This is a genomic window from Sphingobacterium sp. ML3W, assembly GCF_029542085.1.
In the GTDB taxonomy this organism is placed as follows: Bacteria; Bacteroidota; Bacteroidia; order Sphingobacteriales; family Sphingobacteriaceae; genus Sphingobacterium.
Window position 1 is genome coordinate 1 of sequence record NZ_CP107036.1, and the last position, 56,938, is coordinate 56,938.

Here is a 56,938-nt window from a genome sequence, read left to right on the forward strand (position 1 = left end):
CCTTCAACAAATCGAGTTTCGTTGATATCATCTAACATTACTACTCGTTTAGGATTAACAGCATAATGGCCAGAAGTACTCTCTTTAGAGGCTACATTTACTTTTTGATTTTGTACCATGTTTTTAATTTTAATTGTTATTGAAATATGTTAATGAAGTGTTATTCTTTCTAATGCCTGAAAGCATTCTTTTTAGTCCTGAATATTCAATATTTAGTTTAACTGAGGCGTCTTTTATTGAACAGTAAACTTTTTTAGTGGAAGTGTCTATTACTTTAATTCTTTTATTAAGGTGAGCAATATCACTAGCTTTTTTTATCGAAGCCTTTTGAGTATCCCACAAACCAGTCTTATATGCATGGTTTACATTTTCAGAATGAGTAATCCATTCTAAATTTTCAACCCTATTGTCATGTTTTATCCCATTCTTATGGTTAACACATTTTTTATTATCAGGATTAGGGATAAAACATAAAGCAACTAGTCTATGTATATATTCATATTTTACTAAACCATTGGCATAAATACCGATACTTTTATAACCTCTACCATTATCTTTAGGGGATATTTTTTGTCCTGATTTTCCCAATATAGAGCCATCGCTACAAATGGTATATCCTTTATACACTTTACTTTTCATATTAATATTCGTATTTGATTTTATTGAAGTACTCTTCGCCGGATATGCCGACCAAATCTTGGATATCACTCTTTGGAAGATTTTTTAAGATTAATAGTCCTTCATCTGTGAAGTTTGTGCTATACACCTCACCTTGTCGATTAATGGCACTTATGTGTTTTCTTAATTTTCTAGGGACTCGGTAAAGTGATGCAATAGCATCTTTAGCACTATTGTTTGATGGCTCTACACCAAGAAAAAACATACGGTCAGTACTCGGGCAATAGCAGCGAATGAAAGCGATATCTTCGTTCATAAGCCTTCCTTTGAATAAAGTATATACACCAATATTCATTCCTCCTGTAGTGCCTTCAAGAAATTTAGGCGCCTTCTTGTCAACATAGTTGTCGATCTCTTTAAGGTTTTTTGAAAGGAACCTAAACATGAATTCATCGCCGAACTTATCCCGGTAGAATGCTAGTATTGATGACTTAATTTCCTCGTTGCTCTCTTTAACAAAATCTTCAAAGGTTATTTCCTGACGTGAAAGTTTGTCAAACATTTCTTTTCCTAAATTGAATCCGTCAACGTAGTAGCAGTCAAACTGGGTGATATCTGTTGAATGCCCCCATTCTACAGCAATGCCACTTGTGTTATGAAGATCATTGCTAGAATTTCTGTGAACTTTTTGAGGATATTTCGATACAACACAAACCAACTCAGAGAATATTGCGGAGTATACTCCAGACTGAACATACAAGTCGTTCCAGGTATTTAAATCTACATTTATTGGCGCATCAATTTTTAATTCATTTGCCATAAACCCATACCATGCGATAAGAGCATTTGAGTATACATTAGTAGTAAAAAGGTAATCATAATTGTACTTGCCCAACTGTGAGTACAACTGTGAGTCCAACTGTGAGTACAACTGTGAGCGCAACTGTGAGTCCAACTGTGAGTACAACTGTGAGTCCAACTGTGAGCGCAACTGTGAGTACAACTGTGAGTCCAACTGTGAGTACAACTGTGAGCGCAACTGTGAGTACAACTGTGAGTCCAACTGTGAGTACAACTGTGAGCGCAACTGTGAGTACAACTGTGAGTCCAACTGTGAGTCCAACTGTGAGCGCAACTGTGAGTACAACTGTGAGTCCAACTGTGAGCGCAACTGTGAGTACAACTGTGAGTACAACTGTTCGCTTTCTATTTTTGGAGAATATCCCAGTTTTGGTAATTCTATGCCGTTTTTAATGCAATATATCAAGTAAAGTATAGGTGTGAATACCTTATCATTTGCCTTTATATAGTTGAATAGTATCTGACTTTCATATGGATTTTCAGCTACTAAAACTACAGGATTTTTATATCCACATTTTTCGTAGTTCCAATGGATAAGCGCTTCAGCGTTTTCCTTTTTAAAAGAATTGTATCGCCCACCATCAAATACACCTTTAGTATATTTATCAAGATATTCAGGTATTTTGGCTTGGATCTCGGGAGTAAAATCTTTAATTGTTTTCATTTTGTGGTTATTTTTTATTGAGATATGCGTTTCTTATTTCTTCGTCCGTACGGGGATCGGATATCTTTACGAATATTACAGTGTTTTTAAGATCTCCAAGCGGTATAGAACGTTGTTGGGTGATGTCGTGATTTCTAGTTTTAAATACTTTCTCTCCCTTTAAAAGCTTGATTTCACCGATGTTCATTTTCTTTAAAACCTGATCTTTAGTAGGAGATGATTGTATTTTTTTGGTCTTCTTGCTTACTTTTAAAACAGGTAGTTTGATCGGTTTAACCTCTTTCGGTTTTTTGAGTGTGGAAGGAGCCTTTTTAATAATTTTAGGCTTAGGTGGTTTTATTTTCTTTTCCTTAACACCCACTATTGTAGATATGTGCCGGGGTGATAAGTCGAATTCGTTTCCTATCGAAACAATAGAAGCGCCATTTTTGTACTTTTCCCTTATTTTATTATCCCTTCCGACAAGGTTAAGCTTTCTTATAAGATATCTATTTGTAAGTTTTGACACATCTGGAATAACTAGATTTTGCTCAGGAGGATCTGTTAAGTTGTTGTTTTTACAATACGTAAGGCAGCCGTATAAAACGCCCCTAGTAATGCTATACTTTTTGAGGATATCCGGCACAGGAACCTTCGAATCATAGTCTTTCCTGATTTTAGCATACAGGTATATTTTAGGTTCTACGTAGTCGAAACCTTTCTTTTTATATGCAGCAATCAGGTTGTTTAAATTGGTATAGGCTATGTTAAAGTGATTGGCTACTTCCATATTCGAGTAACCTTTGGACTTCAATGTAAAAGCTTCAATTACCATTTCTATTGAATACGCTTTCATGTCTCTTTATTTAGTCGTGAAATACTTAAACCAAGTTTTTTGGCTTCTTCTGGGTGCGTTTCGATGTGTTGGTGATGTGGCCAGCATAGGGCAGAAAAAAAGCGCTTATCTGTTAAGAAAGCACCTATTCTTCCGGCTATATGATGTAATGTTACTTCCCTACTTTTGCACCCTGGATATTGGCAAATAGGATTTTCTTCGAGATATTTATCTCGTAATATCCGGTACCGCTTAAGCTGGTCCAGTGACTTTTTAGAAAATTTTCGTATTTGCTTTTTAGGCTTGGGTAGGGGAGTCTTCTTTCTTTGCTTATCGTAACACCAACAACACATCTTCTTTGCATATATCTGTCGGGTATTTCCGCAAGATATGCAGGTTGATGTTTTGGGTTTAATCATATTACTGGAATAAGCCTGCCCATTTTAGGAAGAAGTAGGCAATAAAAACACTAATTAATTCGATCCAAAAGTTGTATTTACCATCTTTCGGTTCGCCATGTTTACTCAAACTTATTGCTACATTTAAAGTCCAAACAATTATTAAAATTACTTCGGGCGCTTTCATATTGATTCTATTTTAAATTTTGAATACTCTTGTCCTTTAGGGACTATTGTTTTTTTTACGTGTGCCTCCTCTATGTCTTTATCATTGAATCCGTACTTCTTTTGTAAGATGTCCTGAAAAGGTTTTACAGGATTATCCCAGTCAGCCATTGGGCTTGATTGTCCGAATTCTAGGTAAATTTTAAGAGGAGGTTTTGGTATTGATAGGAGAGGAAGGGAAAGCAAAACTATTTTTTCGTATGCTTTGTACTGAGGGGTTTTAAACCGTTTCCCTTGCCATGCTTGATTAACTGATAAAGGCTTGATGTTTATTGTTTGCCACATAAAGCATCCTTTCTGAGTTTTTTAAAAGTATCATGGGTAATCTTAAACGCCGAATGTGGACAATTTGGTTGGTTATAATAATCAACACTTGATTCAAGAGTAAGCAACATCACCGAAAATCCAGTATTTTCATTTCCATTTACTTCAGCAAGTATCCAGTCACCAATTTTGAATATAGAATCATCTTTATCAATAATCATTTCACAAAGTTCATTTAATGTTACTTCGTGATTAGGATGTGTAGGCAAGCATTGAATAACTTTGAACAAACCACCATGGTAAATTAACAAGTCATTACCGTGAAACTTATAATCACACATTATATCAGTTTCAATGTTTTGTCCGTGGTTGTTTAAGCGCTTGATAGCTTCTTTTAGCATCTTTTTGCTATAGATTACTACATGCACGTTTTCTAAGTTTCTTTCCATTTTTTATGGTTCTAAAATGTCTTTTAATTCTGTTTCCATCTCCACCAGTCCCTTAAACCAGTCCAGTAAAGCCAATTGAAGTGATTCTTTGTAAACTTTGCGGATGCCGTCGGTATTAGCAACAAGGTTATTAGCATCATTGAGTTCAAGCGACAATTGATTATGTCTATTCGGGTGCTGTACAATTTCTCCTCTAATCTTATTTATTGCCACTTTTTTACCCTCCTCCAAAAAGTACTTTTGTCGTTCAGGTGACAAGGAAAATAGGTTCAATTTTTTTGCAGCTGCCTTGTACAAATAATTACCATGATCCTCATAAAATCCGGTCGATTTATACCTATCAAAAGCATGTAATAAAAGCTTCTTATCTGTTTCCAAAATTTCACTTTCTGATGGTTTTTTGTTTTCGTCTCCCTTAGTTGGTGATTGATTTACGATTTTAAGCCTTTCAGAGCTTGTGTAGTGAATTTTTACGAAGTTTGTAAGTGAAACCACGTTCAGGCCGTGAAAGTCTCCGTAAAAGCCTAAAATTCCTTTTTCAATCGCTATGGGTATTTCTTCAACCCTTATGCTTGGGCAGGATAGCATGATAGCATCATGAAAAGAAGTTACGATGTGGTCTATCTTTTCCTGCTCGATCTCGAATTGCCCACGGCTCATGAAAGCTTTGTAAATCGCAGGCTGAACAACTGAATTGAAAGATACTTTGTCAATGTGCCTGACCTGTGGTGTACTAAGGGCGTCGGCTATCCTGGATAGTCCGTGCGCTGCTTGCCAGTTTTGATCTGTTACTTGCAATTTATTGTCCATGTTCTTTGATTATTGATTGTTGAAAAGCTTGCTGTAGGTTTACTTTTGCAGGCTTTGATTTTTCAGGTGGTTGTTCAATTTTTATCGTCCGACCTTGCCTAATCTCCGAGCTGATCCACGACGAACAGTATCGCTTGAATTCTGATTCTGTTTCCTCCGTCTTTCCTGATGAAAGCAAGTGAAGGCAAAAAGCGTCAAACCATTCTAAAACCTGATCAGGCAAAAGAGAATTTTTCATTCCTATTGAATCGAGCCAACTTTTATGTCCCGCGCAATTTTTTTTTAAAATTTCAATTGACTGTTTACCGAATGAAGTAGAAAAATTTTTTGTGTGTGGATCGCCTATTACAGTATCACTCACAGTAACAGTTACAGTATCATTAACAGTATCAGTTACAGTAACAGTATCAGCGATGTTTGCGACAGTGGCGATACGGGTGCGATCGCTGTTATCGCTATGCGATTTCGTGCGACTGGAAGCGATATTTTTTGCCTGTTCTAGTGATATTTCGTTTTTAATGAAAAGTTCATACAAATCGACATGCCATCTTTTTAAATTTCCTATCGCTCCGTTTTCGCTTTTGTCTTTCTTTTTTGTCTCGTATTTCTTAAGATCTCTCTTAAGTTGTGACTTAATTGGCTCGAACGCTATGTTCAAAATCCTGTTATCATTTGGCAGTTCCGGATATTCATCATTCACATATGAAAGTATATGTTTGATTAAAATACCGGCTTCCTCATTTGACAAAAGATTGAATTGTCCCTGCCAGTCGGCATACGCAACAAACGATTTTTTGTCATCCGCCATACCTATTCCTCCTGAGCTAAATTGTAAATAGTATGTGGACCAGTTTTAAGTATGGTACATGTCTTAGTTACATAATTGTTGTACGTAAGTATAGCGGCAAAACCCTGATCGGTGATTTCTTTGAATATGCTCAAAGCATTTTCTTTGGTGTTAGTCCTTATTGGAAGCGCGCTTTGTTTTGGCGCTACAATCTTGTAAGGTAAATTCTTGTCAAGTTCGTTGTCAAGATATTCGGCTCTGTTTATTTGTGACATACCTTTAAATATTAGCTTTAATAGTTCGGTTAATGGCCTGTTCCCGCTTCTTTACATCAACTGATTTAGACTTGTAAATAGCCTGCATAATCTTGTTGTTGTATTTGAATCTAACATCGACATCTACACCTGTATGTGTCTCTGAAATTAGTTCGTAATGTTTCATTTTTTCGTTTGGATTAGGTAAATAGAAACCTAGATATAAGGAGCATATGCGTTGTATATCTTCTATGTAATTAATGAATCCGGTGTTGCTTAAGTCTTTAGTTGATGGTTGGTTAAGGGTAGTCTTCCAGAACTTGTGAACAAGATTTATATCTGAAAAACGTTCCCTTTCATACCCATTAGATATTAGGGCTATTGAAGATAGTTCAATTATTACACCCCAATAGTAAGCATTTAAGTCTATGGATCGATTTTTCATTTATACCTCCTTGTATTGGATATTTGATGAAATTAGTTCAACGTACTCGTCCCGTTTATTGGTGGCTTCTTTAATCCTTTTTGCCATAAGGTCAATAGATTGATCATCTCGCTGAACTTCTAATAGATGCCAAAGAGGTTTACCATTATGAATGTAATAGTTAAAGAAATATGCTAAACGACGATCAGTTACCATCATTTGGTGCTGCATTTGCCATAGATATGCTTTGTCTATCTCAGATGATCCAAAGGCTACCAGGTTAAAGAATTTGTCTCTTTTAGGGCATTTTATTTCGAGTGTGCCAAAATCACCAACCAATCCATCAGGAGAGCTCCCAGTGTCTTTATTTAATTTTATAAATCCACATTTCTGCACATCAATAAAATCCATAGACATTATTTCACTAAACTTTTCAAAAGCTATAGGTTCAAGTTCAATACCTCGTTGCATATCGAATGAAGTGAATTCGTCGCTCCAGTCTTTACCTTCAACGATATCTATAGCTAATTCCATGCAATATGTTTCTCCTGTTTGCCCAAGTCCTTTAGCGCCCATTAATTTATGTATGGAAGAACTTGTGAACCTTCCCAACCTTTCCTGATACCATTCATTACTCCGCTGTTCCATCTTCTTTATATGCTAAGTATTCCAACTCTGTTTCAGGATCAATATCGTATGACTTTTTTATTTGATCTATTGTAGCATTGGCCGATTTAGCTTTTTCGAAGTTTGCTGAAGTGAACTTTGGTTTAGCCTTCTCAATCTTAGGTTGTACTGGCCTTATTCTTACACCGCCAACTGTTTCACCTTTCATTTTTACTGTAGCATCGATATACAGTTCAACTAAAATATCTTTCCAATCTTCGACAAAAGAAGATCCTCCGGAAAAAGTCTTTACAACCTTTGCATTAGTGGCATTAAGTACCAATGGCTTAATACCTTCATGGAAATATGCGATATTATAATCTCCTTTTTTACCAGCAACTGAAACGCCATATTCTTGTTTTACCTCTCTTATGTTGAATATTAGTTTTTTACCTTCCTCCACTAAATCTTCCAAGTCGGGCACACCTAGGTGATCAGACTTGTATACTTTTCTAAAGTGATGTTTTGATTGTGTGCTCATATCTTTAATTTTTTTCAAGTAGAATACTTAATACCATTATTGTTATCACAGCCGCCAACATAAGGGTGCAACCTATGCACTCAGCGATATCCATTTTGAATGACTTCTTTTCTTGGTCACTCAATATATCATAGCGATATCTTAACCGCTTGATCTGTCTTTTAAAGTATTTCATAACTATCGTTTTCTTTTGGTTTCTTTTTCCTTTATTACTTTGTTGAGGTCGAAAAAATGAGATCCTCCAATTGGGATAGAGGTTATTTGACCTGTATTTACCCATGAGATAACCGTTTGTCTAGTAACTCCGAACTTTTCTGACATCTTGGTCAGGTTCAATATTACAGGATCACTCTGTTTCTGCCTTTCTTTTTTGATAGCTGTATCAACGGCTCTATCAATGATGTCCGTTAACAGCTGCTCGTCAATCGTTACATGTAGCATATCAATAAATTTTAGTGTTTTAAAAAGTAAAGCCCGACTATCAAATCGGGCTTATTGACATTTACGTTATTAGGCGGCTAAAAATGTCTTAAATCTGCCTTCCTTATTTGGAGTAGCGAGGGCAGGAATCGAACCTGCGCCAACAAAAACCATCCTACTACACATCTTCGGATTTCGTTGTGTCAAATTAGAATCCCATGGGTGTATGATCCCAAACGTTACGATCTATTGCTTTCAGCGTCTACCATTCCGCCACCTCGCCGACCGTTCTAATCTTCGTTAGAAGTATCTTGAAAACTAACATTAACAGTTGTTCTATATAGGTTACCAATACTGTTGGCCATAGAAGAGCAAAGAAGCTGAGCTATGTGAGAACTGCCCTTTTTAGATTGAAGGAATTTTTTAACCTCTTCTTGAATTACACCATTTACTACTGTCATTTGCTCCTTTATCTGAGTTTGTACAGCTTCTCTTATTTGAGAAGTAACTACAGCATCAATCCAAGTGTATTTGTTGTCACTACTGTAGGAACTTACATTTCCATTAGCACTCACCTTTTGGGTTAACACTTGCTTTACTACTTGCTCAACAATAGCATCGGGGCCACCTAAAGCAGAAGCAATAGCATCTTTAATTTTGGCTTCTACAATTGGTTTAATAATTTCAGGGCTTACCTGCATGCTTACTAAATCGCTCATGATATATATTTTCTAAGGTTTATAATACTGTTTCTGCTTTTGCTTCATCAGAATAGGCACACACCTATTGACAGTTTATTTATGCCCGTGGTACTATTTCAAACCTGAGGGTATTGTTTGAACCTTACTATTTATAAGGACGCTGCGTTAATCCTACAGCCCGGAACGATTAGTTTGCTATCGCTACATCACACATCGAAGTGCTAAAGAACTTTTTCGCCTTTCGGCTTGGTAGGGGATTGCGGAATCGAACCGCTTCGCCTTTATCTTCCCCATATTCAGAGCATATTTAAAAGGCATAGCTCACGCCTGACAACCTTTTTCAGATTGTTTAAATAGTTGATATTTAAGTGTTTTAGTTTTTAAATAGAGAGTGTATAAAGGCTCTTCCTAACTCGGTCCAACGTGTTTGTATATCGGTACCCTTTTCACCATTATACTTGGTATAAGTATGGGTATATGATTCAGTGTACCCTTTATTTCTGAACTTCGACACAAGTAGCCATTTACCGCCCTGTTTGTAGTGGATTCCTTTTTCTTTGAGTAGCTGATTAAGTTTAATAGCGGTAATGCCTAACTCCTGAGCTATCACATTAATGGTAATATTTGTTTTTGATTGTAGGACCTCTTCACAGTAGGCAACTTTAGGCATGGCTTTAGTGATAACTTCATTAGCCTGAATAAGGGCATTGTCTTTTTGAGCTATTAATCGTTTTTGATCTTCAACCATATTGTTAAGGATCTGAAAAGCATTAGCTAAAACAACAGCATCAGATTGTGGTGATGAAGGTTTATTCTCTAACTCTTCCCAGCGATTGATCAATATAGCTCTTGCTTCATCGTTGAATTTAGTAGCAATGTATAGGCATTCCTTTTTTGAAAGTTGGTATTCTGGACGCTTTTCGCCTTTAGCATCAGTGTATTCAACCAATCCAAATTTTGATTGGTTTACTTTTTCCCATGCAAGTTCCATCTTTCGGATAGCTTGCATTACATGAGCGTGCTGTTTACCTGTCATTTCCGCCATTTCGCGGCTTGACATTGTTTGCTGAATGTTTGATAATTGGTTCATTATGATATCCTCCCTAAATAATAATCTTCCTCTATTTGGTAATATTCAAAAGTCCTTTCTGGAAATTCTTTCTTTAGTAAGCTTTTATACTGCTTAGCAGTATCATAATTTGAAACTTTTATTTGCATTCCCGCAGGTAATGATCGTAAAGCAGGCATTATAAGTGCATCTTTACCCCTTCTCTTTTTTAGCGAGAGCCAATTAGAAGGAACTTTTGTCATTGTAATGTCATTTGCAACCATAATTAATAGTTATTGTAAATTAATATGTAAACCATTTAGTATATTTGCACCACTATTGTAGATGTAAATATTTATTTGATATTACAAATGTAAACCGAAATGTAATATCATCCAAATATTTTGTAAACTAAAATGTATTATTTTATGCAACACATTGGTTATCAAGGAGAAAAATTTAAAGAATTTGTTAAGAATTATAAGGTTATAGATTCAGATACGAAGCTTTTTAGAAAAATTAAGATGGAAGAAGTGGCCGAAATGTTAGGTGTTTCTAGAAATCAGGTTTACAAATATTTTAATACAGAATATCTTGATGACAAAGTTGTGGTAAGAATTATGAGTGCATTTGAGGTAGGGGTGGAAGAAATATGGGGTGATATCGGCAAAAAAATTCAGATTAAGGATATTAATAAGTCCGGTGAAGACAGTATTACTGATATGTTAATGCAAATGCAAAATACTATTGACAAAGCATTAATAGATGACAAAATATTAAAACAGGAAGTTACGCCAATACCCACTGATGCTTATATGATGGTTGAGTATGTAGACCTATCTGCAAGCGCTGGAATACTGGGAGGGTCTAACGTTGATCTTTTACCGGAGACGAAAAAGAGGCTAGTGCCAAAAGAATTTGAAAAAGGCAATTACCTGGTTGTTAGAGTTAATGGAGATAGTATGGTGGACGGTACTGATATTTCCATACCTGATGGCGCAGAGATACTTGTAAAAGAGTATATACTTGAAAAGGGAGAAAAATTACCTATAAGAGGGAATTTATTTGTAATTTGCTCTAGAGAAGGAAATGTATTTAAGCAGATTGTAGAGCATAATTCAGATTTAGGATACTTAAGATGTCGCTCGTACAACAAGAAGTATTCTGATTATAATATCCCCTTAGATGACGTTTTCCAAATATTCATTTATAGAAAAATAGTAGGATATAGGCCATCTATTCCAGAAATATAACTAACAGATTAAATTATGATAAGGTTACTGTCTATTTTTTTGATATTATCTATATGTACAATAAATGCTTTTTCACAGAAGTTGTATGAATGGAAACCTCCTACAGTAAATTTTGTTATTAGAAACGATGTATCATTTAAGGATACATTATTTTTAATTGTTAAAGATAGGAGAGTTAAACCTGAGAAATTAAATACAGATACCGATTCAGAACAAATTACATCAACAATAGTTAATGATATTAAAAAGTCATTCCCTAGAGTTGTTATTATTGATAGAAGTACACCTAAAGAAGGTTCCTGCAATGTGCTGATAAATTTAGCATCTTATGGAGCTGGGTTTGGAACAGAAATTTCTGCTGGTGTCGGTATAGTTGGAGGTAATCTCGGTTCTTTTGTTTTTCCAAAGGGCAAATGGAATGCAATAACAGCATTGACATCTACTATTTTAAAACCGAATACCAAAGAGTCTAAGGACTTTTCAAGTGTTTCATCTAAAGATAACATATGGGGTTATAAAAGTTCTAGGAAGGCTCTAGAAGAGACTTATTCCTCTACAATTAACCAATTACTGCTTTTCATAGAGGATTCATTCACATTTTAAAGTATAAATTATGAAAAATCTATTATTTATAATATTGTCATTAGTGTTATTGGAAGTATCAGCTCAAACAGACAGTACCATAGAGGTATTGAAAGCGAAGTCTATGATTAACATCCTAAAGAAATCATTTGATGATAATAATGACATAAAAGATGTTGTAACTAAAAAACTTGATAGTTTAATTAGTGTTAGTACCAGTAAAGAAGCTATATTGATTTATAATAATGCAAAAATAGATATAGGTAAAGGTTTAGTTAAATTGAAAAAAAGTAAGGATGTAAGTACTCTAACAAAATCTGAATTAAAAGGGTTTACTATTGAAAATGATAAATTTAATAATATAATTTTTATAAAACCATACCAAAACTTGTTTGGTAACAGATTTGGATCTTATATTGTTATCAAAGACGGTTTATTGTCAATGAGATTTTATGCAGAATATAGATCTTCAGATTGGATTTTTTTCAATAGGATAATAGTATTGACAGGTGATAAAAAATACGAGTACCAAGATACGGAAACTCGAAGAGATGTTACTGGAGGAGTTGAAGAGGTGTCGGATGTTACTGTAGATGATTATTTGATGAGTATGTTAATAGACATATCAAAGTATAAGAAAGCAGAAGTAAGATTTCAAGGTAAAGACTATTATGCAGATAGAGAAATGTCCAAGAGAGAAGTCCAAAATATTACGAACATACTTCAAATTTATAACAAGTTAATTGTAAACTAAAAACAGTAATTATGAATATTTTTAAATTATTCTTAATATCATCTCTATTCATATTGTTAGGATCTTGTTCAAAAGAAGACAAAATATCTAATACTAATACTGTAGAGGTAAAGTATTGGATTAGTGTTAATCAAACTAAAGATACTTGGCTAGGATACCTAAAAATAGGGGATAATGAATTTACAGAAATACCTTATAATTCAAGTATGAATTATGGCATACCTGACAAAGGAAAAGTTGGAGACAAGATTTCGCTTTACCTTAAATCAGATCCTCGTTTTATGAACCAAAATAAGATGTATGTAACCATTGGTGACTCGTATATGAAAAAAGAGGTCAAGGGTAAACAAGGGGAATCTGAAATAAAACTAGAATACACTATTACCCAGGAGGACCTAGAGTACTACAGATGGTATATAGGTAATAAGTAAACAGCACTATATTTTATGAAAGTATATGAAATGCTTAAGATTCTTGAGGAATATAGAACCTATAGGCCATCAAAGAGTACTGGTAAAGATTTCATGGATGCTCTGAGCATGGGTATTGCTGAAGGGCTAGTAACAGACAATGGTGATTATTTTATGCTTACAGATAAAGGCCACATGGTAGTTAGGGATTTTTCATCTTTTCAAGAATATAAAGACTACTTGGCCCGGGATCTTGATATCGACAAGAAAGTAAAAACAAGTACTATCAGTAACAATGTTTGGAGCATAAGGATTGCTGCATTAGGTGTTATTATATCCATGCTCATCGCGGCCATTCCTATTTGGGTAAATAACCAAGATAGCAAGGAGACCCGGGCAAAGCTTGATACTCTATCTTCTGAGGTAAGTCTTCTAAAGAAAACTAATGAGCATACGAAAGATAGTATAAAGGCATTGGCAATCCAGAAATAAATAGTTGACAAAAAATCAATAAAAACCATAACTACAAAAATTAGTAAATAATATCAAAAATACTAATAAAATTAGATATAAAAATTAATGAGACTGTTATTGTTGATCATATCTTTTTTCATGTTCACATCCTGTGTAACTAATAACTACATACAAATGTATGCGGATGAGGAGATAGTATTGTATTCAAAACCAGAAGAAGGTAGTCACGATATAATAGTAATACCATCAGGTAGCGCCATTTACGTTAATAGTAGTAGAGAGAAAAATGATTATAGAGAGTTTCGATATGGGCGCTATAAGGGATGGTCCAGAAGTAATAAATATGTTTATGGAAAGAAAGGATGGACAAATAAGTTATATGGCACTGGGGCTGTCAGTAATTCAACAATAGATTCAACGTCTCAAAGATCATATTATACTCCTTCATCTAGATATACACCATCTGGTGGTACAGTCCAAGTAAAAGGATACTATAGAAAAGATGGTACTTATGTAAGGCCGCATACTAGAAGTTCTCCAAGGCGGAGATGAATTAGTGCCATAAATAGTGCCATATAAAAAATAAAACCATCTAACTTATTGAAAATTAGATGGTTTAAATTAAACTCTGTCGGGATGGCCGGATTTGAACCGACGACCTCCAGCACCCCATGCTGGCGCGATACCGGGCTACGCTACATCCCGAATTATTCCAATAGATATAGATCTGATCATCCTAAACTTGATTTTTCAGGAATAATTTTTGGTGGTGCTAAAATAATAATTATTGACAAAAAATAAAATCTAAATAAAAAAATAGGATATCCAAACAAATGGTCGGACATCCCTATTCTTTTAATTTTATTCGTATCCTCCTGTGCACTTTTTTCAAAAAGTTTCAGAGGACTTTTGTTATTGTAACAACTTCTTTTGAAACTGTTTTTTGAAAAATTGCAGTTAGAATTTATACCCAACCATAATGCCGACGGTTTTGTTTTTGGCATCCAAAGTTTTGTCCACACTTGTGAATCCATGGCTGTAATAAGCGTCTACTGTAAAGCTACTAACGTCAATGCCGATTCCTGCTCTTCCATCAAGAGAGAATTTCTTATAATCTGTAGCTGTGCTGGATTTGACAGTCTTTAGATCATAATTTAATTGTGGTCCCAATAGGCCACGAAGGCTGAAATCACCATTTTGCAAAAATGTATAACCGACTTGGAGTGGAAGATTGATCTGATAGAATTTAGGCGTCTTTTGTGTGTTTTCAAAAGTATATTCTTTTCGCAATAGACTAGCTCCGATGCCTGGTTGGAAGAAGATACGATCTCCAATCCGTGCAAATGCAGCAACAGAAACCCCTACTTTGCCGTTATTGTCTTTAACGGATTTATTGCCAAATGACGTCATGTGATAGTTGCTCCCTACTTGTATACCATAGGTAACTTCCTGTGCTTGTACTGTACCTGTTATTCCTAGTAATGTCAATGCCACTAAGGCCGCTTTGATTGTTGTTTTCATCTTTGATACTATTTTTTTGTTATCTAGTTTTTCGTGTTCTTTTATTCTATGACAACGGAAAATCAGTATACCCTTAGAAAAAAAACATTTTTCTATTTTTAGATAATTAACTTTAGTTCCAATCTTACATAGCTGATAGCGCATTGTCATCATTTAATTCGACTGGATGTACATATTGAAGGGTAAACTCGCGTATATCGAGAGGATCATGGCAGTTTATACTGAAGAATTATGTTCTCGGGTATATATGGATGGTAGGAGGACGATCGTACATATTGATAGTTGACTTCAGGTGTTGAAATGGTTTTTAAAGACTGTTTATTAATAAGTTGATGGAGCGTTATTATCAGCGAGAAAAAAAAGTAAAAAATAAATAAGGGTAATGACTACTTGTGTTGTCTTAGTATAAAGTAGATTGTTTAATCAAATGGTAGATTTGGCCAATGTCGGAAAATAAAGAAAAGAATTTCGAGCAGCTTTTTCGAGCGCATTACAAGGAATTGCATCGTTATGCTTTTAGATACTTGGGGGATAGTGATGGTGCTGAGGAAGTCGTACAGCAAGTATTTCTGAGGTTATGGGAGAAAGATTGGGAAGAGCAGATTCATACTTCGCTGAAAGCTTACCTTTATCGTGCTATCTATAATGAGAGCATGAATGTCCTCAAAAAGGAACAACGTAAGTTCAAATATCAGTCTTATGAACAACATCGACAGGAATGGGAGCCTGCGGTGGATGAAAGTAGTAAGGACCTGGATAAAAAATTAAGGGTTGCCCTGGCTGAACTGCCTGAAAAAAGTAGGACGGTGTTTGAGTTGAGCCGTTTTCAGGAGATGAAATACAAGGATATTGCAACAACATTGGATCTTTCTATAAAAACAGTCGAAGGACATATGAGTAAGGTCTTGCGTCATCTGCGTGTTGAGCTAATGGATTATTTAACATTGATTATTTTCTATCTTATCTATATACTATGAATAAGGAATTACTGGAAAGATATATCGTTGGGGAAACTAACGAAGCAGAGAATAATTTGGTACAACGCTGGATGGAGGAAGATCCTGACAATAAAGCGGAATACCTAAAAGTGAAAAATGTATTTCTATCTTATCTATATGCTATGAATAAGGAATTGCTAGAAAGACATATGGTCGGGGAAACGAATGACGCTGAGCGTAGGATCGTAGAGGAATGGTTGGAAAAAGACGCTAATAATAGGGAGGCATATTTGCAAATGAAAAAGTTATGGGATAGTCTACCTAAACCCCTGGAGGTTCCAGAAGTAGATGTGGATAAGGCTTGGATGGATTTTAAAGTTGTTAGGGACAGGAGAACATCGGAACCTACTGAAATCCCCAACAGGAAAACGCACCTGATTCAATGGAATTGGTGGGCCGCGGCGAGCATTTTGTTGGTCTGCATGGTTGGATTCTATGTATTTGACCGTTCACAGCGAAAAGAAATGCATCTTGCTAGCCAAGAGACGGTACTTCAAAATTCACTACCCGACGGGTCTATGGTGACACTCAACAAAAATACGGAGTTAGCTTACTCAAGCACCTGGAGCAATAAAAACAGAAATGTGGAATTGAAAAAAGGAGAGGTGTTTTTTCAGGTACAAAAAGATAAAAAGCATCCTTTTGTAATCGCGACAGGTAATACGAAGATCACGGTACTGGGGACAAGTTTTAATGTGCGTCGCATTCCCAATGCAACGGAGGTCATCGTCGCCACGGGATTGGTCAAAGTGGCCTATGCAGATAAAGAGATTTTCCTGCGACCAGATCAGATGCTGACGATCAGAGATCTAGATACCATGAAAGTTGAAAAGAAACCCGTTCAGGATAAATTCTATAAATACTATGTAGACCGTGAGTTTAATTTTGAAAATACACCTTTAAAGAGGGTTGCTGAGGTGCTTAGTCACGCATATGATTATAAGGTTATGATAGATGATCCTGCTCTTGAAAAAATACCATATACAGCCGAATTTAAACAAAATAGTTTGGCAGAAATACTCAAGGTGATGGCAAAGAGCTTGGACTTAAAGATTGAGGTCCAGGGTAAAGAAATCCACTTAACAAGTAATAAAAAGCAATAACATGTTTTCGAAACAAAATTGTACAGATAGCATCATGATACTATTTTTTATAAAGCGAATCAGGTTTTATATCCTATTCTCTCTGCTATGCTCCTTTCATTGGGGGCTAGCGCAGCAAAAGCTTGCTGCTGAAATTCAAATGCCTGCTTTCTCTAAAGCAACGGTTGGCGAAGTCTTTCAGCTACTAAAGGAACGGCAAGATGTGTTGTTTTCCTTCAATGGAAATATTTTACAGATGGATAGTGTCATTTACCCCAGGGCTTATAAGGGAAATTTATATGATTATCTCGATGGGATTTTGGGTAAGGAGTATAGCTTTAAAGAATTAGGCAAACATATTATTGTTCAATATACGCCACAACGGATGTCGGTTGATTTTGAGGTACAGACCCCGAGGAAAGACAAGGTTGTGATCACAGGGTATATCAAAAATATCCGAACCAATAATCCGATATCCAATGCCAGTATTTTCGACCGAAGCGCTTTGCTATCTACGTTAACAGACAAAAATGGTTATTTTGAATTGGATGTCAAGAAAAAAAGTAATCTGATCGCAGTGAATGTGAGTAAGGAGATGTTTCGGGATACCAGTGTAATGGTTATTTTTCCTATTGAAGCAAAAATAGGAGATAAAAAGAAACGGCAATACGGTTATTTCGAAGGCTATGAAGAAGATCATGGCCTTTATAAGTCTTTTTTTGGCCGGATATTCCTTTCTCCTGCCCAACAGATACAGAGCATGAATCTGGGTGGTATGTTTTTGTATAGTCCTTATCAAATTTCTATGACACCCGGATTAAGTTCGCATGGATTTATTCGATCACAGATTGTCAATAAGTTTTCATTAAATATTATCGGCGGTGCAACCGCCGGAGTCAGGGGCGTTGAGCTCGGGGGTGTATTCAATATCAACCAATATAATATGCAGGGATTCCAGGTAGCGGGGGTATTTAATACTGTCGGCGGTAATGTTGGTGGAGTACAGTTAGCGGGGGTAGGTAATCGGGTTTTTGGAACCGTTAAAGGTGTTCAGGTTGGCGGGGTATTGAATAAGGCTGACACGGTACGGGGCGTACAGATCGCTGGTGTCGCTAATACCGCAAAGGAAGCTGCTGGAACAACCCAATTAGCCGGTGTATTAAACAATAGCAGCGGAGATGTGGGCATCCAAATAGCAGGTATTGCCAATAAGGCAAAAAAAGTAAAGGGATTTCAGCTCGCAGGAATAGTTAATATTGCCGATAGTAGTGATTACCCGATCGGTCTATTAAACCTAATCAAAAACGGAGAAAAAAATCTGTCGTTGGCAATAGACGAGGATAGCTATCTTTCGTTGCAGTTTCGTTCCGGAGGTCGGGTACTCTATAGTGTCTTATCTATCGGTGCGGTTCTTGGTAACGATGGTCCTGCGAAATATGCCTTTGAAGCAGGATTGGGTGCTGTACTGTTGAATAAATCCAAGTTTGCACTCCGTACGGAAATTACCACACGTAATCATTTAACGGATAAATTTAAATCATTGGACAATCACCAATCTTCCTTTCGTGTGATCCCGGCATATAAATTGACCGATGCGTTATCGATATTTGTGGCACCAAGTTTCAATTATGCTGAGCGGGATGAAGATGCTGTATCAGGCGGTGGTACCCAATGGAAAGCTTGGGGAAGAGACCGTACGAGAAACACGTTTTATGGTGGTGGAACAGCGGGGGTAATGTTAAAATTATAAAACTAAAACTATTTGGGTTGTACAGCTGTTATATAAGTAGCTTTTAAACATTTAACATTTTAGATAAGTGCCCTTTGTTATTTCAACAAAGGGCACTTATGTGTTAACTGGTCTATGGACCAATATGTATCATTGAGTTGTAAATCTATGTTTTAGTTATGCAACAACTGTAGCAGTCTTCAATACATTCCGATAAGGATAGGAGTGGAAAATATGTCTACGTGCAAATCGTCCCAAAGAATCGGCATTGACAAATTTTACATAGTCATTTCGTTGGACGCCAAAGTATTCATATTGACTGCCATCGTGAAAGGTGATCGTCAATATCTGGGCTTTCCAATCAATATCTTGAATACCTGAATTCGTGATTGTCTCTGTATAGATCGGTAATTGTTGTTCAATTGTCTCGGGGCAGATGCTTACCAAAAAATGATAAGCTTCAATCATTTCTACACTCTTTTGTTCAGCAGCCAAACGACCTTCTTCGTCATTGACAAATTTATCCGGATGACATTCTTTCATGATCGTCCGGTAAGTGGATTTTAGGGTTTTGAGATCCACTGATTTATCCACATTTAACAACTTACGGTAGTCGGCAATTTTTTTCATGGCGGCAAAGATATGCTTAATAATCAGATTATTTGCATTATCCTAGAAATAAGATTATTTTTTACCTAAGGTTTTTACATAGAGCTGTTCAACCTTCTCTCGGGCCCAGGGTGTTTTTCGTAGAAAAGTTAGCGAGGATTTAACACTCGGATTTTCATTGAAACACCGGATGGATATCCTTTGCCCCAGTTCTTCCCATCCGTAATATTCCACTAAATATTCGATGATTGTATCCAACCGTTTTCCGTGTAATGGATTATTGACTTGTTCTTGCATGTTGTAAAGTTAGAAATCTTTGTACACTTTATAATAACTTTTTATTGTGTTGTTATACCATTAAGCTTAATCCAATGGTATTTTAACTAAGAGTTCTTGAGCTGTTCTGCAAGCAAATCAAGCTGTTGATCGAGCTTTTCATCCCAGATATTTCCTACTGCATCAAGTTTTCCTTTCACGCCCTGAATAAGAAGGTTCCTTTCGGAATCAAGTTGAGCACCAAGTCCCTGCATTATACGTTGTAGCTCGGCATGGCCCGTTTCGCCCTGTGCTGATGCGGTAATAATACTGACGGGTTTTTCTGTAAAAATGGTCGTTGCTGCACACCATTCGAGTAGATTTTTCAATCCGCTTGGGATACTGAAAATGTACTCCGGACTGCTGATCAATACCAGATCTGCATCCTGAATGACCTGGCGCAAAGCGATGATTTCGATTGGCGGACGGGATGTACTTTCCTCAGGGTCGAAATGCGGGAGTTCCTTCAGGCGGTCAAAGAGAATAAGATTGACCTCGGGGTTTACTTTATGTTGGAGATGACGTACGAGCTGATGATTGGATGAATGTTCGCTTGCGCTGCCTATTATCGCGAAAATGGTTTTCATTGAATATATTTACTTGCTGGGATTAAAGACCCTGATTGTTTAATTTATTAATTTGCCGACACTTCCATGTCAATTTTACGATGTAAGATTTTGAAGCGACTAATTTACGATTATAGATCCATACGGTTGACATAGTTTTTTGCCTGAAGGTAATTTTTCCGCTCCAGAAAAAATAACAGTACAGTGGGGTACAGCGTGAAAATATGGCTACTATCGAACCTATTTTTAAGTCCCGACAATAGGACCTCACAGATAATCATCACCAAAACAAATAGAAATAGATTGAGTATAATAATTGCTTTTAAATCTCTTTTCCTCGCAAATTGATACCGAATGAAACTGGGATAATCGATCGTCATAAAGGCAAGTTGGGCGAGTAGGAAGGTCATTATTCCAACAAAAAAAAAGATACCCTGGTTAGTATAGGATTGAGTGATTAGCGATTCTAAAGTGATGAAATCTGCGCGGAAATAGAAAAAACAGACAATGCCAAGCAGGATAAAAAGTGAAAACTTATAACCTCTTTTTTCCATTTGGATCAGATTGGTCAATTTATTCAGCGTATCAAACAATTTGCAGATGATGGCAGTGATGACCAAACACACAATACAGTTGATCTGAAAAGTGCCAAAAAGGCCAATGATATCATCCTCTGCGTCTGTCTGTAAATAAGCTCTTCGAATAATTAGAAAGAGACAAAAAATAAGGTTATAAATAGTCGCGTAAAAAGAGACACGTTGTAGTATTAAAAGTCTTCGATCTTGCTTCTGTTGTTCAGCCTGTATTTCTGCTGCTTCGTCAACAGGAATAGCTGTGTGTTGTAAATTGAGTTGCTGTGGGCTATCAGGCCCTACACTGGGAGGATCTGAATGAATGGCCTGGACTTCAGCTATACCTGATACCCGCTCAGAATTGGTTGGTTTCTCAGGATAGGCAATAGGTTCATCAATTTTGCTGTCAACGATTTCGGCCTCTAGTAATTCTTCATTTTCCGGATGAAATTTTTGTGGTGTCAAATAGCGAATAGATTTCCGGAGCAAAAAGATAATAATCGCGATCCAGGCCAATGCAAAGACAGTAATAAATACCCATTTCATCATCAATAAGCGGATACATAGGTAAATTATTGGCGTGATTAAGTAGGCCAAAATTCCTTTTGGACGCATTTTTCGATTATCTTTAAGCCACCGCAATACATAGTAGTTCAGTACAATACAGATAAATAGGACAATAATAATTTCAGACCACATACAAATAACTATACCTAAAGATAAAAACTTTTTCCTTTTACGGATTAAGTTTATACTTTTGGAAGCAGGGACGTAAAATAGCTTGAATACAGATTATATGCTTTGTTATGAGAAATAAAATGGGGTACCGCCTGTTGTGGGAGCGTATTCGTACGGGGGACGAGGCTGCATTTTTTGATCTGTATGGGGCACTTTATCAAGAACTTGTTAATTTTGGAATCCGTACCTGTGGAAATACTGATTTGGCAAGTGAAGCGACGGATCAGGTTTTTGTCAAGATCTGGGAAAAAAGAATGCAGCTTGAACGCGTTGAAAATGTACAGTCCTACCTTATTACCTTTCTAAAGCGGCGTATTCTACGCCTGATCGAAAAGCAACATAAAATTAATACTGCGCTTCAGAATGTAAAAGCGGAAGATGAATGGATTGAGATGCCTTATGAAGAGTTTGTAATCAAAGTGCAAACCAATGAGATTATTCAGATCCGTTTGAAAGAAGCACTGGAGAAGTTGTCTTTTCGCCAAAAACAATTGGTCAATCTAAAGTTTTTTGAAGGCTATTCGTATGAAAAGATCTCTGAAATCACGCAGATGTCTGTCAAAACGGCGTATAATACGCTTTACGATGCGCTAAAAATATTGCGGGAGGAGCTGAAGGACATTTAATGATAATACCGACAACTGTTGTTGTAAGCGAATCATAGCGTATTCGTTAAGTATTATACCTCTTCTTTGTGTTGTTTTTTAAAATAAACAACCTGATTATCAGTATTTTATAAAATAGTTTGTTTTTTTCTTAGGAAAAAGATCTCTTCTTGGGCACTATAGGGTAAATACCCATTAGAATGAGCCAAAAAGATTATAAACAGTTAGAAGATTTTTTGATTGACGATACTTTTCAAAAGTACTGCTCTGGAGAAGATAAAAACTGTATCCTTTACTGGCAACAATACTGCTTAAATCATCCAGAGCAGGTCGAAATGATCCTAAAAGCCAAACGTCTTTACCAAATTTTGGTCGGAAACCGAAAATCTATCCATGAACAGATGGAGAGATTGAAGACTGACCTCCAAAATATGCCAATTGAATCTGCACCTATCCGCCAGATTACATGGCAAAAGTGGGGCGCTATTGCTGCGGTATTTGTCGCTTTGGTCGCAGGCGGATTATGGTACTATTCACGTCCGACGAATGCTATTGCTCCACAAGCGATAACAAACGTTGGTCAGGTGTATCAGACAAAGAAAGGTGAAAAGAAGACCTTTGAGTTAATTGATGGCAGTACTGTTACCCTCAACTCAGCAAGTAAATTGGAGCTGTCTTCGGATTTTAATGGTGAATTGCGCTTGGTGCGGTTGGTCGGTGAAGGTTATTTTCAGGTCGCAAAGAATAAAGAAAAACCATTTATGGTGCAGGCTTCTGATTTTGATATCAAAGTTTTGGGAACGACCTTCAACGTGAAAAGTTATCCCGAAGAACCAACGGCCGAAGCTGTATTGGTGGAGGGGTCTATTGAGATGAAAAGCAAAGGACAGCGCGAGAATTCCGTTGTTATTAAGCCAAATCAAAAAATTACGATATTTAAAAACCAAACTGAGCTTGCGGTAAATGCAAGTAAAGGAAATAAGCCAACCTTAAGTAAGTTGCCCATTAAGGAAATTGCAATCGAAAATATCCCCGTAATGGAGTCAAATACCACCGAAATACCAGATATCGCATGGAAAGAAAATAGATTGGAAATCGTGGACCAAGATTTCGAATCTTTACGAAGAACCCTGGAGCGCTGGTATGATGTGGATATTCAGCTTCAAAGTGAAGAATTGAAAAGATATCGCTTTACGGCAACCTTTAGCAAAGAAAATATTACTCAGGTACTGAGTGCTTTACAAAAAGTCGAACCATTTAAATTTGAACTATATGGGAAAAAAATAACTATCTCAGAAAAATAAAAAGGATGGTGGACCAACACCATCCTTCATTGAAAAAATGATTAACCAAAAGCAGCAACATTGGGGCGTGCTGCTTAATATTAATTTTAACCAACACTAAAATATGATTAAAAATTGCTTATTGCAAATGCGCAATGGATATATTGTGCATTTTAGATTCATTATCCGGATGAAACTAGCCTTAATTATGACTATGTGTGCTGTAATCAATGTTTCAGCATCTGTATTTTCCCAACAAAAAGTGTCCTTGGATGTTCAAAAAACAAAACTGAGCAAGGTACTTAAACTGATCGAAGAGCAAAGTGATTATTATTTTGTCTATAATTCGACAAACGAGAATTTAAATAAAGAAGTGTCTGTCAATGTCAATAATACGAAGGTATTGGACGTGTTGGCGAAGCTTTTCAATAAAAGTGGACTGGCTTATTCAGTATCCAAAGAAGGACTTGTTGTGGTTAGTCAACAACAACAAGTTGTCGTTTCGGGTACGGTAACAGATGATAAAGGGAATCCGTTAGCGGGAGCCAGTGTCCGTGTTAAAGGTACTGCTGTAGGGCGAGCGACAGATATTAATGGACGGTTTTCCATCGACGCCGCGACTGGCAATACGTTGATCGTTTCTTTTGCAGGCTATGCATCACAGGAAGTGGCTGTGACGAAAGATGGCGATATGAAAATCATCTTAATCGAAGACAATCGCATGTTAAATGAGGTGGTGGTGACAGCATTGGGTATGAAAAAGGAAAAACGCTCTTTGGGATATTCAGTGACACAGGTTGCAGGAGAATCTTTGACTACAGCACGTGAAAATAACGTCATGAATTCACTTGTCGGAAAAGTAGCAGGTTTGGATATTAGTTCAACTTCAGGTGGGGCAGGGGCCGCATCAAATGTAACTATACGCGGTGTTTCCAGTCTGAATCAAACAAATCAACCCTTATATGTGATTAATGGTATACCTATGGAGAGTAAGCCGGTAGGTATAGGTAATGCGAATACTAAAGGAAACGCCGGTAGTCAGTGGGACAATGCCCCAGATTTAGGTGATGCAATCAGCAATATCAATCCTGACGACATCGAAAGTATTTCGGTATTAAAAGGAGCTGCTGCTTCAGCATTATATGGTTCGCGGGCAAAAGCAGGTGTTATTTTAATTACAACAAAATCTGGAAAGGGGAATTCGATAGATTTTAATAGCAATTTCGTAGGGGAACAAATTATAGATAATACCAACTGGCAAACAGTATATGGCCAGGGCGCTAATGGTGAGAAGCCAAATACCCAAGCGGGTGCCGCTCAGGTTGGTGGTTCCAGTTGGGGGGCAAAGTTGGATGGTACACCGGTTGTGCAATTTGATGGAAAGGAAAGACCATATTCATTGCAGAAGGGAAATCTTAAGAGGTTTTATAGAACAGGTTCGACATGGACAAATACTTTGGCATTGAATAAATCTTTTGAGGGTGGTTCAATCCGTCTATCAGGAACAAACGTAGATAATAGATCTGTTGTACCTAATTCGGGTCTTAAGAGACAGTCTTTCAATTTGGTCGGATTATTTGAGCCACTTAAAGGTTTGACTGTTGACGCACGTTATAATATGATTTTAGAGCAAGTGAAAAACCGTCCAATGGTATCTGATGGTGCTGGAAATGCCAATTATAACGCGATGTTTTTACCGACAAGTATTAATATCAATGATTTAAAGCCATGGAAAGGTGCTGATGGCAATGAGATTCTCTATAACGCAGGTAACGTTTATGCAACTAATCCTTGGTTTGCTGCAAATGAATTTGTCAACAATACCAATCGGGATCGCTCTATTGCTTCTGTAACTGCAAAATATACAATGAATAATGGCTTGTTTTTTCAGGGACGCGTGGGACGGGACGGATATTCCGATCACTACAAGAATGTAGTTCCTTCAGGTACGGGATATTATCCAAGTGGAAAGATTGCGGAGCAAGAAACAAAATTTGCAGATGTCAACACAGATATATTGATTGGCAAGTCTTTTGTACTAGGAGATTATACATTGACCCCCAATATTGGAGCGAGTTACAGAAATACGAAAATCAAACAGACCACGAATTTAGGAACGGATTTCGCCATATTTGGTGTGTATAATATATTAAACGCAAAAAATAAGTCTGTTGGTTATCTTGAGAGTGAATCGGAAACACAATCCACTTATGGTACATTGGAATTTGCCTATAAAGATGTCGCTTATTTAACCGGAAGTTTACGGTCAGATTGGTTTTCTACTTTAGCAACACCCGGATTTGACAATAAATTGAATTCTGTATATCCGGCTGTTTCGGGTTCATTTATCTTTTCAGAATATTTAAAACCATCATGGTTGAGTTATGGAAAGTTGAGGGCCGGTTTTGCGCAAGTGGGACAAGCTACAGATCCATATCAAACCTTGTTAACTTATAATTTTAGGAGCGAAACGCTGAATGGGCAACCATTGGGAACAATTTCAAATGCAAACATTCCCAATTCTTCCTTAAAAGCTTCAACTGCAACAGAGTTGGAAATTGGAACTGAATTACGCCTTTTCAATGACCGCGTGAATTTAGATCTTACTTGGTATAACAAAAAGTCGAAAAATGAAATTTCGTTTATAACGACACCTTCTTCAAGTGGTTATACCGGTGCTGTGTTAAATGCAGGTGAAATGCAAAATAAGGGGTTTGAGGCATTAATTTCAGCAACAATTCTCAAATCAGAAAACTTTAAATGGGTTTCTTCATTGAATGGTTCATATAATGATAATAAAGTATTGTCTTTGGCCGAGGGAATGGATGAGCAATCTGTCGCAACTTCACGCTCAGGAGTAGGCTATTTAATGAATCGGGTAGGGATGCCTGCTTTCCAAATTATGGCATTTGACTATAAATACGACGATAATGGCAATATTGTTAAGGCTGATGATGGCTCTCCTGTTCGTGGTGATTTAAAACCTTATGGTTCTGCAATGAACAAATGGTTTGCGGGTTGGAACAATGAATTCAATTATAAACGCTTCAATTTTTCTTTTTTGATTGATGGAAAATGGGGTGGAAAGCTGTTTTCAGGAACGGATTATTACGGATACATTGCCGGATTACATCAAGAAACAGTAGCAGATCGCGAAAGTTTAGGTCGTACAGCAGCAACCTACTATACCAATACTGCAAACAATGTATCGAAGATATTTGTCAACAATGCTGATTTTGTTAAGCTACGTCAAATTGTTGTGGGATATACTTTCCCATCCAATTTATTTAATAACAAGATTAAGGCGATAACAGTTAGTGCTGTAGCGCGAAATCTTTGGATAATTATGAAAAAGACAAATAATATTGACCCTGAATCAAGTTACAATGCTACTTTTCCAGGTTTGGAACTCGGTGGTGTTCCCGCTGTACGTACGTATGGTATTAATTTAAGTGTTAAATTTTAATTGCAAATAATCATGAAAAGATATATAAAACCAGCATTTGTTAGCTTGGTTACAGTGGCTTCACTAATTTTAAGTAGCTGTACAAAAGATTTTGAAAAAATAAATACAGATCCAATTTCTTACAGCAAGGATAATTGGGATCCTAATTATACATTTAGTTCTGCTCAATTGTTTTATACAGGAAGTTTTGATTTTGCCTATGATACTTGGCGTGGAAATTTAATCTATTCGGCAACAATGATGCAGGGTTTGTCTACTGTAGTAAGTTATTGGGCAGGAGATAAATATATGTTAAACGAAAGTTACACGGCAGCTTATTGGGGTAATGGAACTGTCGGCGCCTATATTGAGCAGGTTAGAAATATTGTTGACGTAGTAGAGTTTACAAAAGATAAACCTAAATATGCAAATCTTCATCATGTCGCAAGAATTTGGAAGGCGTTGATATTTGCCCGTTTAACAGATCTGTATGGTGATGTTCCTTATTCTGAAGCAGGTGTGGGATTTTACAATAAAATCTATAAACCAAAATACGATAAACAACAAGACATCTACAACGATCTATTGAAGGAAATTGAAACGGCTACTGCAGCCTTAAAAGATGATGGTGATAAAGTAACCGGAGATGTTATCTACAAAGGCGATATTGCGAAATGGCGGAAATTTGGGAATTCGCTTTTGCTCCGCACAGCAATGCGCTTAGTGAAAGTAGATGAAGCCAAAGCCAAAGAATATGCCCAAAAGGTAATTGGGAAGACGATGACCAACAATGCAGATAATGCCTTTATCTTGCATGATGTGTCTGGTTCCCGGGTGACCCAGAACCGAAATAGCCAAGTACTCCTCGGAGATGGTGGACAGGAAAACTATTATGTAAAATGGTCCAAGACTTTTATTGATTATTTAAAATCAAATAATGATCCACGATTGAGAAAGGTTGCTGTGACTCAACTATACTTGTCTGAGAAAAGCAAAGACCAAAATGCTGGGTTTATAACTGATCCAGCAAAACAAAAAGGTATGCCTAATGGTAAGGATCTTGGATCCAATCCATTGTATAATATCAATGGAGATCCGAGCTATACTACTTTTCCAGATTATTCATCTCCTAATCCCAATATGGTTAAACGAACAGGTGCTACATTTATTTTAACCTACGGTGAGTCCGAGTTACTTTTAGCTGAGGCTGCACAAAGATGGGGAATAGGGGGGAGTGCTAGTGATCATTACAACAAAGGGGTTAAAGGTAGTATGACTTTCCTCGATCAATATGATGGATCAATGGCAATCAGTGAAGCGGATGCAGACGCTTATTTGAAGGCGCATCCATTTAATGTTGCAGATGGGCTGAAGCAAATAAACACACAGTATTGGGCGCATACGATCACAATGCTTGATTTTTATGAAACTTGGAGTAACTGGCGTAGAACAGGCTTCCCAGTGCTAACTCCTGTAAATTATCCAGGGAATGCAACTTCTGCCACTATTCCACGTCGCTTTCCTTATCCTGCAAATGAAGCGGCTATCAATGGAGAAAACTATAAGGCAGCCTCTTCAGCAGTACCCGGCGGTGATAATCTTGCAGGCCGAGTCTGGTGGGACAAATAATCACAATGGTTTGTTTTTTTATGAGGCTGAACTTTCGTAGTTTGGCCTCTTTAAACCTTTTATAAAATACTATGAACCTAAAAAATCAAATTTTACTAATCGCGGCTTTGCCATGGATTCTCCTTTCCTGTAATAACGTAGGTGATAAAACGAAGGAAAATGAGACCACAAAAAACAAAACCTTGACAGGGACGTACAGACTCTTAGAGGCTAAAACTATCAAAGGGAAAGACACTGTGACTGCTTTCACTGATACAAGCAAAACCGAAATGTTTAAAATGTTTAATGAAGATCATTTTTCATTTTTCAATCATGATAAAGAAAAGGGGAAAGGAAAGGAACCTCATTTTATTGCGGGGGGTGGAACTTATTCTTTTGATGGTAAAAAATATCAGGAGCGATTGCAATACTGTAGCCTCCGCGATTGGGAAAGTAAGAAGTTTGATTTTGAGTTGGAATTTAAAGGGGATACGCTTGTCCAACATGGGGAAGAGAATTTGCCCGAACTGGGGGTGAAACATACGATTATTGAAACTTATCTGAAAGTGAAATAAAGCTCTTATTGAGAAGTTCACAAAACTTCATTAAGTATATTTTGTTAATGCAAGCACCCATGGTATTTTCCATGGGTGTTTTTTGTGGATTTAAAACCTAAAAAAATAGATTTATTGGTGCTCACAAATAGCATGTTATTTATTTTAGAAAAAAAATAAAATTAAATTGCAACATTTTCCAGAATGATCCGACTATACAATAGAAACATAGGAATTAACAGTATTAAATAGTAAACGTGCAAAACCAACTTAGCGATAAAGATCTATTAGCGATGTGCCAATCCGGTAACGAGTCGGGCTTTGCACAGCTCTATCATCGCTATGCGAAGAAGATTTTTAACTCGATCTATCGGATTTTGTCAAATCAGGAGGAAAGTGAGGATGTTTTGCAGGAGACTTTTGTGGAGTTTTTCTCAAAATCGGACAAGTGGCAGGCGGTACTTAGTGTTGAAGCTTGGTTGAGAAGGATGGGAGTGAATAAGGCTATTTCTCTTTTACGGAAAAATAAGCAGTATTACACACCTATTGATGATCTGGAAATCCAGGATGAAGGCGAAGATGAACTGTTGGAAAAGGAGTGGCGAGAATGTCGGCTGACTGATTTGGAATCAGTCATTGATCAGCTGAGCGGGATACCCAAGATGGTGATCAATCTGTATCTTTTTGAAGATATGAGCCACGATGAAGTCGCGGAATCTTTGGGAATGACAGCGGTAGCGGTGCGGAGTCAATACCATCGCGCCAAAAAGAAAATTTACGAACAATTGAAGGAGAGGTATAATTATGCGGGATAATTTGAAGGATTTTGTGAACACCAATCGGGATGCATTTGACCGTAAGGAACCGTCATCGGATTTATGGAATAAAATCAGACCACAGGTTGTTCCTCCGGTACAGGAAAAGAAGATTAAACCTTTGTGGCGATGGGCAAGTATTGCGGCAGCTACATTATTGGTCGGATCTGCGGCTTTTGTCATCTTCAATCAGGAGAAAAAGGATGATCATTTGGGCAGAGTAGCAGATTTGAAATCTGCCCCTGTTCAGAAAGAGCCAGTGGACATCCTGCGCCCATCTCAACAAGAGGTAGCAGTAGAAGCTGGTCAGAAGGAACCGATACGGTCAATACAGACGATGACAAGTACGCCAAAAATACATCGTGAGGTTAACAGGACGGCGCAAAAGGTTCCTGTAGATAAGAAAGAAGGGCTTGAAAAAGATTATATGCAAATGCTTCAGGATTCTGTTTGGGCAAGTACAAGATTAGCAGCCGTACTCGCACTCCAAAAACAAGGAAATCTGAAAGAGGATGCAGCACATGCATTAGAGAAAATAGCTGTTTCGGATGAGAGCAGTAACGTGCGTATGGCAGCGATTGAGACCTTGCTGGATGGCATGACACCAGAAGTTAGGCAGCAAAAGGTTCAGGACTTTTTTGTCGCACAGAATGATCCTACATTACAGGTTGAGCTGATGCAGATGATTGCACAAAGAGATGAAGCGGAAATGAAAAATAGTACAAAGGATAAGCTGAACGCGATTGTAGAGGATCCCTTTACATTAAAATTTGTGAAAGAGCAAGCTTATGCGGTACTGCTGAACCACTAGAACAAACAATATATACGATGAAGCTGTAGAGACGTGCTAAGCTAATGGAATAAACCTCCGCACTTCATTACCTTAACAAAAGGAGCTTGTGAGCTCATAAATACCATTGAAAAAATGGACTAGAAAGTAATAATTATGAAGATGAAACCATTATGATTTATTCAATCACACAAGGGAGAATAAATCTGATAGCTTCATCACAATTGAAAAAAAAATTATACAGATGGAAAAGATAAGAATAATGATTATGGGAATGGCACTGCTCTTTGCTAATGCATTGCAGGCCCAAATAACGGAGAATGCAGAACGCGCCGTTCCGCCAAAGGCACCTAGACCTCCTAAAACAATGAGAATGCCTCATGGTGATAGTGAGAAGAGAGTTTGGAAAGAAATTAAAGTCCCCAATGTAGGCGAGAAGCTATTGCTGAAATTTGACAATGTCTCTATCGAGGGCTATAATGGAAAAGATGTTGTGATTACAGCGAAGGTGGAGGAACAGGAAGAGAACGACCGGGCTAAAGGATTGCGTGTAGTCAATGGTTCTGGCCTTTCCGATAATTCGGGAATGGGAATGAACATTCAAAATATTGCTGGTGTTACGGAAATCAGTATGGTTGGTATGCCACTGGAGGATTCTGTGCATGTTCGGGTTCCTTTTGATCTATCGATTAGTGTGAGAGGTGGTCGTGGAGGGTTCTTTAATGGCGGTGGTATTGAAATAAAAGATATTAGAGCCGAGGTCGAGATTGCTAGTACAATGGGAGATGTTAAGGTGATCAATGTCACTGGACCGCTCAATGTGAAAGTCGCTCAGGGCGACGTGGTCGCTAAATTTGTGCAACCAGTCAAAGGGCCTATCTCACTCATCGCAGCAATGGGCGCGGTGGACGTAGCCTTCCCGGTAAAATTCGGCGCTAACGTAGATATGAAGACCTCAATGGGGAATATTTACGCTGCAGATGAATTTCAATTTGAAAAGCCTGTTGAGGAGCCTAAAAGTGTTTACAACATGTCAAATACTGTAAAGGGAAAGATGAATGGTGGCGGACAGGACGTGATCTTGAAAACTTCTATGGGGGATATTTATATTAGAACCCAAAAGTAGTATGTGAAGTCCTGAAATAGGTATGCTATTTTCTGATTTACAAAAACCCTTAAATACTGAGTCGGTATTTAAGGGTTTTTTGTGCGTTTTTTGTTCTATGTAAAGCCATGAAATAGGTAGTCTATTTTTTTGGTTCCATACGAACTAAATATTGATCATGTTCATCTTCATATAGAATCTGAACAACCCAGCCTAGTTCATGGGCTATTTTGATCAGTTTATCCTGATCTAGATAAAGCCATTTGAAGGGATTTCCCTTTTGTCCTTTATATTCGTATTGATATTGGATCTCTCCAAAATAATGGCTGGGTTTTTTGATGTTATAATCCTCGTAGAGATAACCGATATCGGATGAATCAAAAATAAGCTGCCCTCTATCGGTCAGGAGCTCTTTACTATGCTGCAACAGCTTTTTAAAACCGTCAATGTCGCCAGCGATACCTACACCATTCATAAGAAACAAAAGCGTATCATACTTTTGTCCACTGAATTCATAGAAATCTTTGCATATGATATGTTGCACACCACGCTGTTGCATGATGTGACAAGCTGTTTGCGATATTTCCAGCGCATCGACCTCAAACCCCTTTTCTTGTAGATATAAGCTGTGACTGCCTACGCCAGCCCCCACATCTAATACCCGGCCGTCACAGAGTGATAATCCGATGAATTCCAGTTCTGGAAAATCGTCAGTATCCCTAAAGAAAATTTCTACAGGCATTTCGTCTTGGTCGCCATAGCTTGTATGCAGTATTAAAGGGAATTTTTCTTCTTGATGGATAAAGTAATCATCCAGGGCCTCACCATATACGTCTCTATACATTGTCATTATCAATCATTAATACTTTTTTTGCGATATAGATGGAATCTTCATCGCCAGTGTGCTTCATAGGTTCATCCGATAGTTTGATGACTGGAGTCCATTGATCATCTTCTGGAAGAGCATCAGTCATTTTGATGACAATATTCATGGGTCTAAGTCCTACATCGTTTGTAAAGTTGGTCCCCACACCAAATGAGTGTAATATTTTGCCTTCGCAGTAACTTGCAATTCTTTCGACCTTGTCGTAATCCAGGCCATCAGAAAATATAATTGTCTTTGACAATGGATCGATACCATTTTTCTTGTAGTGTGCAATAACCTTGTCTGTAAACTCTAGCGGGTCACCACTGTCGTGACGTACTCCATCAAATAATTTGGTAAGCTTTTTATCGAATTGTTGAAAGAAAACTTCCGTTGTATAGGTGTCAGACAGCGCAATCCCAAGATCACCGCGATAAACATCCGACCAGTGCTCCAATCCTAATAGGTTGGCCATTTTGTAGCCATATTTTGCCGCATGAAACATAAACCATTCGTGTGCATGTGTACCAATTGGTTTGGTTTCATATTTCATGGCTAGGTGAACATTACTGGTTCCGATAAAGGTTTTTTCTCCGTATTGTTTTAATGTACGGACAACCAAATCGTGGACTTCATAGGAATGTCTTCTGCGGGTGCCAAAATCGGCAATTGTGATATGCAGCTTTTTATATTTCTCGATTTTATCTTTGGCCGTTGCAATAACCTCTTCATCTGACGCGCGAACCAAATCCTGAGATTCATAGAAAAGCTCACAGATCAGTGACATGAGCGGTACCTCCCAAAGAATCGTTCGATACCAATACCCTTCGATAACAACTTCGAGATCGGGACCATCCTGTGTGATTTTTATTTCATCGGGATCATACCGATAACCTTGTAGAAAATCAAAATAGGTCGGATCAATGTAGGGACAAGTCCGTGCAAAAAAAGCTTTCTCAGCTTTGGTAAGCCGTAGGTCTGCCATTTCGTTTACAGCCTCCTTTAAAAGAATGTCAAATCCTTCCGGAAACTTATGATGCCCCCGATTGATAAAGTGGTAGCGTGCTTTTGCCTTTGGAAATAGCTTGACTACCGCATTCTGCATCGTGAATTTGTAAAAGTCGTTATCTAATATAGAGGTGAATGAAGCCATCTTTATTAATCTGATTTTTGTTTGAAACCGTAAATTTACTAATTAACATGAAAATGTGCGGATTGTTCATCATAAATAAAACAAGAGTCAATACAAGTTGGATGCTAAAAAAACGGGCCAGTGATGTGCTGACCCGTTTTTTACTTTATAAATTTGATCTGTTATCGTGTTCTTGAACTACCTCCTGAACGAGTTGATCCTTCAGATGATCTGGTTCTTGGAGCTGAAGAACTTCCTGTATTCGAGGAATTTGATCTTTCAACTGCGGGAGCCGAGGACCGTGTTCGGGTATTTTCATAGCTTCTGTTTTGCACCGGTTGGCTTGGTTGCGCTGCAGGTTGACTAGAGCGCGATCTGCTGTTGCCAGTGTCATAACTTCTATTTTGCACCGGTTGACTAGGTTGTGATACAGGTTGACTAGAGCGTGTTCTAGTATTGCCAGCATCATAATTTCCATTTCGTTGCGGCATTGTTGTTGGCTGCCCACTGCGGGATGAACCCGCATCACCTGTAGTGCTGGTGCCTGTTCTTACTCGTGTATTATAGTCCGAATTTCGGCTGTTGACAACACCACCGTTGTCAACAGCATTTCCTTGTCTGGTTCTACTGGTAGAAGTAGGGTTGTTCGTATTTGATGGATTAGATTCTCTGCCGGATCGGGTTCTAAAATCGTAATTGTCTGAAGTAGGTGTTGTACCTACATTATTTCTATTGTTCGAACTATTGTCTCTTGTGCGTCCATTAGTATTACTGGAGCTACGTGTAGATCCGCTATTATTATTCGCATCATTGCGTGATCTTACCGAGGCATTACCGCTATTGTCAATATATAACTCACGATTTCCAGATCTGGTATTGATGTTATCCCGGTTGGAAATGACACGATTGTTGCGGTCCGAAATTTCACTATTATTACTACGTGTTCGAGTTGAAGCGTCAACAACATTGGTCGGACGTGCAGATGAGCGTGTGTTGCGGTCTACATTCGGACGATACATATTGATTTCGCTTGATCTTGTACTGCTATTGCTGCTGCGCACCGATCCTGGTCGATCTACATTGTTAATACGGTTTACGTTAACAGTTCTACCTGTATAACGTTCGATGTCAGATCTACGGGGGCCGCCCACATAATAGTTATTATTGATGATCGTCGTATTGTTGATCACTGTGGTTCTATTATAGATATTGTTATAATTTCGACGGTTCACATAATATCTATCCATGTTTCGGTTCATAAAATGATTGACCGAAACAAAGGTCCAGAAGTTCATTGGGATATTGACTGAGACATTGATATTCATGCCCGGACCTAATGGAGCCCAACCATAATAATCATCGCTTTGGCGCCAGTTTACCCATGCTGGTCCCCATTCGTAATCTGGAACCCATCCCCAACCATAACGATCGTTGTAGTTCCATCGGCCGTAGTGGAAAGGAGCCCACCCCCAATCGTAATTGGAGACCCATGTGTTACCATAATCTGTCATGGACCAGTAACCATTGGTTGCATAAGGCTGGAAGTCAGGACCGGCATCAGGAATCCACACATATCCATAGTTTGGATCATTCACCCATTGTCCGTATGGTGAAAGTTCATCATAGAACGTCTGAAATGAAACACCAGAATTGTTATAGTTATTATAACCTGTATATCCTCCTCTTTGCGCCATCGTAGTAGTACAACTTGTAAAGGAAGCAACACCGATTAACCCCAGTACCCAATATTTTATGTTTCCTAAATTTTTCATCTTCGTAATATTTTAAGTAAGACAAAACTCTATGCTATTGTCTTTGTTATTATGACAGCATAACGTATTAAATGGTTTAATCAGTACACTATAAATCTGATTTTTTTTATATAAAAGTCAAATTGATGATCTTTTTACATAAACGACAATTTTAGATACATATTTTTTATTTACCTTTACCGCTCGAATTGTTACGTGTTTGTTGAGCATATGAGGTGTTTTATGACACATTAATTTGACATAGACATATTTTTAAATGGCTAAAAAACTTCAGACTTTTTTTCTAGAATTCGCAAACATTCATCGTTTCTTATTACGGTTTTGGCGCGAATTAGTAACTCCACCATATGAATTCAAAGAAATTATACGCCAATGCTATGAAATAGGCTATAAATCTTTGCCTTTGATTAGTTTAACAGGATTTATCGTTGGCTTTGTTTTTACGAAACAATCTCGTCCTTCCTTGGAAGAATTTGGTGCAACCTCGATGTTGCCATCGCTAATTTCAATTGCGATTGTCCGTGCGCTGGCCCCCCTGGTAACAGCTTTGATTGCATCGGGTAAAGTGGGGTCGCAGATCGGGGCTGAATTAAGTTCAATGAATGTGACTGAACAGATAGATGCGATGGAGGTGTCAGGTACTAATCCTTATAAATATTTGATTGTAAGTAGAATTTTAGCTACAACTATTGGTATTCCTGTGCTATGTTTTTATGTGGCAGGTATTGGCCTTTTAGGTGGTTATCTGAGTATGATGAGTAAAGATGACTTGAGTTTTTTGAGTTTTTTTACGCAGGTATTTGAAACAATTGCCTTCAAGGATTTAGGTGCTATGGTATTACGTGCTGTAATATTTGGCTTTACTATTGGAGCTGTAAGTTGCTATTGTGGTTATTTTTCCTCTAAAGGTACTGAAGGAGTAGGTAAGGCAGCCAATGCGGCCGTTGTTGCTTCGATGTTTCTTGTCTTTATTGAGGAGATAATTATTGTTCAGATTTTGTCGTTCTTTGGATAGTGGTATATGGAAAAGGCTAAAGTAAATATAGATCATTCTCAATCAGTCATTGAAATCAGAAATGTGAGTAAATCTTTTGGGGATAACCATGTACTCAAGGAGGTTAACCTAGATTTATATAAAGAGGAAAATCTTGTTGTGTTAGGACGTTCAGGTACAGGTAAATCAGTTTTGATCAAGCTGATTTCGGGATTATTAAAACCTGATGAAGGAACAATTGATGTATTGGGTGAATCTGTCACGTCGTTAAATGATCGTGAGTTGCGTGAATTACGATTAAAAATTGGTTTTTCTTTCCAGAATAGTGCACTCTATGATAGTATGACGGTTCGTGAGAATTTGGAGTTTCCATTGGTGAGAAATAAACGAAATCTCACACGATCTGAGATTAATCATGCTGTGGAGGAAGTGTTGGATGGTGTAGGTTTATCTCAGGCCATCAACCAAATGCCATCTGAATTGTCGGGAGGTCAACGTAAGCGGATTGGTATCGCGCGTACCTTGATCCTTCGGCCGGAGATTATGATGTATGATGAGCCTACAGCAGGTCTCGATCCGATCACTTGTTTGGATATCAATGGATTGATCAATGAGGTTCAGGAGCGGTATAAGACATCATCAATTATTATTACACATGATTTGGCCTGTGCGAAGGAAGTAGGTGATCGTATTGTGATGCTATTGGATGGTAAGTTTGAAAGACAAGGTTCTTTTGAAGAAATTTTTGATACAGATGACGCACGTGTTAAGGCGTTTTATAATTATAATTTTATTCTATAATATACATGAGTAAGGCAGAAAATAAAAGAGCAATCATTGTTGGTATTTTTGTTTTTTTAGGCGTATTGATTCTTTTGGCCGGGATTTTTATTTTAGGCAGTCAACAAAAGAAATTTACAAGAAACATCGAGATTGCAACTTCATTTCCTGATGTTGCAGGATTGAAAGTAGGAAGTAATGTTTGGTTTTCTGGGGTTAAGGTGGGGATCATTAAAAATATCCACTTTAAAAGTGTACAGGATGTCGAAGTTGTTTTAACTATTGAAGAGAAATCTGCAGAATATATTCGTAAAGATGCTGTCACAAAATTGGGCTCTGATGGATTGATAGGTAATAAAATTGTTGTTATCACTGGCGGGTCCCAAAATGCACCTACTGTGGAAACTGGTGATTTTTTAAGATCAGCGAAAACTGCCGACATGGAGGCCATGATGGAAACATTGCAGGTAAATAACGAAAACTTGGCTAAGATTACGACAGACTTTGTCGAGATATCACGTGGTTTGGCAGATGGTAAAGGTATGGTTGGTGCAATGCTGACTGATACAGCGATGGTGAATACATTACGTGCGAGCTTATTGTCCATCAGTGCTGCAATGAATAATGCCAATAAAGCATCTGCGAATTTGGTTACATTGACAAATTCACTGAACAGCAATAAAGGGTTGATCCACGATCTGACTACCGATACTGCTATCTTTTCAAATTTGCGTCAGTCTGCAGCGCAGTTGCAGGGGGTATCACAGACTGCAAATGCATTGATCAATAACTTGAATAATGCCTCTAGTCGATTGAACGATAAAGACAATGCGGTCGGTGTCCTATTGAATGATCCAGCTTCAGCAAATCAAATTAAGTCAGCCATTAATAATCTGAATTCTAGTACTGAAAAGTTGGATGAAAATATGGAAGCTTTGCAACATAATTTCTTGTTAAGAGGCTTCTTTAAGAAAAAAATGAAAGAGAACGCTAAAAAAGCAGAAGCACTAAAGGCAGATAGTGTACAATAAGTTTTAGTAAGAAGATATGAAAAGGCTTTACGCTTGCGTAGGGCCTTTTTTCGGTATTTCAATCCGATTTTTTAGATAATAACAGAGGTTTGAATAACCTTTTAGTATAGAAGAAATGAATAAATCTGAAATTACAGATAAAGAGGTGATCTTTGAAGATAATCATCTGATAGCGATTAATAAAAAAGCGGGCGATATTGTGCAGGTTGACGAAACTAGGGATCTTTCATTGGAGGATATGGTGAAGATCTATCTGAAAAAGAAATATGACAAACCCAATGATGCTTATGTTGGTGTCATCCATCGTTTGGATAGACCTGTTAGTGGCATGATTCTTTTCGCGAAGACAAGTAAAGCCCTCGAACGTATGAATAAGTTCTTTCAAGACCGGATGGTGAAAAAAACTTATTTTGCAATCGTACGGCAACGCCCACGTAATGCCGAAGGTAAATTGATCAACTGGTTAATTCGAAATAGACAGACAAGAGTAACGAAAGCATTTCCTCGTGAAGTGAAAGGCGGTACCTACGCTGAATTGGACTATGCGATAGTGGGTGAATTAAATGGATTCTACCTATTGCGGGTCGAACCCTTAACAGGTCGTACACATCAGATACGAGCACAGTTGGCAGCAATGGGTTGTCCTATTGTTGGCGATAACAAATATGGGTATCCAAGAGGAAGCTCAATGGGAAGTATCTGTTTGCACTCACGATCGTTAGCGTTTACACATCCCATAAAAAAAGAAAAGATGGAATTGGTGGCCTCATTGCCGCAAGATGGTTTTTGGGACAAATTTGAAGTATTGGTGGGCTAATCGCTAAATTTTCAGTAACTTTGGACTATGAAATGGTTTAAATATCTACTCGTAATATTTACCCTAAGCTGCTCGACAGTATCTATTTCTCAAGCACAATGTGCCATGTGTACGTTGACTGCTGAGAATTCTACCAAAGACGGTAATATGCAAGGAAGAGGGTTGAATGATGGTATCTTATTTTTATTGGTAATTCCCTATTTGGCAGCTGCAGGACTGGGGTATCTATGGTATAAGAAATACCGTAAAAAGAATCCGCCAACCAAGAAATTTATTAACGAGATAAAATAGAATCTGATGCCAACATCTAAATTTCATGCAATGATACATTCCAAATGTCCTAGATGTCATGTTGGAAAAGTATTTGAAGGAAAGGTCTATAGCCTACGGAAGCAGCAGATGAATGACGTTTGCCCACATTGTGGTGTTAAATATGAAGTTGAGCCCGGCTATTTTTATGCGGCGATGTATGTCAGTTATGCTCTTTCTGTTGCTGAGATTGTATCTGTATCTGTCGCTATTGCAGTTTTAACCGGAAGTGAGTCTCCTTGGTTCTATTTGGTTGGCTTGGCGGTTACTATTTTAGTTTTTGCGCCGTTTAATTTTAGATACGCCCGATTGATCCTATTACATTTCTTAACGCCTAAAATAAGTTATGATCCACGCTATGAATTAGCTTTGGAAATTGGTGAAAAGGATCAGGAATCCAAAGGAAATAAGATAAATTAAGAATTTTAGTTTGTATACATACTTAAAAAAATAAAGAGCCCTAGAGCTCTTTATTTTTTTAAGTATTTCATTGTACTGTCGAAAAGGAAGACTTTGTCCTTGTACAGCTCTGAAATAAATTGTTGTAATGGTATCAAATGTACCTGTTGGAAGTCCGCAATATGTTCTTCTGAAGGTAAAACTACTTGGATGCAATAAGTCATTCCTTCATGGGGTGACTGGAGCATTTCGAGGAAATGCACTTGGAATTTTTGGGATTGCACGATATTATCCTGAATCCAAGAAACGATGTCATTGTGGATCGTTTCTTCTGCTATAACAGAGACATTGTATAAAAACATAAACAAAAATACGGTTTTATACGCTATTTTTGAATATTACGTTTAATTACTATATCTTGTAAAAATAAGGTTGCATTGACTGCAATTTGGTATTTAATTACAATATTTGAGTTAATTGATAAGGACGCATTTGGGATTATGAGGTTGCAATTTTGGACTGTTTTATTTTTTTGTGCATTGACTATGTTGGGATGCCAACAACATAAGGTTGATCCTATACCCATCAATCAATTCTTTTCCACACCTGAAAAATCAAATTTTAAGATTTCCCCTAATGGTCGGTTTATTGCCTATATCGGCATGGACAATCATTGCAAAAACATCTATTTAATTGATTTGAAGCATCAGGATAGCTCCAAACAATTAACCTACCAGAATGATATCAATGTAAAATCTTTTGCCTGGAATAACGATTCTAAGATTTCCTTTTTGACAGAACAATCTTCCCAAGATAGTTTGCGTTTGTATGCTGTGGATATTAACACTGAAAAAATCTGGGCATTAATTAAACCAGTTCGTGCGCGGTTTAGATGGATTCATTCGACGGTGTCCGGTGGTGAGGGTTTTGTTGCGGGGATTAATGATCGTGATTCCTCTTTTTTTGATCTATATCGTATTTATTTGGATGGTCGACCACGTGAATTGATCTTACAAAATCCAGGCAATATGAGCTCCTGGATTGCTTCCAATGATGGACAGATACGTTTGGCTATCGCAAACGATTCCGTACAACAATCTGTTCTTTTCCGTCCTTCTGAGAAAGAACCTTTCAAGGAGATCATACGTTGTGATGTAGAAAGCAGTTTCACTCCGTTGGGATATAAAGACAGTTCAAATAGTATTATCTATGCACTATCGAATATAAACCGTGATAAATTGGCCTTGGTAAGCTATGATCTGGTCAATGAAAGGGAACTGGGCGAGCTTTTTAGCCATAAAGAGGTTGACATGAGTCCAGGAGGTTATTTTCCGGAGCTAAATCGCTTGTTGTTTGTGAATTATACAACCTCAAGGCAAAGCAGGCATTTCTTCGATGAGCAGACCAAGCAGAAATATGATGAATTGTCTAAGCAGATTGATGGTTTTGAATTCCAAGTTCTTAATACCGACGCTTCAGGCGAAAAAGTGATTATTAAAACCTATACAGATGTTAATCCTGGTGGAATTTATTTTTATGATTTTACCACAAAAAAACTGACTAAATTAACCGATAATAATTCTGATCTTAAAGATAAGGAGTTGTCTCCAAATGAGTTTATTACTTATAAAGCGAGAGATGGGATAGAGATATCTGGATACTTGACCTATCCGGTTCATTCCAATCGAAAAGATCTTCCAATGGTAGTATTGCCACATGATGGGCCAAATGGGCGTGAGGTGTGGGGTTTTGATAATGAGGCGCAATTTTTGGCAAACAGAGGGTATTTGGTTTTTCAGATGAACTATAGGGGCTCAACGGGATTCGGGAAAAAATTCTGGACAGCAGGTTTTAAAGAATGGGGCGGAAAAATTCAAGATGACATTACTGATGGAGTGAAGTGGCTGATCAAAGAGGGGATAGCGGATAAGAATCGTGTCGCTATTGTCGGAAAGGGATTTGGTGGTTACTCTGCGCTTCATGCTGCTTGTTTCAATTCGGATCTTTATAAATGTGCGGTTTCTTATTCAGGATATACAAACCTATTCACCTACTTTAGGGATATTCCACCTTATTTTAAATCTTATGTACAGAAGATGTATCAGATCGTTGGTAACCCTATCCGGGAGGCGGAGCTGTTTAAAAATATATCACCTGTATTTCATTCGGATAAAGTAAGGATCCCTGTGTTGTTGGTTCAAGGTGGAAAAGATCGGTTTAGTTCTGTGACGGATGCGAATCAATTTGTTCAAAAGTTAAAGAACAATAATGTTCCTGTACAGTATTTTCTAAAGGAAGATGAAGATAGGACCTTTAAAAAGGATGAGAATGTATTTGGCTATTATAATGAGCTGGAACGGTTTTTGGCAAAATATCTAGCAGACTAGAGGCAGCATATGAAAGCAGAAAAATACAGCTATCGAAAAAATTACGGATTATTGTTGATGTTTTTTATCGTCATCAGTGGCCTTTATATTTTTGCGCTTTTTCTATCTAGAAACTATACTGAATCACATATAAAAAATGAATTTACGAATAGAAAATCTGAAATTTTTGATCAGACGCTGATTCCTTTTAATGACTTTTTTCAAAATAGAATCCCCGAGGTGTCTTTTTACCAAGGTTTCCTAGACTCTGTACAAGCGGGAAAATACGCATATAGTATTTTAAGTTCTTATCCTTTTGTACGGGAAATAGGTTTTTTTGATCTGCAATTCAATAATGATCATAATCTGAACTATGGTTTTATTGTTAATAACCTGCGGATTCAACCCAAAACTATTACCTTTTTTACGGTATCCCGATCGGGACTGAATAAAAATACAATTCTCGATCGTGCTCAAATGGGGCTGCATTCTGAGGAAATTAATAATATAGGGGTTAAACTTGCTACTTATATTGATAAGCTGCAAGCGAATGCGAAGCTTTCTGATAAGGATATTTTAAAGGTATTTTATACGATCAGGCCGGGGCAGATTACGTATTTAAATATACCGAGGGTTAATGATCTGATTGTTTATAAATCCATTATGGAAGGGAATCTGGACCATACTGTCGGCTATGAACAGGATATGTTCAACTTTCAGATTGACCCAATGTATTTGGAGGTGAAAAATAGTTATACAAATCTTTACGAAAAGGTAGCGATTGTTCCATTGGTTGGCGCGCCAATTACACCTGAGGACGATGAAATTTCAACAGAAATGCCATTACCGGGAGCTTTGGCTGATTATAAATTGCTTTTCAGATCGAGTAAAAGTTTTCTTTCGGAAGAAATAAATCGTAGTTTTTGGCCTGTATTAGGTGGTATTTCATTGATTTACATTATTTTAATAGCAATTCTATATTTAATTTATAGAAATTTAGAAATTAACGGGAGACTTTTTAAATTGCAATATGATTTTATCAACAATTTGACACACGAGTTTAAGACACCTGTTAGTGTAATAAAAATTGCGGGAAATAATATTAAGAGTGCGCAAGTACTTTCCGATGACGAAAGAAAAATGTATGGTAATATATTAGATCAGGAAGCTGATCGACTCAATAATTTAATGAATAAATTATTGTCTTTTAGCCAGATTGAAAATAAAACCATTAAATTAAACAAAGAAGAGGTGGATCTAGAGGAATTTACCGAAAATCTGGTTGCTTCTTCAAGAATAAAATATGCTGACTTTAAAATTAGCACAAAAATTGATGTAAGAACATCGATGCTGGCAGATCCAGTGTTATTGAGTAGTGTATTTCAAAACATGATAGACAATGCCTATAAGTATTCGAAAGCGGGGCATAAAATCTTGGATATTACGATACAACAAAATAAGAAGAATTTTGTTATCACTTTTAAGGACGAAGGGATTGGGATAGAGAAGGCGGAGTTTAACAATATCTTCAAAAAGTTTTATAGAATAAAAAGTCAATATAATCAGCAAGGAAGTATTGGTTTAGGTTTGGCTTTCTGTAAGGAAATCACTGAGTTTATAGGTGGGGACATTACAGTCAAAAGTCAATTGGGGCAAGGCACTACCTTTACGTTGGTATTTCCGGTTTAAAAATAAATTTAAATATGAAATATCCATGTTTAGAAAGCATGAATACTTGTGATAATAAACTGGATATTCCATAAGACATTTAAAAGACAAATTATTTACTTATGAATAAAGACATCACTGTTGCTGTTATTGAAGATGATGAGAACTTACGTTTCTTGGTAAAACATCGATTAGAATCTGAAGGCTATCAAGTCATCCAAAGCGGAAATGGGAATGAAGCAGAAAGTTTAATCTTGGAAAAGAGACCCGATGTGGTCCTGTTAGATTGGATGCTCCCTGGAAAAGAAGGTAACGAGATCTGCGAAGATGTCCGTAAAGCAGGATTTGAGAATATCATTATTATGATGACTGCTAAATCCCAGGATGTGGACAAGATTGAGGCTTATAGCTTTGGTGTGACGGACTATATTAGTAAGCCGTTCAATATGGACGTGTTGATTGCTATGATAGATAATAAGGTGAAGTTTTTTCTACCTAAAAATAGTCCAGAGATCTACAAGTTTGGGCAGACGGAGCACCATCCAAATATCCATTCATTAATACGTGACGGTAAAAAGGTTGAGCTAACTATTCTGGAAAACAGGATTTTATTGCATTTTCTTCAAAATTTGGGCCGGGAGATCACGCGTGAGGAGTTGATGGAAGTGGTATGGGGCTATAGTTCAAATGTAAATACACGGACGTTGGATATGCATGTTGTGCGTCTGCGAAAAAAGATCGAAACAAACCCCGACAAACCGCATTATCTGCAAACCGTGAGGGGGTTGGGTTATAAATTTGTTGACGAAGAGGAGATTTGATTATATTTGATGGATAAGAATTTGTTTTGTTGAAAACAATTATTATCTTCGTATAGATTGAAAGCAAGACCATGTTACCCGACGAGGGTAATATGGTCTTGTTTCTTTTTTAAAATGTAGAAAATAAGAAAAAAGATAAAATTATGGCAGAAGTAACTTATTTTACGGAAGAAGGATTGCGTAAGCTGAAAGAGGAATTAGCTTATCTGAAGACGGAAGGAAGATCTAAAATTGCCAATGCTATTGCAGAGGCTAGGGACAAAGGTGATTTGTCTGAAAATGCAGAGTATGATGCTGCTAAAGAAGCTCAAGGGCTTCATGAAGCTAAAATTGCCAATTTGGAAAACACGTTGGCTACAGCTCGATTGATTGATGAATCCAAGTTGGACACATCGAAGGTATTGGCATTGTCAATTGTTAAGATCAAAAATAAAAAGAATGGAGCTGTGATGACTTACCAATTGGTTGCCGAATCAGAGGCTGACCTCAAGTCTGGTAAGATTTCCGTTAAATCTCCTATTGCTCAAGGGTTATTGGGTAAATCGAAAGGTGATACTGCAGAAATTGAAGTGCCTGCAGGTAAGATCGAATTTGAAATTGTAGAAATTTCGAGATAATATATGTCGGTTATGTGCGGTACGCCATAACCGCACATCCACAAATTAACTTTATATTAAGAAGGTCGGGTTCTAGCAATCGCGACCTTTTTTGTTTATATTTGTTGTGAACGTCATATTTAATGTTACTTATGGTCGTTTTTTATCAAATGTATTTAGATAGTAAATATTAGACATTAGACTTTCCTTCTGCAAGCCCATGGCTGGCACAACTGAAGTCTCAATACGTAATACTAATATCTCAATACTTTATTACAAAAAAGAGTTTATTCCAATATAGAATAATATGTCAACAATTTTTTCAAAAATCGTTGCTGGTGAGATTCCAGCTTACAAAGTTGCGGAGAGTAATGATTTTCTTGCTTTTTTGGATATCAGTCCTTTGGCGAAAGGTCATGTTTTGGTGATACCTAAGAAAGAAACAGATTATATTTTCGATATTGAAGATGATGAGTACATGGCACTTTGGGTATTTGCAAAAATCGTTGCGCAGGGGATAAAAAAAGTAATTCCATGTGTTAAAGTTGGCGTGGCTGTTGTGGGATTGGAAGTTGCGCATGCACATATCCATCTTGTTCCGATCAATAAAATAAGTGACCTAAATTTTGCTGGGCCTAAGTTAAGTCTAGATGAAGATGAGCTTCATCAGATTGCTGAAACAATACGGGAGTCCATTATCAGCATAACTGCACAAAATCAATAACAAGATTATATTACACTTGATTTACTTTCGTTTTTTAGAAGAATACTATATTTGTACTTTGTTGTTTTAAAATTATACAGGGATAAAAGTAGATTTGGATTCTAAAATGAAGAAAACAACATTGATTTTTACTGAAAGTTATGCATGAACTTTTGTTGTCATTTCAACAACTAATGAATCCCGAAGAGCTCTTAAGTTCAGGTGGTTTTTATTTAGTTATTTTAATCGTATTTGCCGAAACAGGTCTGTTTTTTGGTTTTTTTCTACCCGGCGATTACTTATTATTTTTAGCGGGATTGTTTTGTGCACTCAATAAGATCGACGTGAGTATTTATACACTTTGTTTGGGCTTGTTGGGAGCAGGAATATTGGGCAATTTTACAGGTTATTGGTTCGGTTATCGAGCCGGTCCCATGTTATTTAAGCGAAAGGATAGTATTATCTTTAAGCGGAAATATGTGGTGATGGCGGAAGAATTTTACCATAAATATGGGGGAACCGCATTAATTATAGGTAGATTTGTTCCAATAGTTCGTACTTTTGCTCCTATCTTTGCGGGTGTTGTAAAATTAGATTTCAAAAAATTCGTCTTATATAACATCAGTGGAGCTTTAATATGGGTCATGGTATTGACTCTTTCCGGTTATTTCTTGGGGATAGAATTCCCATGGATTATCCATTATGTCGAATATGTTGTCGTTGGGATGATCGTGGTCGCATTTTTGCCTATTGCAATTACTTTGCTTAAAAAGCGAATAAAAGACAAAAGAAACAAACAAAATATACAGTAAAATAAAAAATGAGTAAACAAAACCCTTGGCACATGGTTTCTCCAGGTGAGAATGTGCCAAATGCCGTAAACGCTATCATTGAGATTACAAACGGATCCAAAGGAAAGTATGAATTAGACAAAGAAACAGGTTTGTTGCTTTTGGATAGAGTAATGAGTTCATCTGTTGTCTATCCAGCCAATTATGGTTTTATTCCACAAACTTATTGCGACGACAAAGATCCTTTGGATATTTTGGTGATCTGTTCGGTTGATATCTTACCTTTAACATTGGTGGAAGCGCAAGTTATTGGTGTAATGAATATGGTTGATGGTGGTGAGCAAGATGATAAAATCATAGCTGTTGCCAAAAATGATCCTGTATTCAATTACATTAAAGACATTGATCAATTGCCGCCACACACGATGAAGGAAATTGTACAATTCTTTGAAAGCTACAAAGCTTTAGAAAAGAAACAGGTCATAGTAGAAGGGGTGAAAGGACGTGAAGAAGCACAAAGAATCTTGATAGAGGCTATTGAGTTGTACAAAACAGAATTTGTTAACAAATAACCCCAAGCATGGCGCTCGATATTTTTGTGACATTGTTTTTAGTACTGGCCAACGGTTTTTTCGTTGCCGCTGAGTTTGCTATTGTCAAAGTCCGAATCTCCCAAATTGAAGTTCAGGCGAAAACAGGCAGTAAAGTTGCGACAATTGCCAAAAGTATAACGGAGCATTTGGATGGTTATTTAGCCGCTACACAATTGGGTATTACACTTTCTTCCCTGGCCCTAGGTTGGGTAGGAGAAGCTGTAATGACCCAGATTGTGCAGGGGGCATTAGGTTTCTTTGGTGTTGAATTGACCGGTACGATAGCGACCAAGGCAGGACATGTGCTGGCATTTGCGATCATTACCGTACTACATATTGTCTTTGGTGAGCTAGCTCCCAAGTCAATTGCCATTCAAAAACCTGTTGCAACAACGATGAAGATTGCGGTTCCCCTGCAATTTTTCTACTTTATCTTTAGACCTTTTATTTGGATCCTAAATGGTTTTGCTAATTTTCTGCTTAAAATTTTAGGATTTGAAGTAACGAAAGGTGAATCTGCCCATTCTTCTGAGGAATTACAATACCTCTTGGATAAAGGAAAAGAATCCGGAGCATTGGATATTTCTGAACATGAATTGATCAAAAACGTCTTCGATTTTAACGAACGTATCGTCAAGAATATTATGGTACCAAGGACAAAAATTGTCGCGGTCGAAATAACAGCAGACGCTTCAGAATTGATTGAAACCATGACGGAGGAGGGGTATTCACGTCTTCCAATCTACGAAGATAACATTGATCAAATTGTTGGTATTGTCCATACCAAGGACATCCTTCCACTTTTGGCAAAAGGCAAAGAAGTGGTGATGAGAAATATCATGCGTAAACCTTACTTTATTCCTGAAACCAAAAAAATCAATGATCTGATGGCCGAGTTTCAGCAACGACGCCTTCAATTGGCTATTGTACTCGATGAATTTGGAGGTACAGCAGGGATGGCTACCTTGGAGGATATTGTGGAGGAGTTGGTAGGTGAAATCCAAGATGAGTATGATGAGGAAACACCAGTCGTTGAACGTATATCTGAAACAGAGTATATGGTGGATGCGGGAGCTAGCATTCATGATGTGAATGAGTTTCTCCCCATTGAATTACCAGCAAGCCAGGATTACGATACAATGGCAGGATTGGTAAGTGAAATCTTTGATAAAATTCCTGAAGTAGGTGAGCGGAAGAAAGAATATGGTTATGTATTTACAATTATCCGCAAAGCCCAACAGAATATTGAATTTGTCAAACTGGAATTGGTTGAGTCTGCTGATGACGATGTAGCGGAATAAGACCACAATGAACAGTACATGCAGTTATTTTTTACACCGGAATTAAGTCCTTCTTTAGAAAATTTTATCCTCTCTGAGGAAGAAAGCAAGCATGCGGTTCGTGTGCTTCGTATGAATACGGGGGATCGTTTATATTTAATTGATGGTCGGGGCGGCCTGTACGAAGCTGAGATTATAGATCCACATCCGAAACGTACTGTACTTCGCATTTTAAGTGTCAAAGAGAACTACCAACAGCCAAACTATCATTTGCATATTGCTGTTGGACCGACCAAGAATATAGATCGTATCGAGTGGTTTTTGGAGAAAGCTACCGAGGTAGGGATTCAAGAGATTACACCTATTATCTGTGAACATTCAGAACGCAAGGAAGTAAAGTTGGACCGCTTGAATAAAGTCATTGTATCAGCCATGAAACAGTCTTTAAAAGCGTATTTACCTCAATTGAATCCCGCTGTATCGTTTAAACAGTTTATAAAGGATATTCCAAAGGATGGTACCCAAAAGGCAATTGCACACTGTGTCGATTCCGATAAGAAGTATTTGAACCAAATATTTGAACCTGGACAGCACTATATTATTTTGATAGGCCCAGAAGGAGATTTTTCAGCAGAGGAAATTGATTTAGCCTTAGCATCTGGCTTTCTACCTGTATCGCTCGGAGACGCACGTTTGCGCACAGAAACAGCGGCTTTGGCAGCTTGCCTCGAAACCTCACTAATCAATAGATAAATCTGTACGATAAAAGATCAATGTGAATCTAATCTATTTCGGATAGATGAGATCCAACATTGATTAAATGCTATTTCTATTATTTTGCGAGCTCAGCATCTATGATCTGGATTTCGGAGTTTCCTTTAAGAGGATCCTTTGTAAAAATCATCTTTCCTTTTAGTTTGATAGGATCTTCAGAAAATTTAATTGCCCCACCCTTTAAGGTTACTTCTACCATAGGCGGGATCCCGTTTGAGCCACAAAATTGACATTGCATAACAGGTAGGACAGACATCATAAAGTTTTTGTGATTACGTCCACTATGTAGCGGGACCATATAACCCGGTAATTCGACCACCTTGTTTTCAAGCGCTTTGAGCTCTTTCGGATAAAAGGGAGTATAGACCTTTTTTGCTCCGTTATAGGTTACTTTGTAAGCCATTTTATCAATAGCATCCCATGTTTTGTTCATCATGGGCGTATGATCAGGTACATCGGGATTATTACCGATCTGTGCCTGTGCTTGTATAAAGAAGCATATAAATGCAAATGCTGTAATAATTTGTTTCATTATTTTAGTATTGAGTATATATCGTATTGAGTATTGAGATTTTGGTGATGCAAATCTGAGATTTACCTCGTATATGTTATTCTTACGCTTTTATCCCAATTGCCCATTTATTCTATTTTTAACCTATTTGTTCGATAAAGTTCCTGATATACTTGTCTTATACGCCTTGATTGCAGGAATTAGAGCTGCTAGAACGCCAATGAGACAAGCTACTAACAAAAATACCAATTCTTTTGGATGTAGCTTAAAAGCTTCGATAAAATCCGCACTCTGGCTTGTTTGATTGCTGATATAATATAATGCCAAATGTGTCAATAGCAAACCTATCAGTCCACCGACAATTGTTATGGTCAAGCCTTCGAGCAGGACAATATTGAATAATTTCCCCTTAGAGGCACCTAGCGTGCGCATAATAGCAAGATCATATTTGCGTTGTTTCAGTGCATTATAGAGATTAATAAATACGCTCAGCCCTGCAATTAACATAATAACATAGGCAAGGATGGCTAATGAATCTATTCCTACACCTAGGAGTGAAAACAGACGTGTACTTTCCATTGCTGGAGAAGCAGCTTGCATATCTGTTTGTTGATCGATCATTTTGGGTAGTATACCAATAGCAGCAGGTGACTGATATTTTACTAAGATAGCGGTTATTTCCAATCCGTTTTGTTTCACCATATCGGCCCCGATAGATTTGACAAATACGCCTTCCTCTTCATGCTCATGGTCGTGATCCGAGTGATCGTGATGTTCTTTTGCTACTGTTGTTGTCTGAGCCGAAGAATTTTCCGTAAGGTCTTCGCCGTGGTGATGTTGGTGTGCTTTGACGGTCTCTTCTCTATCTTCTTCGCGCTCACGTTGTTCTTTCTGGGCTGGGGTTTCATGGTCTTCATGCGCATGTGCGATGCCATGAACATACCAGACGCTCTCGAGGTTGGTCAATATGAGGTTGTCCGTTATGTTGTTATTTTGCTTTAGAATACCGACGATCGTAAAAGGATGTTCGTCATGGCTATGACCATCTTTGCTCAGCCCATGAGAGCTGTTGATTTGGTCACCTAGTTTAAAGTGGTGTTTTTTTGCGACCTGCTCACCAATAACAACCTCAAAGTTTTTTTGCCAAATGCGGCCTTCGTTTATTTTAGTATCGTAAATCGTTAGAAAGGAAGAATCTGTCCCCACAATACGGTGTCCTTTAAAATTATCGCCAAGGGATAACGGAACCGCCAATTGGACAAGCGGATTCTGGCGTAATGGTTCGAGTTCATCTAAGGGGATATTTCCTGTTGGATTGTCGATATGATATACGCTGGACAAGATCAATTGAAGTGGACTACCTTTGGCTCCGATGACAAGGTCAATGTTCTTACTGTTGTTGTCAAGTTGTTTTTCAAATGTTTCACCTGTGATAGAGAGCACAGCAAGTATGGAGATTCCAAAAGCTGTCAGTAAAATGCTCAAAAAGACAGAACCAAATTGTCTACTTAAATTTTTCCAAACCAACTGTATCGTGTTCATAGCAAATGTTGAATAAAAAAGGGTGAATATGGGCTGTAAGCAATTATTTTAAGAGATACATTTTTGAAAACTGATCCTTGATCCGTTTATCGTGTGTTGTGATCAACAACGTTGAGCCAGCGGTATCTGCGATGTCCAAAAGAAGTTCTAGTACGCGATTTGTATTATTATCATCTAAAGCTGCTGTAGGTTCATCGGCAATGAGTAGGGCCGGTTTATTAATGACACTACGTGCAATCGCGGCACGTTGCAATTGACCACGGCTCAGTTCATTTGGATAGGCCGCGGTTTTGTGGTCCAACTGCAATTGTTTCAATACCTGATGAATCTCATCTACATTGACTTTTTTTCCAGCCAGCGACTGTGCTAATTTGATATTTTCTAGCAAAGTTAAATTTTTGAGAAGGTGAGCTTCCTGGAAGATAAACCCAATATATTGCGATCTGAACTTGTCTAGTTTACTATTTGATAATAGGGCAAGATCTTGACCATTAATTTTAACATGACCAGTATCAGGTCGGGATAGGCCACCTAACATATTCAGTAAGGTTGTTTTACCTGTACCTGAATCTCCTAATAGTAGTGTATGTTGTCCTTTCTCGATATGGATGTCAGGAAATTCGATGCTTTTTGCATTGGTATATCGGAATGTTAGCTGCTCAGTAGATACGATCGGATTGCTCATATGCTCAAAAATTGAAAATATATTCAAACTTAGAGAAATTGCTTTGCATATGCAATATTATTGCAATAATAAGATCATTCTTGCTTCTAAACAATAGGATGAACGAATATCTATTCTTATCGAATTACAATGATATCTATAAGTAAATGTACTAAAACCTAAAACTGACCTTTATATGTTAATAACTTTTCGACTTAATAATTTTATTACACTTCATTAATATGATCTCATCGAAATAATAGAATAATTGCTCAAATGCTTCTTCAGACGGGATTTCATCTAAAATTTTAAGTTGGAATCTACAAGGTAACATTAAATTAACAAGTGGTTTACGTAATGGTAATTCGTTGTTAATGTTAATATAATATTCTGCCAATAGCTTTGCAGAAACAAAAAACAAAATAAATTGGAACCACAATTACAACTTAAAAGAATCGCTGCTGCCATTACGTTCGTCGTAGCTGCGTCAACAACAGTTTATGCACAAGGGAGTGGGAAGGTTGCAGGTAAAGTTACAAATGTCAAGACAGGAGAAACCATCGCGGGGGTGACGGTAAAGGTTCTCGGCACAGCACGTGTAGGAAGTTCGGATGTAACAGGTAATTATAATATTCCTGCAGTACCAGCAGGAAAATACACATTAGAATTTAGCTATTTGGGTTTTGCGACGAAGCAAATCACTGATGTAGAGATTAAGGATAAGGATGTTACCAATTTGGATGTGGTTCTTGACAACTCTGAAGGCAAAGTTTTGGACCAGGTTGTTGTTACGGGATCTTTTAAGAAAGAATCCATCAGTGCATTGTATGCACAACAGAAAAATAGCATTTCAATTTCAGATGGTATTTCAGCTGAAGTAATAAAGAAGACACCAGATAAAAATACGGGTGAAGTATTAAAGCGTGTTAGTGGAGCCAGTGTTCAAGATAATAAATTCATTATTATCCGTGGTCTAAGTGATCGTTATAATTCGGCATTATTAAATAATAGTCCACTGCCTAGTACAGAGCCTGATCGCAAAGCATTTTCCTTTGATATTATTCCTTCATCTTTGATAGACAATATCGTTATTAGTAAGACTGCTACACCAGATTTACCTGGTGATCTTACAGGTGGGGCAGCTAATATTAAAACGAAAGATTTTCCAGATAAAAAAACAATAGAAATCAGTGTGGGTTTAGGAGGAAACACACAAACAACATTTAAGGATTTTTATGGAAGTAAACGGACAGTTGGTAATTATTTTGGATTTAAAAATCCAGATAATAATTTACCATCAAATTTTCCGAAAAGTAGAGACCTATATACAAACCTACCCGCGAGCGAGAAAGCTGATTACACCAGAGGGTTTAAAAATACTTGGGGATACGAGAATCTAGGTAAATCTTTACCTTATCAAAATCTTCAATTTATTTATGGAAATTCATTCTTATTGAGAAATGATGGTAAATTGGGGTTGATCACATCATTAACTTATAGAAATTCAGAAAGTATTTCTAATGAGATCCGGAATGATTTTAACGGTACTGATCTAGGTTATAATAATTATTATTTCAAATACAAAGATAAATATTACCGCTTTAATTCTTCAGTAGGTGCTTTGGCTAACCTATCGTATGTAAAAGAGAATTTTAAAATATCGCTAAAGAATATTTTCAATCAAAGCTTAGAACAAAATTTTATTAATCGAGAAGGAGAATTAGTTAATGAAAGTTTGCGCAGAACGACTTTGTTAGAAGTTTTTGAAAAGAGAATGCTTAATTCTGTTATAGATGGGGAATACTTGTTAGATGGCAATAAACAATCTAAATTAACGTGGAACTTATCTTACAGTGGGATTTGGGATAATGAGCCTGATTTAAGACGTTTAAGTTATAATAAATCTGTAGACGAGACAGATCCTAATGTTCCATATCAAGCGGCTATTCCTAATGGCTCAGCATCGTCAGAACAAGCCGGTAAATTTTATAGTAATCTGAAGGAAAATATTTATAGCGCAGGCTTGAACTGGTCATATGGCTTGAAGTTATTCAATTTGGAGCAATCTCTAAAAGTTGGAGCACTAAAGCAGTATAAAAAGCGTAATGTAGATGCAAGAGTATTAGGTTATGTGAATCGTACATCAGATTTTAATGAAAATAAGGCTTTACTCGAGTTACCTCAGGAACAACTTTTTGACTATAATAATATCGCTGCCAATAAATTATATCTGGACGATATTACTAATCCGACAAATAGTTATGAGGGTACAGGAGATTTGAATGCTGGATATATTATGATATCTGGAAATGTTGCAGAGAAATTAAAGGCCACTGTTGGTGTCAGGGTTGAGAACTATGCTGAAAAATTAAATACAGGTTCAACTTCTTCTAACGTGGACAACAATGTTGATAATAATTACACTGATTTCCTCCCATCTTTAAATTTGACATATGAATTGACTCCAAAAACTAACTTGAGATTGAGCTATTCTAACACAGTAGCTAGAGCTCAATTTAGAGAATTAGCTGCGTTTAGTTTTTATGATTTCATTACCAATAATATGAAAATTGGTAATCCTGATCTAAAAAGAAGCAAAATTTCGAATGTAGATATTCGTTATGAGTTTTATCCAAGTATGGGGAAATTGATATCTGTTTCGGCATTCTATAAAGACTTGAAAAATCCAATAGAATCTAATTTTTTATTGGGGTCTACGGCGGTAAGTAAATCTATGTCATTTATCAATGCACCTAAAGCTTATATTGCTGGGGCAGAAGTTGAAATTCGTCATGATTTATCAATTTTTAATGATGAGTCTGAATTTTTGAAAAAATTGGTGTTTAGCGCAAATGCTTCGGTGATTAAGTCCGAAGTGGATTTCAAAGGTTCCCAACCTCTATTGGAAAATAAAAGACCACTTTACGGGCAATCGCCTTACTTGGTTAATTTGGGTATGCAATATAGTGGTGCTAATGGTTGGGAATCCAGTATTTTCTTTAATCGAATAGGACGACGCATCGATGTTGTAGGTTTTGGTAATTATGTGAATTCGGCTTTTGTTGATGAGTATCATACGATTTATGAAGCGCCTAGAAGCTTGCTGGATTTTCAATTATCTAAAAAATTGATTGCTAACAAAGCTGAGCTAAAGCTTAATTTGGGTAATATCTTGGATTCAAAGTCTATCTTTTATCAAGATGTAGACAAGAATGGTAAATACAATGCTGATGGAGATCAATTGATCAATTCAATAAAGTATGGTAGAAATATCTCTCTATCTTTTGGTTATAAGTTTTAAAGATTAAATAAGTATTAGTTAACATTAAGGTTACATTCGATCTGTACCTTTAAAAAAAATTAGATTATGAAATTAAATAAGAGTTCAAAATGGTTTGCATTAGCTCTAGTAGCGACATCGATGAGCATTGCAAGCTGTAGTAAATCTGATAATCCAAACCCAGTAAAACCGGAACCAGGAAACAAGGAAGTTGAAGTTATAAAAGGACAAATTACTTCAAATAAAGTCTTAAGTGCTGATAAAACTTATCTTTTGAGCGGTTATGTCCAAGTTATGGATGGTGCAACTTTGGAAATCCCTGCTGGAACAATTATAAAAGGTGAAAAATCATCAAAAGCAGCATTGATAGTTGAACGTGGAGGTAAATTAAAAGCAAATGGTACAGCCGAAAAACCAATTGTATTTACTTCAGATCAGACTGACGGAAATAGAAATACTGGTGATTGGTCTGGTGTTATTATTTGTGGAAAATCGGTGGTAAATACTGCAGGTGGTACTGCGCAATATGAAGGTGGTGCTTTAGGAGCAACTGTTGCTAACTATGGTGGTGGAACAACTCCAGTTTTAGATGATAATTCAGGGGAGTTAACTTACGCACGTATTGAATTTGCTGGTATTGCAATCGAGAAAGATAAAGAGATAAATGGGTTAACACTTTGCGCCGTTGGATCGGGTACAAAGATAAATCATGTTCAAGTATCATATGGTGGTGATGACTCTTTTGAGTTTTTTGGAGGAACAGTTAATGCTACTCATTTAATTGCTTATAGAGGGGTAGATGATGATTTTGATTTTGACCAGGGATACAATGGTAAAATTCAGTATGGAATATCAATCAAGGATCCGAATATTGCTGATGCAGCAGGAACTTCTCGTGGAATAGAGTTGGAAAATAAAGGAAATGTATTGAATAATCAATATACTAGACCGGTTTTATCGAACTTTACGTTCATTGGCCCAGGTAAAGAATCTGCTGCTCAACATGGAGCAGGTATTCACTTTGGTTTGAATAGTCGGATGGTATTGGCCAATTCAGTTATTGTTGGCGCAAAAGGAAATGCTGTAGAGTTTAATTCCGATTTTCCTGCAGCAGAATTAAAAGCTGGTCGCTCTATTCTTTCAAATAATATGGTATTTGGTAATACAGCAAATTATGGTTTAAAAGATGTAACATCTTTTGCTTCTGTAGTTGATTTGACAGGTTATTTGAACGGATTTGGTGATTTTGCTACAACTTCTGTTGATGGCGCAGGATTTACAAGTACAAATATTTCTGCTCCAAATCTTTTATTGAAATCTGATTCCCCAGCATTGGGTAAAGCTAAATATGAAGGAGATTTGGCTAGCTTAATCAAAGAAACTTTTATTGGCGCAATGGGTACAATAGACTGGACAAAAGGATGGGCTAGTTGGGATCCTAAAAACAATAAATACTAGAATAATATAGTTTTATAAAATAAAAAAATCCTGCCATCAGCAGGATTTTTTTGTCGCATTTTGGGTGGATAATTCGTTATATAGTCAAATAATATAAGCT

At 37.2% G+C, this 56,938-nt stretch carries 62 protein-coding genes and 2 tRNA genes; 33 read left to right on the forward strand and 31 right to left on the reverse strand.

Features of this window, described 5'->3' with window-relative positions; translation table 11 throughout:
• Window positions 1-129 precede the first annotated feature (129 nt).
• From OGI71_RS00005 to OGI71_RS00090, 18 genes are all read right to left on the reverse strand, one after another.
• A complete protein-coding gene (locus OGI71_RS00005) occupies window positions 130-639 on the reverse strand; it encodes an HNH endonuclease (RefSeq protein WP_282253296.1) in 510 nt (169 codons plus the stop codon).
• A 1-nt stretch (window position 640) separates the two neighbouring features.
• Complete coding sequence (locus OGI71_RS00010) at window positions 641-2,143, reverse strand: hypothetical protein (RefSeq protein ID WP_282253297.1); 1,503 nt, start codon at window positions 2,141-2,143, stop codon at window positions 641-643.
• A gap of 7 nt (window positions 2,144-2,150) precedes the next feature.
• Complete coding sequence (locus tag OGI71_RS00015; protein ID WP_282253298.1) at window positions 2,151-2,978, reverse strand: hypothetical protein; 828 nt, start codon at window positions 2,976-2,978, stop codon at window positions 2,151-2,153.
• A gap of 151 nt (window positions 2,979-3,129) precedes the next feature.
• A complete protein-coding gene (locus tag OGI71_RS00020; RefSeq protein WP_282253299.1) occupies window positions 3,130-3,321 on the reverse strand; it encodes a hypothetical protein in 192 nt (63 codons plus the stop codon).
• A gap of 56 nt (window positions 3,322-3,377) precedes the next feature.
• Complete coding sequence (locus OGI71_RS00025; RefSeq protein WP_282253300.1) at window positions 3,378-3,542, reverse strand: hypothetical protein; 165 nt, start codon at window positions 3,540-3,542, stop codon at window positions 3,378-3,380.
• On the reverse strand, window positions 3,539-3,865 hold the full coding sequence (locus OGI71_RS00030) for a hypothetical protein (protein ID WP_282253301.1): 327 nt from the start codon (window positions 3,863-3,865) through the stop codon (window positions 3,539-3,541). Before OGI71_RS00030 ends, OGI71_RS00025 begins: the two co-directional genes overlap by 4 nt.
• Window positions 3,850-4,293 carry a hypothetical protein gene (locus OGI71_RS00035; protein ID WP_282253302.1) on the reverse strand — a complete coding sequence of 148 codons (444 nt, stop codon included), beginning with the start codon at window positions 4,291-4,293 and terminating at the stop codon, window positions 3,850-3,852. The genes OGI71_RS00030 and OGI71_RS00035 overlap by 16 nt, the downstream gene beginning before the upstream one ends.
• 3 nt (window positions 4,294-4,296) lie before the next feature.
• Window positions 4,297-5,103 carry a hypothetical protein gene (locus tag OGI71_RS00040; protein ID WP_282253303.1) on the reverse strand — a complete coding sequence of 269 codons (807 nt, stop codon included), beginning with the start codon at window positions 5,101-5,103 and terminating at the stop codon, window positions 4,297-4,299.
• A complete protein-coding gene (locus OGI71_RS00045; protein ID WP_282253304.1) occupies window positions 5,093-5,911 on the reverse strand; it encodes a DUF6291 domain-containing protein in 819 nt (272 codons plus the stop codon). Before OGI71_RS00045 ends, OGI71_RS00040 begins: the two co-directional genes overlap by 11 nt.
• Window positions 5,912-5,913: 2 nt before the next feature.
• Window positions 5,914-6,165, reverse strand: a complete 252-nt coding sequence (locus tag OGI71_RS00050) for a hypothetical protein (RefSeq protein ID WP_282253305.1) — start codon at window positions 6,163-6,165, stop codon at window positions 5,914-5,916.
• 4 nt (window positions 6,166-6,169) lie between these two features.
• Window positions 6,170-6,331, reverse strand: coding sequence for a hypothetical protein (locus OGI71_RS00055; RefSeq protein WP_282253306.1), 162 nt, complete (start codon window positions 6,329-6,331; stop codon window positions 6,170-6,172).
• A 258-nt stretch (window positions 6,332-6,589) separates the two neighbouring features.
• Window positions 6,590-7,216: a lambda exonuclease family protein gene (locus tag OGI71_RS00060; RefSeq protein WP_282253307.1), complete on the reverse strand. Its 627-nt coding sequence runs from the start codon at window positions 7,214-7,216 to the stop codon at window positions 6,590-6,592.
• The gene (locus OGI71_RS00065) at window positions 7,200-7,715 is read right to left on the reverse strand and encodes a hypothetical protein (protein ID WP_282253308.1); all 516 of its coding nucleotides are present in this window, start codon (window positions 7,713-7,715) and stop codon (window positions 7,200-7,202) included. Before OGI71_RS00065 ends, OGI71_RS00060 begins: the two co-directional genes overlap by 17 nt.
• Window positions 7,716-7,892: 177 nt before the next feature.
• A complete protein-coding gene (locus OGI71_RS00070; protein ID WP_282253309.1) occupies window positions 7,893-8,156 on the reverse strand; it encodes a hypothetical protein in 264 nt (87 codons plus the stop codon).
• A 113-nt stretch (window positions 8,157-8,269) separates the two neighbouring features.
• Window positions 8,270-8,418: transfer RNA gene (locus OGI71_RS00075), tRNA-OTHER, on the reverse strand.
• A 7-nt stretch (window positions 8,419-8,425) separates the two neighbouring features.
• The gene (locus OGI71_RS00080) at window positions 8,426-8,854 is read right to left on the reverse strand and encodes a hypothetical protein (RefSeq protein ID WP_282253310.1); all 429 of its coding nucleotides are present in this window, start codon (window positions 8,852-8,854) and stop codon (window positions 8,426-8,428) included.
• Between the two features lie 355 nt (window positions 8,855-9,209).
• The gene (locus OGI71_RS00085) at window positions 9,210-9,926 is read right to left on the reverse strand and encodes a phage regulatory protein/antirepressor Ant (protein WP_282253311.1); all 717 of its coding nucleotides are present in this window, start codon (window positions 9,924-9,926) and stop codon (window positions 9,210-9,212) included.
• Window positions 9,926-10,168, reverse strand: coding sequence for a hypothetical protein (locus tag OGI71_RS00090; protein ID WP_282253312.1), 243 nt, complete (start codon window positions 10,166-10,168; stop codon window positions 9,926-9,928). Before OGI71_RS00090 ends, OGI71_RS00085 begins: the two co-directional genes overlap by 1 nt.
• Window positions 10,169-10,312: 144 nt before the next feature.
• On the opposite strand from OGI71_RS00090, the gene OGI71_RS00095 reads away from it, so the two are divergent.
• Genes OGI71_RS00095 through OGI71_RS00115 form a run of 5 tightly spaced genes read left to right on the forward strand, consistent with a single transcriptional unit; the run spans window position 10,313 to window position 13,375 of the window.
• Window positions 10,313-11,137: a LexA family transcriptional regulator gene (locus OGI71_RS00095; RefSeq protein WP_282253313.1), complete on the forward strand. Its 825-nt coding sequence runs from the start codon at window positions 10,313-10,315 to the stop codon at window positions 11,135-11,137.
• Window positions 11,138-11,152: 15 nt separating this feature from the next.
• Complete coding sequence (locus OGI71_RS00100; RefSeq protein WP_282253314.1) at window positions 11,153-11,740, forward strand: hypothetical protein; 588 nt, start codon at window positions 11,153-11,155, stop codon at window positions 11,738-11,740.
• 10 nt (window positions 11,741-11,750) lie between these two features.
• On the forward strand, window positions 11,751-12,473 hold the full coding sequence (locus OGI71_RS00105) for a hypothetical protein (RefSeq protein ID WP_282253315.1): 723 nt from the start codon (window positions 11,751-11,753) through the stop codon (window positions 12,471-12,473).
• Window positions 12,474-12,484: 11 nt separating this feature from the next.
• Complete coding sequence (locus tag OGI71_RS00110) at window positions 12,485-12,904, forward strand: hypothetical protein (protein WP_282253316.1); 420 nt, start codon at window positions 12,485-12,487, stop codon at window positions 12,902-12,904.
• 30 nt (window positions 12,905-12,934) lie between these two features.
• Window positions 12,935-13,375 (forward strand): hypothetical protein, encoded by a 441-nt coding sequence (locus tag OGI71_RS00115; RefSeq protein WP_282253317.1) that lies wholly within the window; start codon window positions 12,935-12,937, stop codon window positions 13,373-13,375.
• A gap of 613 nt (window positions 13,376-13,988) precedes the next feature.
• On the opposite strand, the gene OGI71_RS00120 is transcribed toward OGI71_RS00115, so the two are convergent.
• Together OGI71_RS00120 and OGI71_RS00125 are read right to left on the reverse strand one after the other, a co-directional pair.
• A tRNA-Pro gene (locus OGI71_RS00120) sits at window positions 13,989-14,062 on the reverse strand.
• A 252-nt stretch (window positions 14,063-14,314) separates the two neighbouring features.
• Window positions 14,315-14,878: a porin family protein gene (locus OGI71_RS00125; RefSeq protein WP_282253318.1), complete on the reverse strand. Its 564-nt coding sequence runs from the start codon at window positions 14,876-14,878 to the stop codon at window positions 14,315-14,317.
• A 443-nt stretch (window positions 14,879-15,321) separates the two neighbouring features.
• Here OGI71_RS00125 and OGI71_RS00130 point away from each other — a divergent pair, with 443 nt between their 5' ends.
• The 3 genes from OGI71_RS00130 to OGI71_RS00140 are packed head-to-tail and all read left to right on the forward strand — an operon-like array spanning window position 15,322 to window position 18,708.
• Entirely contained in the window at window positions 15,322-15,855 is a 534-nt protein-coding gene (locus tag OGI71_RS00130; protein WP_282253319.1) for an RNA polymerase sigma-70 factor, read from the forward strand.
• Window positions 15,852-16,979, forward strand: a complete 1,128-nt coding sequence (locus OGI71_RS00135) for a FecR domain-containing protein (RefSeq protein ID WP_282253320.1) — start codon at window positions 15,852-15,854, stop codon at window positions 16,977-16,979. Before OGI71_RS00130 ends, OGI71_RS00135 begins: the two co-directional genes overlap by 4 nt.
• A gap of 1 nt (window position 16,980) precedes the next feature.
• Window positions 16,981-18,708, forward strand: coding sequence for a hypothetical protein (locus tag OGI71_RS00140; protein ID WP_282253321.1), 1,728 nt, complete (start codon window positions 16,981-16,983; stop codon window positions 18,706-18,708).
• A gap of 156 nt (window positions 18,709-18,864) precedes the next feature.
• Here the strand turns inward: OGI71_RS00140 and OGI71_RS00145 are convergent, their stop codons facing one another.
• The 4 genes from OGI71_RS00145 to OGI71_RS00160 form a co-directional block, all read right to left on the reverse strand.
• Complete coding sequence (locus tag OGI71_RS00145) at window positions 18,865-19,317, reverse strand: KTSC domain-containing protein (RefSeq protein ID WP_259187265.1); 453 nt, start codon at window positions 19,315-19,317, stop codon at window positions 18,865-18,867.
• 54 nt (window positions 19,318-19,371) lie between these two features.
• A complete protein-coding gene (locus OGI71_RS00150) occupies window positions 19,372-19,593 on the reverse strand; it encodes a VF530 family protein (RefSeq protein WP_223584702.1) in 222 nt (73 codons plus the stop codon).
• An 86-nt stretch (window positions 19,594-19,679) separates the two neighbouring features.
• Window positions 19,680-20,198, reverse strand: coding sequence for an NAD(P)H-dependent oxidoreductase (locus tag OGI71_RS00155; RefSeq protein ID WP_282253322.1), 519 nt, complete (start codon window positions 20,196-20,198; stop codon window positions 19,680-19,682).
• A 110-nt stretch (window positions 20,199-20,308) separates the two neighbouring features.
• Window positions 20,309-21,448: a hypothetical protein gene (locus OGI71_RS00160; RefSeq protein ID WP_282253323.1), complete on the reverse strand. Its 1,140-nt coding sequence runs from the start codon at window positions 21,446-21,448 to the stop codon at window positions 20,309-20,311.
• Window positions 21,449-21,555: 107 nt separating this feature from the next.
• Between OGI71_RS00160 and OGI71_RS00165 the strand changes: the two genes are divergently transcribed.
• The 8 genes from OGI71_RS00165 (at window position 21,556) to OGI71_RS00200 (ending at window position 31,713) form a co-directional block, all read left to right on the forward strand.
• Complete coding sequence (locus tag OGI71_RS00165; RefSeq protein WP_282253324.1) at window positions 21,556-22,113, forward strand: sigma-70 family RNA polymerase sigma factor; 558 nt, start codon at window positions 21,556-21,558, stop codon at window positions 22,111-22,113.
• Window positions 22,114-22,292: 179 nt separating this feature from the next.
• Complete coding sequence (locus OGI71_RS00170) at window positions 22,293-23,396, forward strand: FecR domain-containing protein (RefSeq protein WP_282253325.1); 1,104 nt, start codon at window positions 22,293-22,295, stop codon at window positions 23,394-23,396.
• 169 nt (window positions 23,397-23,565) lie between these two features.
• Window positions 23,566-26,841 (forward strand): SusC/RagA family TonB-linked outer membrane protein, encoded by a 3,276-nt coding sequence (locus OGI71_RS00175; protein WP_282253326.1) that lies wholly within the window; start codon window positions 23,566-23,568, stop codon window positions 26,839-26,841.
• A 12-nt stretch (window positions 26,842-26,853) separates the two neighbouring features.
• Entirely contained in the window at window positions 26,854-28,449 is a 1,596-nt protein-coding gene (locus OGI71_RS00180; RefSeq protein ID WP_282253327.1) for a SusD/RagB family nutrient-binding outer membrane lipoprotein, read from the forward strand.
• Between the two features lie 71 nt (window positions 28,450-28,520).
• The gene (locus tag OGI71_RS00185) at window positions 28,521-29,003 is read left to right on the forward strand and encodes a hypothetical protein (RefSeq protein WP_282253328.1); all 483 of its coding nucleotides are present in this window, start codon (window positions 28,521-28,523) and stop codon (window positions 29,001-29,003) included.
• A gap of 236 nt (window positions 29,004-29,239) precedes the next feature.
• The gene (locus OGI71_RS00190) at window positions 29,240-29,797 is read left to right on the forward strand and encodes an RNA polymerase sigma factor (RefSeq protein WP_282253329.1); all 558 of its coding nucleotides are present in this window, start codon (window positions 29,240-29,242) and stop codon (window positions 29,795-29,797) included.
• On the forward strand, window positions 29,787-30,608 hold the full coding sequence (locus OGI71_RS00195; protein WP_282253330.1) for a HEAT repeat domain-containing protein: 822 nt from the start codon (window positions 29,787-29,789) through the stop codon (window positions 30,606-30,608). Before OGI71_RS00190 ends, OGI71_RS00195 begins: the two co-directional genes overlap by 11 nt.
• Before the next feature lie 223 nt (window positions 30,609-30,831).
• The gene (locus OGI71_RS00200) at window positions 30,832-31,713 is read left to right on the forward strand and encodes a DUF4097 family beta strand repeat-containing protein (RefSeq protein ID WP_282253331.1); all 882 of its coding nucleotides are present in this window, start codon (window positions 30,832-30,834) and stop codon (window positions 31,711-31,713) included.
• A gap of 121 nt (window positions 31,714-31,834) precedes the next feature.
• Here the strand turns inward: OGI71_RS00200 and OGI71_RS00205 are convergent, their stop codons facing one another.
• The 3 genes from OGI71_RS00205 to OGI71_RS00215 all read right to left on the reverse strand — a co-directional run bounded on the left by OGI71_RS00205 (window position 31,835) and on the right by OGI71_RS00215 (window position 35,461).
• A complete protein-coding gene (locus OGI71_RS00205; protein WP_282253332.1) occupies window positions 31,835-32,536 on the reverse strand; it encodes a methyltransferase domain-containing protein in 702 nt (233 codons plus the stop codon).
• Window positions 32,529-33,710: a nicotinate phosphoribosyltransferase gene (gene pncB / locus OGI71_RS00210; protein ID WP_120259904.1), complete on the reverse strand. Its 1,182-nt coding sequence runs from the start codon at window positions 33,708-33,710 to the stop codon at window positions 32,529-32,531. Before pncB ends, OGI71_RS00205 begins: the two co-directional genes overlap by 8 nt.
• Window positions 33,711-33,871: 161 nt before the next feature.
• Complete coding sequence (locus OGI71_RS00215; RefSeq protein WP_282253333.1) at window positions 33,872-35,461, reverse strand: DUF6600 domain-containing protein; 1,590 nt, start codon at window positions 35,459-35,461, stop codon at window positions 33,872-33,874.
• A gap of 256 nt (window positions 35,462-35,717) precedes the next feature.
• On the opposite strand from OGI71_RS00215, the gene OGI71_RS00220 reads away from it, so the two are divergent.
• From OGI71_RS00220 to OGI71_RS00245, 6 genes are all read left to right on the forward strand, one after another.
• Window positions 35,718-36,476, forward strand: a complete 759-nt coding sequence (locus OGI71_RS00220; RefSeq protein WP_077438387.1) for an ABC transporter permease — start codon at window positions 35,718-35,720, stop codon at window positions 36,474-36,476.
• A gap of 6 nt (window positions 36,477-36,482) precedes the next feature.
• Complete coding sequence (locus OGI71_RS00225) at window positions 36,483-37,256, forward strand: ATP-binding cassette domain-containing protein (protein ID WP_259187254.1); 774 nt, start codon at window positions 36,483-36,485, stop codon at window positions 37,254-37,256.
• Window positions 37,257-37,261: 5 nt separating this feature from the next.
• Window positions 37,262-38,266, forward strand: a complete 1,005-nt coding sequence (locus tag OGI71_RS00230) for an MlaD family protein (protein WP_120259907.1) — start codon at window positions 37,262-37,264, stop codon at window positions 38,264-38,266.
• Window positions 38,267-38,381: 115 nt separating this feature from the next.
• Window positions 38,382-39,083: an RluA family pseudouridine synthase gene (locus OGI71_RS00235; RefSeq protein ID WP_259187252.1), complete on the forward strand. Its 702-nt coding sequence runs from the start codon at window positions 38,382-38,384 to the stop codon at window positions 39,081-39,083.
• Window positions 39,084-39,110: 27 nt separating this feature from the next.
• Window positions 39,111-39,374, forward strand: a complete 264-nt coding sequence (locus tag OGI71_RS00240) for a hypothetical protein (protein WP_120259909.1) — start codon at window positions 39,111-39,113, stop codon at window positions 39,372-39,374.
• 6 nt (window positions 39,375-39,380) lie between these two features.
• On the forward strand, window positions 39,381-39,812 hold the full coding sequence (locus OGI71_RS00245) for a DUF983 domain-containing protein (protein ID WP_282253334.1): 432 nt from the start codon (window positions 39,381-39,383) through the stop codon (window positions 39,810-39,812).
• A 50-nt stretch (window positions 39,813-39,862) separates the two neighbouring features.
• Here OGI71_RS00245 and OGI71_RS00250 read toward each other — a convergent pair whose 3' ends face one another.
• Window positions 39,863-40,153 carry a DUF4286 family protein gene (locus OGI71_RS00250; RefSeq protein WP_120259911.1) on the reverse strand — a complete coding sequence of 97 codons (291 nt, stop codon included), beginning with the start codon at window positions 40,151-40,153 and terminating at the stop codon, window positions 39,863-39,865.
• Window positions 40,154-40,291: 138 nt separating this feature from the next.
• On the opposite strand from OGI71_RS00250, the gene OGI71_RS00255 reads away from it, so the two are divergent.
• From OGI71_RS00255 to OGI71_RS00295, 9 genes are all read left to right on the forward strand, one after another.
• Entirely contained in the window at window positions 40,292-42,178 is a 1,887-nt protein-coding gene (locus OGI71_RS00255; RefSeq protein WP_282253335.1) for a S9 family peptidase, read from the forward strand.
• Window positions 42,179-42,187: 9 nt separating this feature from the next.
• Window positions 42,188-43,846 (forward strand): HAMP domain-containing sensor histidine kinase, encoded by a 1,659-nt coding sequence (locus OGI71_RS00260; RefSeq protein ID WP_282253336.1) that lies wholly within the window; start codon window positions 42,188-42,190, stop codon window positions 43,844-43,846.
• 101 nt (window positions 43,847-43,947) lie between these two features.
• A complete protein-coding gene (locus tag OGI71_RS00265; protein WP_077438378.1) occupies window positions 43,948-44,646 on the forward strand; it encodes a response regulator transcription factor in 699 nt (232 codons plus the stop codon).
• Between the two features lie 143 nt (window positions 44,647-44,789).
• Window positions 44,790-45,263 carry a transcription elongation factor GreA gene (greA, locus tag OGI71_RS00270; RefSeq protein ID WP_077438377.1) on the forward strand — a complete coding sequence of 158 codons (474 nt, stop codon included), beginning with the start codon at window positions 44,790-44,792 and terminating at the stop codon, window positions 45,261-45,263.
• A gap of 286 nt (window positions 45,264-45,549) precedes the next feature.
• Window positions 45,550-45,966 (forward strand): HIT family protein, encoded by a 417-nt coding sequence (locus OGI71_RS00275; RefSeq protein ID WP_282253337.1) that lies wholly within the window; start codon window positions 45,550-45,552, stop codon window positions 45,964-45,966.
• A 140-nt stretch (window positions 45,967-46,106) separates the two neighbouring features.
• Window positions 46,107-46,757 (forward strand): VTT domain-containing protein, encoded by a 651-nt coding sequence (locus tag OGI71_RS00280; RefSeq protein ID WP_282253338.1) that lies wholly within the window; start codon window positions 46,107-46,109, stop codon window positions 46,755-46,757.
• Window positions 46,758-46,765: 8 nt separating this feature from the next.
• The gene (locus OGI71_RS00285) at window positions 46,766-47,308 is read left to right on the forward strand and encodes an inorganic diphosphatase (protein ID WP_282253339.1); all 543 of its coding nucleotides are present in this window, start codon (window positions 46,766-46,768) and stop codon (window positions 47,306-47,308) included.
• Between the two features lie 8 nt (window positions 47,309-47,316).
• A complete protein-coding gene (locus tag OGI71_RS00290) occupies window positions 47,317-48,630 on the forward strand; it encodes a hemolysin family protein (protein WP_282253340.1) in 1,314 nt (437 codons plus the stop codon).
• Window positions 48,631-48,648: 18 nt separating this feature from the next.
• A complete protein-coding gene (locus OGI71_RS00295) occupies window positions 48,649-49,362 on the forward strand; it encodes a 16S rRNA (uracil(1498)-N(3))-methyltransferase (RefSeq protein WP_282253341.1) in 714 nt (237 codons plus the stop codon).
• A 79-nt stretch (window positions 49,363-49,441) separates the two neighbouring features.
• Here the strand turns inward: OGI71_RS00295 and OGI71_RS00300 are convergent, their stop codons facing one another.
• The 3 genes from OGI71_RS00300 to OGI71_RS00310 all read right to left on the reverse strand — a co-directional run bounded on the left by OGI71_RS00300 (window position 49,442) and on the right by OGI71_RS00310 (window position 52,121).
• Window positions 49,442-49,915, reverse strand: a complete 474-nt coding sequence (locus tag OGI71_RS00300; protein WP_282253342.1) for a hypothetical protein — start codon at window positions 49,913-49,915, stop codon at window positions 49,442-49,444.
• A gap of 123 nt (window positions 49,916-50,038) precedes the next feature.
• Window positions 50,039-51,436: an FtsX-like permease family protein gene (locus tag OGI71_RS00305; protein WP_282253343.1), complete on the reverse strand. Its 1,398-nt coding sequence runs from the start codon at window positions 51,434-51,436 to the stop codon at window positions 50,039-50,041.
• 43 nt (window positions 51,437-51,479) lie between these two features.
• Entirely contained in the window at window positions 51,480-52,121 is a 642-nt protein-coding gene (locus OGI71_RS00310; protein WP_282253344.1) for an ATP-binding cassette domain-containing protein, read from the reverse strand.
• A 406-nt stretch (window positions 52,122-52,527) separates the two neighbouring features.
• Between OGI71_RS00310 and OGI71_RS00315 the strand changes: the two genes are divergently transcribed.
• Window positions 52,528-55,401: a TonB-dependent receptor gene (locus OGI71_RS00315; RefSeq protein ID WP_282253345.1), complete on the forward strand. Its 2,874-nt coding sequence runs from the start codon at window positions 52,528-52,530 to the stop codon at window positions 55,399-55,401.
• Between the two features lie 66 nt (window positions 55,402-55,467).
• Entirely contained in the window at window positions 55,468-56,838 is a 1,371-nt protein-coding gene (locus OGI71_RS00320; protein WP_282253346.1) for a hypothetical protein, read from the forward strand.
• Window positions 56,839-56,938: the final 100 nt, after the last annotated feature.

Excerpts from the sequence above, each read along its gene's own strand:
- OGI71_RS00005 (WP_282253296.1), bottom strand. The coding sequence starts at position 639 with ATGAAAAGTAAAGTGTATAAAGGATATACCATTTGTAGCGATGGCTCT.
- OGI71_RS00010 (WP_282253297.1), bottom strand. The coding sequence starts at position 2,143 with ATGAAAACAATTAAAGATTTTACTCCCGAGATCCAAGCCAAAATACCT.
- OGI71_RS00015 (WP_282253298.1), bottom strand. The coding sequence starts at position 2,978 with ATGAAAGCGTATTCAATAGAAATGGTAATTGAAGCTTTTACATTGAAG.
- OGI71_RS00020 (WP_282253299.1), bottom strand. The coding sequence starts at position 3,321 with ATGCAAAGAAGATGTGTTGTTGGTGTTACGATAAGCAAAGAAAGAAGA.
- OGI71_RS00025 (WP_282253300.1), bottom strand. The coding sequence starts at position 3,542 with ATGAAAGCGCCCGAAGTAATTTTAATAATTGTTTGGACTTTAAATGTA.
- OGI71_RS00030 (WP_282253301.1), bottom strand. The coding sequence starts at position 3,865 with ATGTGGCAAACAATAAACATCAAGCCTTTATCAGTTAATCAAGCATGG.
- OGI71_RS00035 (WP_282253302.1), bottom strand. The coding sequence starts at position 4,293 with ATGGAAAGAAACTTAGAAAACGTGCATGTAGTAATCTATAGCAAAAAG.
- OGI71_RS00040 (WP_282253303.1), bottom strand. The coding sequence starts at position 5,103 with ATGGACAATAAATTGCAAGTAACAGATCAAAACTGGCAAGCAGCGCAC.
- OGI71_RS00045 (WP_282253304.1), bottom strand. The coding sequence starts at position 5,911 with ATGGCGGATGACAAAAAATCGTTTGTTGCGTATGCCGACTGGCAGGGA.
- OGI71_RS00050 (WP_282253305.1), bottom strand. The coding sequence starts at position 6,165 with ATGTCACAAATAAACAGAGCCGAATATCTTGACAACGAACTTGACAAG.
- OGI71_RS00055 (WP_282253306.1), bottom strand. The coding sequence starts at position 6,331 with ATGAAACATTACGAACTAATTTCAGAGACACATACAGGTGTAGATGTC.
- OGI71_RS00060 (WP_282253307.1), bottom strand. The coding sequence starts at position 7,216 with ATGGAACAGCGGAGTAATGAATGGTATCAGGAAAGGTTGGGAAGGTTC.
- OGI71_RS00065 (WP_282253308.1), bottom strand. The coding sequence starts at position 7,715 with ATGAGCACACAATCAAAACATCACTTTAGAAAAGTATACAAGTCTGAT.
- OGI71_RS00070 (WP_282253309.1), bottom strand. The coding sequence starts at position 8,156 with ATGCTACATGTAACGATTGACGAGCAGCTGTTAACGGACATCATTGAT.
- OGI71_RS00080 (WP_282253310.1), bottom strand. The coding sequence starts at position 8,854 with ATGAGCGATTTAGTAAGCATGCAGGTAAGCCCTGAAATTATTAAACCA.
- OGI71_RS00085 (WP_282253311.1), bottom strand. The coding sequence starts at position 9,926 with ATGAACCAATTATCAAACATTCAGCAAACAATGTCAAGCCGCGAAATG.
- OGI71_RS00090 (WP_282253312.1), bottom strand. The coding sequence starts at position 10,168 with ATGGTTGCAAATGACATTACAATGACAAAAGTTCCTTCTAATTGGCTC.
- OGI71_RS00095 (WP_282253313.1), top strand. The coding sequence starts at position 10,313 with ATGCAACACATTGGTTATCAAGGAGAAAAATTTAAAGAATTTGTTAAG.
- OGI71_RS00100 (WP_282253314.1), top strand. The coding sequence starts at position 11,153 with ATGATAAGGTTACTGTCTATTTTTTTGATATTATCTATATGTACAATA.
- OGI71_RS00105 (WP_282253315.1), top strand. The coding sequence starts at position 11,751 with ATGAAAAATCTATTATTTATAATATTGTCATTAGTGTTATTGGAAGTA.
- OGI71_RS00110 (WP_282253316.1), top strand. The coding sequence starts at position 12,485 with ATGAATATTTTTAAATTATTCTTAATATCATCTCTATTCATATTGTTA.
- OGI71_RS00115 (WP_282253317.1), top strand. The coding sequence starts at position 12,935 with ATGCTTAAGATTCTTGAGGAATATAGAACCTATAGGCCATCAAAGAGT.
- OGI71_RS00125 (WP_282253318.1), bottom strand. The coding sequence starts at position 14,878 with ATGAAAACAACAATCAAAGCGGCCTTAGTGGCATTGACATTACTAGGA.
- OGI71_RS00130 (WP_282253319.1), top strand. The coding sequence starts at position 15,322 with ATGTCGGAAAATAAAGAAAAGAATTTCGAGCAGCTTTTTCGAGCGCAT.
- OGI71_RS00135 (WP_282253320.1), top strand. The coding sequence starts at position 15,852 with ATGAATAAGGAATTACTGGAAAGATATATCGTTGGGGAAACTAACGAA.
- OGI71_RS00140 (WP_282253321.1), top strand. The coding sequence starts at position 16,981 with ATGTTTTCGAAACAAAATTGTACAGATAGCATCATGATACTATTTTTT.
- OGI71_RS00145 (WP_259187265.1), bottom strand. The coding sequence starts at position 19,317 with ATGAAAAAAATTGCCGACTACCGTAAGTTGTTAAATGTGGATAAATCA.
- OGI71_RS00150 (WP_223584702.1), bottom strand. The coding sequence starts at position 19,593 with ATGCAAGAACAAGTCAATAATCCATTACACGGAAAACGGTTGGATACA.
- OGI71_RS00155 (WP_282253322.1), bottom strand. The coding sequence starts at position 20,198 with ATGAAAACCATTTTCGCGATAATAGGCAGCGCAAGCGAACATTCATCC.
- OGI71_RS00160 (WP_282253323.1), bottom strand. The coding sequence starts at position 21,448 with ATGTGGTCTGAAATTATTATTGTCCTATTTATCTGTATTGTACTGAAC.
- OGI71_RS00165 (WP_282253324.1), top strand. The coding sequence starts at position 21,556 with ATGAGAAATAAAATGGGGTACCGCCTGTTGTGGGAGCGTATTCGTACG.
- OGI71_RS00170 (WP_282253325.1), top strand. The coding sequence starts at position 22,293 with ATGAGCCAAAAAGATTATAAACAGTTAGAAGATTTTTTGATTGACGAT.
- OGI71_RS00175 (WP_282253326.1), top strand. The coding sequence starts at position 23,566 with ATGAAACTAGCCTTAATTATGACTATGTGTGCTGTAATCAATGTTTCA.
- OGI71_RS00180 (WP_282253327.1), top strand. The coding sequence starts at position 26,854 with ATGAAAAGATATATAAAACCAGCATTTGTTAGCTTGGTTACAGTGGCT.
- OGI71_RS00185 (WP_282253328.1), top strand. The coding sequence starts at position 28,521 with ATGAACCTAAAAAATCAAATTTTACTAATCGCGGCTTTGCCATGGATT.
- OGI71_RS00195 (WP_282253330.1), top strand. The coding sequence starts at position 29,787 with ATGCGGGATAATTTGAAGGATTTTGTGAACACCAATCGGGATGCATTT.
- OGI71_RS00200 (WP_282253331.1), top strand. The coding sequence starts at position 30,832 with ATGGAAAAGATAAGAATAATGATTATGGGAATGGCACTGCTCTTTGCT.
- OGI71_RS00205 (WP_282253332.1), bottom strand. The coding sequence starts at position 32,536 with ATGTATAGAGACGTATATGGTGAGGCCCTGGATGATTACTTTATCCAT.
- pncB (WP_120259904.1), bottom strand. The coding sequence starts at position 33,710 with ATGGCTTCATTCACCTCTATATTAGATAACGACTTTTACAAATTCACG.
- OGI71_RS00215 (WP_282253333.1), bottom strand. The coding sequence starts at position 35,461 with ATGAAAAATTTAGGAAACATAAAATATTGGGTACTGGGGTTAATCGGT.
- OGI71_RS00220 (WP_077438387.1), top strand. The coding sequence starts at position 35,718 with ATGGCTAAAAAACTTCAGACTTTTTTTCTAGAATTCGCAAACATTCAT.
- OGI71_RS00225 (WP_259187254.1), top strand. The coding sequence starts at position 36,483 with ATGGAAAAGGCTAAAGTAAATATAGATCATTCTCAATCAGTCATTGAA.
- OGI71_RS00230 (WP_120259907.1), top strand. The coding sequence starts at position 37,262 with ATGAGTAAGGCAGAAAATAAAAGAGCAATCATTGTTGGTATTTTTGTT.
- OGI71_RS00235 (WP_259187252.1), top strand. The coding sequence starts at position 38,382 with ATGAATAAATCTGAAATTACAGATAAAGAGGTGATCTTTGAAGATAAT.
- OGI71_RS00240 (WP_120259909.1), top strand. The coding sequence starts at position 39,111 with ATGAAATGGTTTAAATATCTACTCGTAATATTTACCCTAAGCTGCTCG.
- OGI71_RS00245 (WP_282253334.1), top strand. The coding sequence starts at position 39,381 with ATGCCAACATCTAAATTTCATGCAATGATACATTCCAAATGTCCTAGA.
- OGI71_RS00250 (WP_120259911.1), bottom strand. The coding sequence starts at position 40,153 with ATGTTTTTATACAATGTCTCTGTTATAGCAGAAGAAACGATCCACAAT.
- OGI71_RS00255 (WP_282253335.1), top strand. The coding sequence starts at position 40,292 with ATGAGGTTGCAATTTTGGACTGTTTTATTTTTTTGTGCATTGACTATG.
- OGI71_RS00260 (WP_282253336.1), top strand. The coding sequence starts at position 42,188 with ATGAAAGCAGAAAAATACAGCTATCGAAAAAATTACGGATTATTGTTG.
- OGI71_RS00265 (WP_077438378.1), top strand. The coding sequence starts at position 43,948 with ATGAATAAAGACATCACTGTTGCTGTTATTGAAGATGATGAGAACTTA.
- greA (WP_077438377.1), top strand. The coding sequence starts at position 44,790 with ATGGCAGAAGTAACTTATTTTACGGAAGAAGGATTGCGTAAGCTGAAA.
- OGI71_RS00275 (WP_282253337.1), top strand. The coding sequence starts at position 45,550 with ATGTCAACAATTTTTTCAAAAATCGTTGCTGGTGAGATTCCAGCTTAC.
- OGI71_RS00280 (WP_282253338.1), top strand. The coding sequence starts at position 46,107 with ATGCATGAACTTTTGTTGTCATTTCAACAACTAATGAATCCCGAAGAG.
- OGI71_RS00285 (WP_282253339.1), top strand. The coding sequence starts at position 46,766 with ATGAGTAAACAAAACCCTTGGCACATGGTTTCTCCAGGTGAGAATGTG.
- OGI71_RS00290 (WP_282253340.1), top strand. The coding sequence starts at position 47,317 with ATGGCGCTCGATATTTTTGTGACATTGTTTTTAGTACTGGCCAACGGT.
- OGI71_RS00295 (WP_282253341.1), top strand. The coding sequence starts at position 48,649 with ATGCAGTTATTTTTTACACCGGAATTAAGTCCTTCTTTAGAAAATTTT.
- OGI71_RS00300 (WP_282253342.1), bottom strand. The coding sequence starts at position 49,915 with ATGAAACAAATTATTACAGCATTTGCATTTATATGCTTCTTTATACAA.
- OGI71_RS00305 (WP_282253343.1), bottom strand. The coding sequence starts at position 51,436 with ATGAACACGATACAGTTGGTTTGGAAAAATTTAAGTAGACAATTTGGT.
- OGI71_RS00310 (WP_282253344.1), bottom strand. The coding sequence starts at position 52,121 with ATGAGCAATCCGATCGTATCTACTGAGCAGCTAACATTCCGATATACC.
- OGI71_RS00320 (WP_282253346.1), top strand. The coding sequence starts at position 55,468 with ATGAAATTAAATAAGAGTTCAAAATGGTTTGCATTAGCTCTAGTAGCG.